Source organism: Streptomyces sp. V4I2 (genome assembly GCF_030817655.1).
In the GTDB taxonomy this organism is placed as follows: domain Bacteria; phylum Actinomycetota; class Actinomycetes; order Streptomycetales; family Streptomycetaceae; genus Streptomyces; species Streptomyces plumbiresistens.
This window is the reverse complement of sequence record NZ_JAUSZM010000003.1, coordinates 1-56,026: the sequence shown is the minus strand read 5'-3', so window position 1 is coordinate 56,026 and position 56,026 is coordinate 1. Positions and strand designations below refer to the sequence as shown.

Here is a 56,026-nt window from a genome sequence, read left to right as displayed (position 1 = left end):
GACGAACTCGCCCACCGCGCACGGCACATCGAGCTGGCCGGCGAGCCCCGCCGCAACACCTCCCACCATGTCTGGGGCTACGTCTCCCTGCCCGTCTCACTCTCCGCGCGCGGATCATGGGTGAGCTATCCTCCGCGCATGCGCGGACAGTTCACCGGCTGGCCGGAGCAGGCCATGGACGTGTTGTGGCAGCTCCAGGGCGAACCGACCCACGCGACCCGCGAGCGCTACCGCGCGGACCGCGAACGCATGGTCCGGCAACCGATGATCGCCCTGCTCAACGAGGTCGCGGACACCGACCCACGGTACGAGGACTTCTCCGTCTGGCACTACCGCACCGACTCCTGGTGGTGGCAGCACCAGGGCGCCGTGATCCGGCTCGGCCGCAAGATCGAGATCGGTCTCCGGTTCGACCTGGACGGCCTGCGGATCCAGGGCGCCTGGTGGTACCCCGATCCCGGCCAGGTGGACATGTTCCGCAAAGCCGTGGCCTCCGAGGGGAGCGGCCGCGAACTGTCCGCCATCGTCGAGGACGTGCGGAAGAAGGGCTACGACATCTCCGGGGACGTGATGAAACGCCCCCCGCGCGGCTATCCGACGGACCACCCCCGTACGGAACTGCTGTGCCACCGTTCGCTGATCGCCGCCCGTCCCCTCGGCTGCGAGGAGTGGCTGCACACCCCCGAAGCGGTCGACCGGGTCCTCTCGGCCGCCGCCGACCTGGACGCCCTGCTGATGTGGCTGGTCCGCCACGTAAAGCGCGCCGCCTGACATCACGAGGGCGCTGCGCGGCACGGAAGGAACCACACCACGTGCCGCCGGCCCCCAGAAGGTGATGCGCACCTTCAGCACCAACCGGTCGTCCATCGCCCGCGCTGGACACGGTCGGCCTATGCAGCTGCCCCCCTCGGCAGGCAAGTGGCCGACGCGGCCTGCAAGATCTTCAGGACCCACTTCTGAACCCGGTAGACGGTGTTGTCGGGGTGGGTGAGGATTCTCAAGGTCAGGTGATCACCAACGAGGGGTGGCGTTCGATGCGGATCAGGGCGGCCCGTCCGGAGGAAGCAACCGCTCTTAGTGAGCTGGCTCTTCGTTCGAAAGGCCACTGGGGATATGACGAGGACTTTCTCGCCAGATGCCGAGAAGAGCTGACTCTTCAGCCAGAAGAAGTCGAACAGCGGCGAACCGCGGTGGCGGAACATCAGGGGCAGGTCATCGGGTTCGTCACCGTCCAGGGCGACCCGCCAGACGGGGAGCTGGGCATGCTGTTCGTGGATCCGCCGGCTATCGGCGGCGGCGTCGGACGTCTCCTCTTTGAGCACGCACTCGCCGTCGCGCGAGCTCAGGGATTCACGCGGTTGGAGATCGGGGCTGATCCCTACGCTGAACCGTTCTACCGGGCCATGGGGGCCACGCGCCTCGGAACGGTGCCTTCCGGCTCCATCCCCGGTAGGAAGCTTCCACTGATGACTATCGATCCGGGGCACGGCGGGCCCAGCGGACCGTCAGAAGAAGTGAAACGACGGTGAGACAGAAACCCTCAGACAAGCGGTGAGACAGCCACAGAATCAGCAGGTCAAGAAGCCGCAGCCTGCCGCGAGCAGCGAGATCCTACAGTCCAGGCTATGAGCGGCAGCGCACTCCGGCATCCGGACCCAGGCCTCACGGCGTGCCGAGGGACTCACCTTCGGCCGTGTCGGGCCGGGGGAGAGCCTGCCGGAGATCGGCATACACGCGGAGCCGTACGCCGGGCCGGCCCGGGTCCCGAGTCGTGCGGTCGTCGGTCGATGTCGCCCACATCTGTGCGATGACGTCCCGGAAGGCGAACACGGTCTCATCGTCCCGGGCGGCCACATCGATGACGAGCAGGCCGGGTTCGGACACATGCGTTTCCTGGATCGGGTCCACGCCTGTCAGAACGGGTTCGTGCACGGCGGAGGTTCTCTTCGGGTGCCGGATTCACCCGACCGAGTTCGACCGCCGGCGGGCCGGCGCGGCTCCGGTGCCCCGGTCTGAACATCACCGCAGGGGCGTCAGGCCAGTTCCGCGCGTCCGAACAGCCGGGCTGGCCTGCGAAGTTGCGAGCGCGTCGCCGCGCTCGGTTTCGGGGTTCGACCCGCTCGCCCAAGGCTCGAACCGGGCCTGAACAGCGCTACGTACAGGCCTGCCGCGAACGACACACAGGGGTTGAGTGCGCCGCTAAGCGACCAGCGAGTTGTAGAGCTCGGTCAACTTGGTCTCGAAAGGAGGCGCACCGAGTTCCTGGGCGGCAGGGACCACTCGCTCTTGAAGGAAGCGGTCGTGCTGTTCTGCAGACTCCCAGACGTCGACAACCTGCCAGCCACCTCCCTCCAGGGGTGCTGCGTAGTGAGCGATCAGCCCACTCGGAAGGTCGTTGGGGTCCGGGATGACCCGGTCGATGGTCGCCTGGTAGAGCTCCTGGTTCCAGTCAGGGCTGTAGTGATATCCAAGGATGGGCATGGCGGCAGCGCTCCTTCCGCGATCATGAGGCTTTGATCACGACGCTAGGTCCCGGGCCGCGGGGCGGCGACCGGCGATACTCCATCCAGCGGGCCGCGTTGCCTGCCCGCGCGGCCGACACCGCTGCCGCATCATCTTGGTGCTGCCTGCGGCGGCTTGGCCCAGAGCCCGAGCCGTAGCGTTGAGGGTCCGGTGGATCTCGCCCGCAAGGCCGTGCATCACGCTCTCGGCATCGACGAACGATCCGGCACGCGCGGACTGGGTTGGCGACCGGCGACCGGCGAGGTCAGTCGAAGTCGAAGGTGGCGACGACAGGGGCGTGGTCGGACTCAGGGAACTTGTCGTCCGTGGCGAAGGCGAGGGAGTCGTCGTGGAGGACTTCGTTGTGGATCTCTGAGCCCCGGTAGTGGGCCAGGAGGTTGCGGGTCACGAGCATGTGGTCGAGCATCTGGCCGCGGCCGTGGTGGAAAAGGGTGTAGCGGGCCTCGCGGGGGATGGTGTGCTCGATGGGGACCAGGACCCGGGTGGCGAGGTCGCCGTTGTTGGTGTCCTCGACATTGCCGCAGATCGCCAGGACCGGGACTTCGGTGGGCTCGGCGTTGAAGTCGCCGGCGACGATGATGCGCGCGTCCGGATCGTCGTCGAGGATCTGGTCGATGAGGCGCCTGACTTCCAGGGCCTGGCTCATGCGCTTCATGGACGACAGGAAGCTGCCTTCGGCCCAGGCGTCGGCGGTGCGCCAGATGCCCCTCTTGGGGTCGATCACCTGGCCGGGGATCTCGCTGGGAATCTTGGACTTCAGGTGCACGGTGATGACGTGCAGCAGGCGCCCAGGTTCGGCGTGGTCGATGTCGATCTGTGCGTGCAGGATGGGCCGCTCGATGCCGATCGGGACGGGCTCCGGGTCGGGGGGTGCGGCGGTGAGCCGCTGGTAGCGGGGCTCGGCGACCAGCTTGTTCTTCAGCTGCTGGTGCTTGATGACCGGCAGGTGCGTGGCGATGACCAGGTTGCGCACGTCGAACACCGCGTCGTTCGCGGGCTTGGTGCTGATCAGGGCGGCCCCGTCGAGGTTGGTTCCCGCGAGCAGCTCCTGGAGCGCCAGCAGCGCACGAGGCTGGCCGGGGCGCTCCTGGCCGTGGACTTCCTGGAAGCAGGCGACGTCAGCGCGCAGTCGCCTGATCTGCGGTTTCATGAGCGTGATGCGGTCAGCCAGGGACGGACGCGCGGTTGGCGCGGTCTCGTCGAAGTTTTCCACGTTGAACGTGGCAATCCGGATCTGTGTCACAGGTGCCCCCAGGGCTCGCGATGGCCGGGACACGCAGCGTAATCAATCGATCACATGTCGGGAGGGAATCGGTTCGGTGATTCGCTGGATTGTCAAAACCGCTTCACCCGCAGACCAACCCGCGTGGTGCGGACCAGGCGTCATTGCGTGCCGGCGGCCAGCACCCGCTCCGGCGAAGAGGTCTGGGCGAGGACCTGCCGAAGATCGACGTACAAACGCAGCCGCACGCCGGGCTGGCCAACATCCCGGGTGGTGCGGTCGGCGATCGAGGTTCCCCAGGTTCGGGCGATCGTCTCTTGGAAGGCGAACACGGCGTCGTCGTCCAGGCCGGCGACATCGACAACGAGCAGACCGGGTTCGAACAGATGCGTTTCTTGGATCGGGTCCATGTCTGTCAGTACGTCTTCGAGCACGGCGAGGTTCTCCGCAGACGCCGGATTCACCCGACCGAGCTCGACCGACGCTGGGCCGGCGCGGCTCCGGTGCCACGGGCCCTGCGGGTGGTCGTCGCCGTCTCCCGATGCGTGTCCGGTGGCGCCTGCGGGCGCGTTCAGTAGTGCTCGCCGCGCGAGGGGTGGACCTGCACCCCGATACCCGGCACCCACAGGTCCCCGTGATCCCCCGCGCTGACGTCCCACGCGGTCAGCTCGTCCGGACACCGCCCCACGCGCCCGTACGTCCGCGATGACCACCCGCGCAATCGTGGCGGAGGCGTGCGGATCCGTCTCCGGCAGCCTGGTGCCCCACCGCTGGTGTTCGTCCAGGTCCTGCCAACCGCGCTCACGCCTCTGGGCCGTGCGCTGCGGCAGCGCCACACAACCGAGGCCGTGATCATTGGGGTGACCGATACGACGCCGGTGGCGCAGGCTCTGGTGCTGGGGCGGCCCACGGGCGGACGGATGCGGGCGGTTGGTGTGAGTCTGCCGCTCACCCAGCAGGTCCGCCTGGCCGTGGCGTCGCTCTTGCATGCGTCCGGTGAGGAGATGCGCGAGCTGCCGGGCACGGTGGGCGGGCTGCCCGGCGCGGCCCCGGTGCGCTTCTGGCCGGTCAAGCCGGAGGTGATGGTGGAGATCGAGGTAGACCAGCCGAGTTGGAGTTCGGCCACTATTGCCACCGTCCGCGTGTTCGGCGGGGGCGCGGCGACCTGACGCCCGAGAAGCTCGACAAGGGGCACTGACCGAATAGTGGCGCAGTCCCGTGACCGGTATTCGCGAAGGTACCCATGGGTGCATACTCGGGATATGGCTGACACCACCGTAAAGGTCGACTCCGAGACCAGGGACCGGTTCGCCGCAGTCGCCGCAGCCCGCGGACAGAGCGTGCGCGCCTACCTGGCCGAGCTGGCCATAGAGGAAGAGAACCAGATCAAGCTGAGCAAGGCGACGGCCGTGTTCCGCGAGATCATCGCCCGACCCGGCCTGGCCGAGGCATTCGACGAGGCCTTCCCTGACGACGCCCCAACCCGGCGAAACACCGCGGGGCGGGCGGCCTGACCCTTGGACCTGCATATCGACATCCGCTGGCTCCTTGACCGACAAGAGGAACTACTCGGCAAGGCACTCGGGGTCCGAGACTACTCCGGGCTGGTGGCCGCCGTCGCTCGGCACCGGGTGAACACACCACAACTGGACATGGGCGAGCCCGACGCCTACTGGCGGGCTGCCGCCCTACTTGAGCAGCTGGTCCTGCTGCGCCCGTTGCCGGCCCGCAACGCGTACTTCGCGTATGGCGTGGCGGTGGCGTACATCCGAGCCTCCGGGGAGGAGGTCGACGACTCAATCGAGCCGTGGCGGGACCTGATCACCGACATCCGCGCGCTGCGGCTCACCGTCTACGACATCGCCGACCGCCTGCGCTCCTGGCACAGCACCGGGTGACCCGCACAGGACGCGCGAGCGGGGACAGCCGGCGTCCGCCCCGAGACGCTCGGGTGCGATAGCGGCCACCGAACCCTCAGAACGAAGCGGAATCAGGTGCTGGTCTCCTCCTTCGCGCGCCCCTGCCCCCAATCCGGGGCCGATATCGGGACGCCCCGGAGGCGAAGGAGTTTGGAATCCGGCACGGCCGAACATTTGCCGCTTCAGCATTTTGATCCGGCTTACTGCCCCTTCGACGGGGCCGGAGTTCCAGTCGGTGGTCAGTCCTGCGGTCACCGCGTCGAAGTCGCCTTCCAGGCCGACGGCGAAGGTGCTGACGCCGGGGAGGGTGCCCACCTCGGCAGCACGAATCCGGGAGGCAACGGCGCTGCCCCGGCTCGAGGCCGCGTCAGCGGCAGGCCGGAGAGGGCACGGAGGGTGGCGGTGCAGGGACTCGGCCGTTCAGCGGCTCCGGTCGACGCGGTCGACGAAGTCGCCGACCGCGGTGGCGAAGGCGGCGGGCGCCTCCTGCGCGACGAAATGCCCGACGTCCGGGATCGTGACCGCGGTGACGTCGCCGGCGACCTGGCGCATCGTCCGCTCGGTGAAGGGGGCGTTGATGCCGTCGACGGCGAGCACGGGAACGGTCAGCGGCCGCGACTCGGCCAGTGCCCGCATCCGGTCGCCGCCGGTCAGGGAGGAACGGTAGAGCCCCTCGGTGCCGCGCCAGCCGCCCGGCCGCGCGTAGGTGCGGGCGAACTCGTCGAGGTCGGCCTCGGTGACCCCGCCCGGCACCATCGTCATCACCGAGACGGCCCAGTCGAGCATCACTCGCTCGCGGCCGGCCAGGAACAGCTCCGGAATTCCCGGGGCGGCCAGGAATCCCACGTGCCAGGAGCCGCCGTTCCTCACGTCGGCCAGCATCTCCCAGCCGTATCCCGGAAGGGTGGTCTCGACGCCGGTGAAGCTGAGGACGTCGCCGGGGTGCGTGGCCGCGAACGCGAAGAGCGGCCCGCCGCTGATGTCCTGGCAGGTCACGTGCACGGGCCCGACGCCGAGGTGGGCGACCAGCCGGTGCAGGTCCTCCGCCATGGTGGCCAAGTCGTGGTCGCCGTCGGCGATGCCGGAGTCGCCGAAGCCGCGCAGGTCGACGGCGAACACCCGGTGGGTGGCGGCGAGCAGCGGGATGACGTCGCGGAAGGCCCACCAGGACTCCGGCCACCCGTGCACCAGCAGGATCGGGGAGCCGGTGTCGCCCGCCGAGACGTAGTGCAACGTGGTGCCGTTGACCTCGGCGGTGTGGTGCGTGACGCCCGCCACGGCGGGCGAGGCGGTCACGAAAGAGCTGGTCATGCGGTGACTCCCAAGATAGACAACCAGGTTGACTTTAGCGTTGGTCAACCTGGTTGTCCAGGTCAAGGGAAGATCTAGACTGTGGTCATGTCCTCACGATCCGGCGCCGATCTCGCCCTGCTGCTCCTGGGCAGTTATCGCAATCTGGTGGACGAAGTGGTCCGGGAGCTGGCGACCCGGGGATACCCCGACGCCCGGCCGTCGCACGAGTACGCGATCCGGGCCATCCGAGTCGGCGCCGACAGCGCCTCGGACTTGGCCCGCAGACTCGCCATCACCAAGCAGGCCGCGGCGAAGACGATCGCCGCGCTCGTCGAACGCGGGTACGTCACCACCGAGACCGACCCCGCCGACATCCGCCGCAAGAACATCCGGATCACCGATCACGGGATCGGGCTGATCACCGAGAGCACGGCGATCTTCGACGAGGTGCGGGCCCGCTGGGAAGTGCGTCTGGGTGCCGCCGAACTCGCCGAGCTGGAAACGCAGCTCGCCCAATTCGTCGGCGACTCGCCCATCAACCTCGACGCTCCGGGCTGGGCGGCGGGACAGGAACTGCGCTAGCGGTCAGCCGAGGGTCGTGGTCGGCCGGTCGGCGCCGCTTTCGGGGCCGCCGGAGACATCGGCGGGGCCGAGGACCTGGAGAAGGTCCTGCGCACACCGGGGTCTGCAGCACCCAGCCCGTGGACCGACGCCGCCTCGATCACCCATAACACCCCCCCCTCGAACGGGTGACGGCAGATCGGTTCTGCGCGCACACGGCCACCTGTGACGGTTGCGCTTCACGGGATGTCCACGCAGCGATGATGGTGATGTGACCTATGCCACGATGCCGACGATTCTTGAAACATGAACTTCGAACGGTCTCCGGTTTCCCGCAGCTCACAAGCCGTCCTCGAACATGCGAGCCCGCGTCGTCCTCACATTCCGTTTATGGAGAAGATCGCAGAGTCACGATTTTCGAGGGTCGCATGAGTTTCAGGCCCGCGAAATCGACAGGGTGGTGCGTGAGGGCCCGACACAACTGGGCGCTCACGCGGGTGAGTTGGCCCGCGTCCGGACCCACCGGCCTCAACGGAGAGGACCGGTACACCCCCTGGAGGACTGCATGGGCAACGGCGACGTCGGCACTGACGTATCGCCTCAGGACGGCGGCCGCGGCCAGCGCGTCCAGGCCCCTCCCGATCTGCCGCTCGACTTCGAGGGCTTCTACCTGGGGCACCAGGAGTTCTTCCACGACTTCGCGGAGATCCACCTCGGCAGCCGGCGCACCGCCGAACAGGTCGTCCACCAGGTGTTTTTGGAGATCCTCGGGGGCTGGGACGGGCTGCTGCAGCAGGGCGACCTCGAACAGCAGACCCTCGCCGTCCTGCACCGGGGCGTCACCCGCCGCCTCGAGGAGGACGGCCGCCCGCCGGCGTTCCTCATCAACGGCCCGATAGCGCACAACCTCGCGGCGGTCCGCAGCCAGCTGGAGCTCAACAGCAGTGCCGGCGGCCTGTACGAGGCGATCCTGGAGCTGCCCACCCGCCAGTTCACCGTGATCGTCCTGCGCCACCTGCTCGGCTACCCCACCAAGCGCATCGCCCGCTACATGGGACTGGACACCCGCACCGTCGACTACCACGGCCGCAAGGGCAAGGAACGCCTGCGCATCCGGCTGGACCTGCCCGCGGTCGGCGGCAAGAACCACAAGAACACCAAGGGGGCAGCACTGTGACCGCCATTGACACCCTCCTGGCCGACGCCCGCATCCCCACCACGCCGCGAGAGGCCTTCGACGTGGGCGCCGCCCTGCGCCGCCTGGCCAACGACGCGGCCGTTGCGGCCAGGCCGCACCCGGACACCGTGCGCGCCGCCCAGGCCGGGCAGCGGCTGTCCGTCGTGTGCCGGTGGATCCTCAACAAACCCGACGCCGCCGACCACGTCGACCGCCTCGCCCAGGAACCCGACGCAGTGACCGCCGACCAGCTCGACGTCGACGGCGCCCTCGTCTTCGCCTGCCTGCTCCACCTGACCGACCACCCCGAAAGCGCCCAGTTCTGGTGGCAGCTCGCCGCCGGGGCCGGCCACCGGGCCGCCGCCTACTGCCTGCACCTGCACCACCTCGCCCTCGGAGAGACCCGCGAGGCACAGCACTGGCTGCACGAGGTCACCGACGACGTCCTCGACTCCGAAGCCCCCGACCACGCCTTCCTCGCCAGCCTGGAAGCCGTCGCGACGTACGTCCGCAGAACCGGCACCAGCCTCGCCGGCGCCCCCACCGGAGGCCTGGAGATGGAGGTCGACCGCCTGGCCACCACGAAGACCGGCTCCTGCATCATCGTGCAGCGCCCCGACCGGCGCCTCGCCGACCTGCTCCACGACTTCACCCGCCGGTGACACCGGGACCGCGGTCTGCGGGGCTTGGGACACCCCGCCGGGAACGAGGAACGATGATCGGCGATCACCCGACCGTGGTCAGGATCACACGGCAACAACGAAGTACCTGGTAAGGGCCTCCCAAACGTCTCGGGAGTAGCTGCGGCGTCACCATTCAGCGCCACTCATCACCAGCCGTCGTACCAACCCCGTTTGGTACTCCGGCGTTTGCGATGTGGCCGTCGCTAGACTTCCGAAAACGCGCAGAAGGAGCCCTGCAGTCCCAACAGGTTCCTAGGCCTCTGAGTTGGGAGGGCTCCTTGCGCGGTGTTCCAGCACGCCTATCAACGAGAGGAACTCCGTATGGAGGAGAGTAACGCGAAACGTCCGCCCAAGCACCCGTCCCGCTGGGTCAGGCGACGCGCTGAAACCATCCATCACCTGCGGAAATGGATCGGCCAACAGGGACGCAATGTTCCGGGCGAGTTCCTGCAGGGCGCCGCGTACAAGCTCGGCAGCGGCGCCGTGACTCTGATCATCCTGTGGTGGGAGACCCACCACTGATCCACCGGCGGGCCCATCCGGATGGGCCCGCTTGGTCGGCCATGCGTCGTTCGAGGACGGCAAGGTCTTCCTCAAGGAGAACAAGCTGCCGAACCTCCTGGTCGACGGCGCGCCCTGCCAGGAATACGACCGGTCGGCGATGTGGGTCCGCGTCGGCTACTCAGACCTGGTTCGTCGCTTCCCCCGTGGTGACGGACCACGCCTTTCTACGTGGCCGTCGGCTCCGGCTCCGGCGGGGAGGCCTCCTCGAGGCCCTGTCGCAGATCGGTGTACATCCGCAGCCGCACCCCGGGCTGGTCCGGGATCCCGGGTGGTGCGCTCGGCGGTCGCCGTCCCCCAGCGGGTGACTGGCCAGTTCCGGGCGGACGTCCGCAAGAAGTAGACGGTCCCCGTTCGCCACGGGGATGAGGCGACCGGGGACCGGCGTGCGCAGCACGGCCGTACGGTCTCGCAGGCACGGTGCGGCCAGCACCAGGGCGTCCCTGCTCAAGTCCGGTGCCCGCCCGGCCCGTTGAAGCACGTCCGGCGCTCAGTCTCCGGGCGGAAGGGTCACCCGAGATTGGGGTCAGTCCAGCTCGGTGCCGCCGGTCTCAAGCCGGGAGCCCATTGAGAGCCGTGCAGCGCTGTTCCATTATCGGTCCTGGGAGAGTTCGAGGAGCTGCGCGAAGGTCCCGCGCGCGTGGACAAGATCGTCGTAGCTGCCTCGCTCAGTGATACGGCCCTGTTCCATAACAACGACGTGGTCAGCGACCTTCGTGTTCTCCAGCCGGTGCGTGATGATCACCGTGATGCGATCGCGGGCGATGGCCTTGATTGCCTCCAGGATGCCGTGCTCCCCACGCGGATCCATCTGCGAGGTGGGCTCGTCGAGGATCAGCAGCTCAGGCCGGCGATACAAGGCCCTGGAGCAGGCCAGGCGCTGCCACTGCCCGCCGGACAGTTCGGATCCGCCGAACATCTCGCGGGCCAGTAGCGTGTCCAGGCCGTGCGGCAGGTCCTCAACGGCCTCGCGCATGCCGACAGCGTCGACTGCCTCCCACACGGGCCCGTCGTCGGCCGTGCGGGGCTGTCCCAGGGTGACGTTCTCGCGGACCCGCAGCGGCCACTGGGCGAAGATCTGCGGCACCAGGCCGGTGCAGTTCCACACCGTGGCCGGGGGGACGGAGGCGAGATCCAGCCCGTTCCAGGTCACGCTGCCCTTGTCCGGCAGGAAGATGCCCGTGATCAGCTTGGTCAGTGTCGTCTTGCCGGCGCCGTTGATACCGACGATTGCCAGGATCTCGCCGCGCCGCAGGGTCAACGACAGCCGGTCCACGGCCGGCTTCTCCTTCCCCGGGAACTGGTAAGTGACCTCATCGAGCCGGATTTCCTCCACCGGGGCTTGCAGGGCGAGCGTGCCCCGCTTGGGGGCGCGCTTCGCTGCGTCGTCGAAGAAGGCCTGCATGTCGCCGAGGTACAGGCTGGTGTTGAACAGGGCGGCTCCGTTGATGACGACCTGGGACAGGGCGGCAAGGGTGGTCTGGACGGCGACGACTGCGGTGGCGGCGATGGCCAGGGCGATCCGGCCGGTGGTGGCCAGCCACGCGAGCATGGTCCAGGTGACGAGGAGGAAGATGCCGCCGACGAGCGAGCTCACCAAGGAGATGCGCAGCGTTCGCGGGGCTGCGGCGAGAGTGCGCCGGTCGACGCGCTCTGACAAGGACCGGTACCAGAACAGCAGGTAGTCGATCATGCTGTTGGCGCGGACCTCATCACCGTGCTTGGGCGTAGTGGCCCACCAGCGCATCATGCCGCGGACGTTGCGGTCGGCGACGTTCGCGTAGTGGATGTCGTAGTCGACCCGCGCGGTGAGAATCGCGCCGGCGCCGGCTGGGAGAACGGCCAGCAGGAGCAGCGGCAGCATCACCGGGTTCAGCACGGACAAGACGCCACACGCGGTGACCATCTTGACGAGAGCTGACAGGAACCGCTGGGCGTCGCTGACCATGACGTGCGTGCGGATCACCCCCATCTCCGCCGCCTCCTGGCGGTCGGCGAATCCGTCCTCGGAGTAGGCCGCGGCCTCGACTCGGCACACGGCCTCAACCAGCGCGGTATCGGTGGCCGTGGTGAGCTGGGGCGTGATTCGCCGCTCTCCGTAGGTGGCCAGTGCCTGCGTGATGCGGGCCAGAGCGGCGGCCCCGGCCACGACGAGCAGGGATGGAAGGGCGTGGTGCAGCCGATCGTCCACGCTGCCGTCACCGAGGACGGATTCCATGGCGCGGGCGGTGGCGGTGAGCATCACGGCTGCGGCCACGCCAGTGCCGACGGGGCAGATCAGCAGCAGTACAACGGCCCGCGGGTCGATGCCCCAGGCCAGTTTGGCGATCCGCATGAGGACGGAGGGAATCTGCCTGCAGAGCTTGCCGAAAGAGGCTTCAGCGAGCGGGTTCACGGAGTAGTGGCCCTCGTAGGTGATCTCGGCGGGTGCCGGCGGGGGCGGTGCCGTGGAGTCGGTTGAGGTCAACTCCCCTCCTTCTCATGGCAGGTAGCGAACGATGTGGCGTCGTTGCGTCAACGACGAGCAGGGCCGGTTCGAACACACGTGTTTGAGTCGGAGTGGAATCCGCATCAGCGCGCCGCGCACCGTTGGTGCGCAATGCATCGACCCTTGGGGCGTCCGGGGCGGCGATCGGCCGGGCGGTGGCCGAATCGCCGAGGGCTGCTACTGAGGGCCGAGGCGCGTGAGGGCCCAAGCAAGGCGCGGGCGGGAAGACAATTGGGTGGCCGGGTGCACCAGGTGATGTGACGTGCGTCCCGTGCGCGCGCTCGTGGTCAGCGTCCTCGCACAGTCTGGGAACGATGCGGGGCCTGCTGTGGGTGAGCGCTGATGGCGAGGGCGGCGGGGTAGAGCACGTTGTGCCCGTACCGGGCGCGGGCGCGGTCGGTGACCGCTTCGATCGCCAGCGGCTTGTCGTCGCCCTGGTCGAGGGTGAGTTGCCGGGTGGCATCGTCGCCGGGACGGAGAGCGTCGGCACGTAGCGCGATGCTGCGGACCCGGGCGCGCTGGAGCCCGAGGGATTCGTAGACCGTGTACGCGGCCCGGGCCAGGAGCACCGTGTGCTGGGTGCCTTCGGGCAGGGTGCGGCTGCGGCGGGTGTCGCTCAGGTCGGCGTAGCGGACGGTGCAGGTCAGACCCGTCGCGATCTGGCCGGAGGCGCGGAGGCGGGCGCCGAGGTCGTCGGCGAGGGCGAGCAGGGCGCGCCGGTGCTGGGCGGGGTCGAGTTCGGCGCGGTCGAAGCGGTGCTCGGCGTGGATGCTCGCCGGCGTCGGGGTGGGGTCCACGATGGTGGTGTCGCGCCCGAGGGCGCGCTCGTGGAGGGCGCGGCCGGCTCGGGCGCCGAGGAGGCGCTGCAGGGTGAGCTGAGGGACGTCGGCGACGTCGCCGACGGTGCGCAAGCCGTACTCGGCGAGTGTCGCGGCCGCCTTTGCGCCCACGCCTGGCACCTCCCCGACCGGACGGGGCCGCAGGAACGCTGTGATCGCCTCGGGGGAGTCGTCGATAACAGTGCGCCGCCCGGGCGGGGTGAGCGCGCAGGCCATCGCCGCGAGCAGCCGGTTCGGCGCCGTACCTGCCGAACTGCGCAGGCCGAAGTAGGCGAGCACACGCAACTGAACGAGTTCGGTCAGCCCTCGGGCGTCGCGCTTGAAGTACGGAATCGCGCCGACGAGATCGAGCACAGCCATGTCCGGCTCGATCATCTGCACCCGCGGCGTGATGTTCTCCATCAGCCGACGCAGCCGCTCGGGGAGTTCCGCGTCGTGAACGGCCGGGATCTCGAAGCGGAGGTGGAGGACGTGTCGGGACCCCGGGCAACTGCATCCGATGCGCGATGCAGTTGCTCGTGAGCTGTCGGCCTGCGTCATCGTAGATCTCCGTGCTGGTGCCTGCCTGCCCTCAGTCCGCGAGTCACAGTTCAACCAGATAGCCGGGCTCGACCCCGTCAACGGTTTGGATTGCGGTGCCGGACGTGACCCACACAGACGTGGGCCGGTCGCCAACCGGGATCTGGAAGATCCCGTGTACCGGGCCTTTGCTTCCGGGGTTGATGCCGAACGTGGGCCCGATCTGCCCCTTGCTGTTCCAATACTGTGCGTAGTCCGAGGCGATGTCGGTGTCCTTCTGAGTCTGGCTGTAGGCGACGTCCCCGACGTTGAGGCTGACCGGGTTGTCGGCGTTCCAGACCAACTCTCGCTTCCCGACGTTCACCGCTTCCATGGCGACGACGCAGTACTGCTTCCCGCCTTCCGGCGTCGGGCTCGATGTGGGTGCACCAACGGAGTCGGCGGCATACGCGATGACCGCAGGATCCAAAGGCTTCCCGCACGTCACGCTACGGACGGTGATCTGGAATTCGTCCTGCTGGCTGGTGTCCTTGAAGGAAATCGTGATCTTGAACGGCTCCCCCTTCCGAGGCGTGCCGAGCACCTGCGCGCCGGGTGGGACGCCGACGGGGGCACTGCTGCTTGCGACCTTGGACGGCGCGCTGCTTGGGCTGTCCGGTGCAGTGTTCGTGTCGTTGTCGGAGCAGGCCGTCATCGCCCCGAGCGCCATGGCCACACCGACGGCCAGCAAGGATCGTTCACGAGAACTCATACGAATGTCCTTTGCCACGACGCTTGGGGACCCGTTTACATGCTGGTTTGCTACGCCCGTACCTGCGCGGTAGACGGGTGCGTCTGGAGCAACCCGGGCGGCGCCGGCCGCAGGGACAATTCGAATAGCCCGGCATGGTGATCACCCTGCGCTTCCCTGGCTTCGGTGACCGAGCCGTTTCAGGTCTGCCGAGCGGGTGCCGGCGGGCTGGAGGTCGGCGTACGGGTGGAGCCAGGCCCCGGCGGTGCCGTCGGCGAGGGTGCGCTGCGGTGCGGCCGGCTGGGCCGGGGTGGGGGAGGGAGCCGTACGGCCGAGCAGGTCGAGGGCGGCCTGGGGGCCGTGGTCGCGGCGCGCCTGGGCTACGGCGTCCAGGTCCCAGACCATTTCGCCGACCACCGTGCGGCGCGGGCCGCGCGCGGTGACGGTGCCGCGTACCAGGAGCAGGCCGCAGTGGAACACGGTGTGTGCGACCTGCTCGTGGGAGTCCTCGAAGAACGCGATGTCGACCAGACCGGAGCCGTCTTCCAAGGTCACGAAGATGACCCGTTTCCCGGACGGGATGGGCGGAGTCTGGGTGGAGGCGCGCACCCCGGCGACGAGGACCTTCTGCCCGGGGACCATGCCGCGCAGGTGCGCGGCGTCGGTGGCGCCGAGCTCGTTCAGCAGCCGGTGATGGTGCTCCATCAGGTGGTGGGTGACATCAATCGACAGCGTCTCCAGCTCAGCGCTGAGCTTGTCCCGGCTGGTCATCTCCGGCAGGCCGCTCGGCTCCGCGGTCACCAGCTCGCCGCCCAGCGGCAGTTGCCCGTCGCTGGCGGCGCGGGCCCGGGACTGCCGGTGCAGTTCGGCGGCCTGCAGCAGCAGGTCCCGCCGTGTGAGATCCCCGGAGAGCGGGCCGAGTGCCCCGATGCGGATCAGGCGTTGCGCAAGGGGAAAGGAGGGGCGGGCGCGCTGCCACAGATCCTGCAGGCCGGTGTAGGGCTGCCCGGCGACCAGACGGGCAACCTCAGCTTCACTGATGCCCTTCACCGTGGAGAAGGCCAGCCGCACGCCCAGGCCCTGCTCGGTCTGCTCGACACTGTGCACCGCCCGGGAGTGGTTGACGTCGACGTTCAACACCGGCACACCGTGGCGGCGGGCGTCAGCGACCAGGACCCGGCGCGGCCACATGCCCGGGTCGTGCTCCAGCAGCCCCGCGTACAGATACGCCGGGAAGTGCGCCTTCAAGTACGCGGACTGCAGGGCGGGGACAGCGAACGCCACGGCGTGAGCCCTGCAAAAGCCGTAGGCCCCGAAGGACGAGACGATCTCCCACACCTCGTCCAGCACAGCCGTGCTGTATCCGCGTTCGCCGGCGGTACGGCGGAACCAGTCCTCTACCTTCGGCAGCCGGTCGGGGGCGGCCAGCGCGCGGCGGGCGACGTCGCCGGCGGCCCGGTCGCAGCCGGTCATCGTCGTGAGGATCGCGATGATCTGCTCGTGCCAGATCACCACCCCGTAGGTGTCGTTGAGGACCGGCTCCAGGTCCGGATGCGGGTAACGGGGAGCTGCGCCGTGCCGGGCGGCGATGTACAACGCGGGCATGCCCCCGGACACGGGTCCGGGCCGGAACAGGGAGATGTCGGCCACGACGTCCTGCATGTGGCGGGGCTGGAGACGTCCCACCAGATCTTGCTGGCCGGGCGACTCGAGCTGGAACAGGCCCACGGTGTCGGAGGCCTGGATGAGTTCGAAGGCGAGGCGGTCGTTGAGGTCGACGTGGTCGGCGTTGTCGAGATCGAGCTGGCGGCCGGTGGTGCGGCGGATCTCGGCGACCGCGTGCGCCATCGCACTCTGCATGCGGACCCCGAGGACGTCCAGTTTCAGGAGACCGAGATCTTCGACGTCTTCCTTGTCTGCCTGCACCATCGCGTAGCCGGCCGGGGTCGGCTGCACCGGAAGCCGGTCCAGCAAAGAGGAGTTCGACAGGATGACCCCGCAGGGGTGCATGGCGTAGCCGCGGGGCAGCGCGTCCAGGCCTTCGGCGAGCTCCCACAGCGGCCCGAACTTCCCTGCTTGAGAGGCCAGTTGCCGCAGCTCGGGCAGCTCGGCCAGAGCGGCGCGGATGTCCCGGGCCCGGATGTGCGGGAAGCTCTTGGCGATCTCACCCACGACCTGAGGCGGGATCCCCAGGGCGAGCCCGGTGTCCCGCAGCGCGTGCCGGGCCCGGTACGTCTCGGGCATGCCAGTGACCGCGGTCCGCTCCCGCCCGAACCGCTTGATGATCGCGTCATACACCTCCAGGCGCCGCTCCGACTCCACATCGAGGTCGATGTCCGGCAGCGACGTACGGCGCTCGCTCAGGAACCTCTCGAACAACAGCCGGTGCTCAAGAGGATTGGCCGTGGCCACGAACAAGCTGTGGTTGACCATGGAACCGGCACCGGACCCCCGCGCGGCGACCCGGATCCCCAGCGCCCGAGTATCCGCGACCACCTGCGCCACGGCCAGGAAGTACCCCTCGAAGCCCAGCCGGCCGATGACCTCCAGCTCGTAGTCCATCTGCCGCACGGCGCGCACGTCCCGCTCCAGGCCGCGGGCCACCATCCCGGCCTCGCACCGCTGCCGCAGCAGCCGCATCGCCGACCCCCGCTCACCGGTGGCGCCCACGACGGACGGCTCGGGGAAGTGCGGCCGCCCCAGCCCGAGATCGGCCGGGGTCAGGATGCAGGACTGGCCGGTGGCCTCAGTCTCGGCCAGCAGGCGTACGGCCCGGGCACGGTCGTCGCCGACGGCCCGGGCGATCCGCTCGGCGGCCGCAACCATGGCTGCCGGGTCCTTCAGCCACCGCTCACCGCCGTCCAGGTGACGGCGGTCGACGGGCCGCAGCAGCCGCGCCGCATCAAGCACGTCGGCCAGCCGGTGCTGATCGGGGTCGGCGTAACGAACCGCATTCGACAGGACCGTACGCACACCGAGCTGGTCAGCCAGACCCACGGTGCGCGCGGCCAGTCGCAAGGACCCGGGGCCGGTGCCCTGCCGACCCAGATATACGGCCTCGAGGCGCAGCCGCTCTCCGGCCAGCTCCAGCCACGGCGCGAGCAGCCGCTCGGCGACGTCGGGGCGGCCGGCAGCCAGGGCTCGCACGGGCTCGGAGACGGGACCGAGCAGCACCACCAGGTCCTGGCCGGCGTACTCGCGCAGAACCGGCCAGGACACAACCGGCAGCGCACCGTCGGCCGCAGAGTGGGCGGCGGACACCAGACGGCACAACCGCGCCCACCCCGCTGCGTTCTGCGCGAGCAGAGTGATCCGCAGGGTCGGCTCCACCACGTGCGCACCGCCGCGTACAGGCGTACGCGGCCGTCCGGCGGCCGGGTCCGGTGAGGCGAGAGGGGCGACGGCGACGTCGACACCGAGGATCGGCCGGATACCGGCGGCCGCGGCGGCTGTGGCGAAGCGGACCGTTCCCGCGACGGTGTCCCGGTCGGTCAGTGCCAGCGTCGTCATCCCGCGCTCGCCAGCGCGCTGCACGAGAACGCCGGGGAGGGAGGCGCCATAGCGGGCGGAGTAGCCGGAGGAGACGTGCAGATGAGTAAATCCACGGCCCGCACCTCCCGTCTTTCGCTGTCCCTCCCTGACCTGCGTCCTCTCGAGGCATCCACCATAACGCGAAATCGTACAAGTGTGCGAACGAGTGATTTGATGTTGTCCCACGTTGCGCAGTGACCGCATGAGACTGAGCGCTTCATCTGGCCCGTGAGCGGTTGAGTTGGCCCGTGTGAGCGTCGGGGTCGGCCCGCAGAGCGGGGCTGTCACAGGGTGCCCATAGGCTCCCAGCAAGATCACCGGGAGACAGGACCATGGTGGCCAGATGAGCTGGTGGGGCAGAAAGTCGGAGGATCGTGAGCGGTGGGTGCTTGATCCTTTGGTGGGGCTGGGTCCGTTGCGGTTCGGGATGGATTCTGACGAGGTGCATGCGGCTCTGGGCGGGCCGAGGGCAGGCAACTCGCAGGTCGCGGCAGACGGCGGGTACTGGATGCGCTACCAGGACATCGGGGTGACCGGTATCTACGGCCCGGGGATGCTCCTGGTCGGCGTCGCGATCGATGCCATGGAAGGCCCGCTGGTCCGGCTCCAAGAGGTCGAGCTGATCGCCAGGGTGCCGTCCCAGGCTCGCGCGGAGATCGATGACCTCGCCCGCCGGGAGGGCGCCGCAGTACGGGTGAACTGGAGTGGTGATCCGGAGATCGCGGCATGGGGGGTGTCCATGGGCACCGCGCTGGAGTACGGGCTCTCCACCGAGGGCCACCCGGAGCGGAAGGACAGGATGATCACCTCTGCCCTATTCGTCAGTGCCGAGCTTGCCGAAGCGCCCTACGAGGCCGTGCCGGTCAGGCACTGGTGCGACGTCCGGGAACGGGAGAAGAACAGCGTCTCCTGGCCGGTGAAGACCGACGAGGAACGCTCGCACTGGGACTGGTCTCCGCAGCAGGCGATCGGCCCGCTGCAGTTCGGGATGACCCCGCAACAGGTAGCAGACGCACTGGGCGGCGAGGTCCCGGCCGGCAGGCAGGGACACTTTCCGTACTGGTGGCGGCGCAGCGGAGCGGCCGGGCAGTGGACGCTGACCGACGACCGGTTCGAACAGACCGGGGTGAGCGCACACTACTCGTATCCGAAGGGGCTCCCGGTGCTGGGAGCAGTGACGGTTCACGGCCGGACCGGACCGCAGATCACCTACGCCGGAATCCATCTGATCGGGGCAACGCCCTCCCGCCTCGACGCGGCCATGCTTCAGCACATCGAGGATCACGATCTGGGGCTGCTCTTCACTCCCAGCGGCAGTCTCGTTCCCTCCGGGCTCCAGATGGACATCAACGTCACCCGGGCCGGGGACACCGCGATCAGCGAGGTCACCTTCGCCTCGGCGGACTGGGAACTCTGACCGACACGCCAGCCCAAACGCCAACGCTACGTCCTGCACTGAGCGGCGTAGTTGGCCAGACAGGCCAACTACGCCGCTCAGTCACACCGCAAGAAGCGGGACGGACTTGAACCAGCGATCGGGGCGCTTATGTCGTCGAACAAGGGCCCTGTCCCGGATCCGCCGACCGGGCGACACTGTCCCGTGACCGCGGCGCCCGGTGGAAGACGTCGACCATGTCTTCGACCTGGTCCCTGCCGGATCCGATGCTCGCCACGCCTACGTCCGATGCGGACCTCGCGCCGGGTGACGCGGCGGAGCCCAAGTTATGGATGGGGTTTCGGTCTGTCCGTTGTCCACTGCGGGCATGGCTCAGGGCTCTCGGGTGTGAAGGGCCCTGGACCAGTGGTGGTGTCGGTTGGGGGACCGTTAACGAGCGGCGAATCAGGTGCTAGGCGACTCGTGAACCGCTTCCGAGTGGGTCTGCCGCATGGACAGGCGTGGCCGTGGGCCTCAGGCCGCTTCGAGGAAGGGGTAGTCGGTGTAGCCCTCGGCGCCCGGGCCGTAGAACAGTTCCGGCCGCGGCTCGTTCTCCGGGTGGCCGCCTTGCCAGCGCTCGACCAGGTCGGGGTTGGCGATGTGGGCCCGGCCCACGGCCACGGCGTCGGCGTGGTCGGCCTCGATCTGCTGGAGCGCCTGCTCGCGGGTGGTCTGCCCCCCGAAGGGGCCGTTGTTGACGATCAGCTTGCCGTCGAAGCGCCGCCGCAGCTCCTGTACCAGGTCGCCGCCCCGCTCGGTGCAGTACGGAGAGGTAGGCCAGGCCCAGCAGGCGCAGCTGGTCGCGCAGGGTGCCGTAGGTGGCCAGGATGTCGTCCCGGTCGGTCTCGAAGACGTCCCCCCCCCAGACAGTCCGTTCTCGGCCCAGAGTGACAATAGGTGTCAGGTTCCACCAACAATAGCCACGCTGGGCAAGAGATTGAGTGCCTCATCTGCTGTGCTTGACTTCATGACGCCAAGTTCCACTCCCGCGCCGGACGCGCCCCGATCGCCCGCGCACCGCAGCCCACTGCGCAGGCTCACTGCCCGTGACCGCGGTGAGGTACACCGATCCGCCACTCAGCTGGAGCTCTTCTTCGACCTGTGCTTCGTCGTGGCCATCGCCCAGGCGGGCATCCAGTTGGTGCACGCGATCGCCGAGGGCCATGCGGGCGAGGGGATCCTCTACTACGCGCTGGTGTTCTTCTCCATCTGGTGGGCGTGGATGAACTTCACGTGGTTCGCCTCGGCCTACGACAACGACGACGTGCTCTTCCGGGTCGTCACGCTGATCCAGATCGCCGGTGTGCTGGTGCTCGCGGCCGGGGTCTCCCGGGCGTTCGAGGACCACGAGTACCGGGCGGGGGTGGCGGGCTATGTGATCATGCGGCTCGCCTCGGTGTCCCAATGGCTGCGCGTGGCCAGGTCGAGTCAGGGCAGGGAGCGCAGGGTGGCCCTGCGGTACGCCGGCGGGGTGGTGCTGTGCCAGATCGGCTGGCTCAGCCTCGTGTTCCTGCCCGAGGACACCCTGGTCGCGGTGTTCGTGGTGATGGCGGTCCTCGAGATGTGCGTCCCGGCGTACGCGGAGAAGGTCCAGCCCACGTCCTGGCACCCGCGCCACATCGCCGAGCGGTACGGGCTGTTCACGATCATCGTGCTCGGCGAGACCATCGCGGCGGCCACGGTCGCCGTGAAGACGGGCATCGACGAGCAGGACGCGCTGGGCGAACTGCTGCCGATCGCCGCAGGCGGGCTGCTGATCATCTTCGCCGCCTGGTGGATCTACTTCGCGGTGCCGATCCACGGCCATCTGAGATCCAACAGGCAGGCGTTCCTATGGGGTTACGGCCACTACATCGTCTTCGCCTCGGCGGCCGCGATCGGCGCGGGTCTGGAAGTGGCGGTCGAGCAGGCGGTGGGCAAGGCGCATATCTCGACGCTGTCCGCGTCGGCGGCCGTGACCCTGCCGACGGCGCTGTATCTGCTCACCGTCTGGGCACTGCACGCGCGTCACTTCAAGGTCGGCATCGCCCAGCAACTGGTACTGCCGACCGCGGCCCTGCTGGTGACCTGCTGCATGTTCCTGGGCGAGTGGGCGGTGCTCTCAGCTGGTCTCGTCTGCGCGCTGGCGGTGGCGACCGGCGAGACACTGACCGCGCGCACGACGGCCCGGGAGCGCGAGACCGCGGTGCGAGCGCCGGTCGCCTGACCGCCCCGGTCCGGACGAGACCGGCCCTATGACAGTCGACGCTCGGACAGATGTCGTCAGGCCACCGGGGGGCACGCGACGCGTACCGGCAACGGTTGGCTCACCGGCACCACGGCGGTGCCGGCGCCCGAGGACAGTGCCGTCGCCGCGGTGGACGTGCGCGGCGGCGGGCCCGGCACCACGGAGACCGACGCGCTCGATCCGCCCAACCTGGTGCAGACGGTCGAGGCGATCGTGCTGACCGGCGGCAGCGCGTACGGGCTCGACGCGGCGTACGGAGTGACGGCCTGGCCGGAGGAACAGCGACGCGGGGTGGGGGTGGATCCGGCGCATGTCGTGCCGGTAGTGCCCGCCGCCTGTGTCTTCGACCTCGGCCGCGGCGGTGACTTCCGGGCCAGGCCGGACGCGGCCACCGGACGGGACGCGGTCGAGGCGGCGGCGAGCGAGGCGGGCGCCGCGGTGCCGGAGGGCTGTGCGGGCGCCAGTACGGGCGCAGTACGGGAGCCACCGCGGGGCCGGTCAAGGGCGGGATCGGCACCGCGAGCACGGTGCTCGACTCGGGGGTCACGGTGGCCGCGCTGGTGGCGGCCAACGCGGCGGGGTCGGCCGTGGAACCCGGGACCGGGGCGCTGCACGGGGAGTTGTCGCGGAGGCGGGTGAGCTGTCCGGCGCAGGACGTCCACCGGGCCGCGCGTCTGGCCGAGATCGCGGCAGTGTCAGTATTCGCCGAATGGATGGTGCCATGGAGGAGGTCCGGGGCCGATCGTCAGCCTCGGTCAATCTGATGCGCTCGGGGATCCAGCCGGCCAGGGAAGACCAATCCACGGCATGGTGACCGCGGTGAGGGCGGCGAACCCGGGCCAGTCGTTGTCGCGGCGGAACGCGCACACCACGGCAATGAGCCCGGCCGCGATCCACGTCGAGGACCACAACGCCATCGGGCGCAAGGGCCAGCAGCAGGCGTACGCCGCGGGTGTCTGGCAGCCGTTCGGCGAGCTGCCCGGCCCCGTACAAGCCGACGAGGGAGCCGAACAGCAGCAGCGACGCGCCACGGCGCCCGATACGGCAGATCAGCCGTCGGCTCACGGACTCCGGCGCGCGCAGTCATGCGAGGACCGGTCTTCACTCGCCGGCGCCCCCGCCGCTGACCGACCTCCAGAAGGCGGAGGACCCCGGCGAACACACCTCGCCGGGATCCTCCAACTTCAAGATGTCGGCGACCCCCTCGCCGGGCTCGTCGATCAGTTGCGCGGTCAGGCGGTTCTGCGGCGGATGGGCGAGGACGATCTCGGCGATCGCGGCCTCGTCCTCCTTGCCGGGCAGGTGTAGGTCAGGTGCGGCATGGCCGGTCAGTTCTCCTTCGTGAGGTGATCGCGGAACCAGGCCACGGCCGCCCTGGACGCCGTATCGAACTGTGCGATGTAGGGATCGAAATGGCCGCCGGGGATCAGTTCGAGCCGCTTGGGCTCGAGTGCCTTCTCGTACGCCGCCAGAGCCAGGTCGGTGACGGTGACGGTGTCGCCGGTGGCGACCACCATCAGCAGGGGGGTGGGAGAGACGCGCGCGATCCAGGTGCCGGGCTCGTACATGCGGGCAGCGCGGGCGGAGCGGACCGTCACCTCGTTCTTCCACAGTCCTTCAGGGACGGGCTGCAGATAGAAGTCGATCGCTTCCTGCGTGCGGTAGGACGCCGGCACCGACGGGTCGGCACTCACCAGGGCCTGGCGGCGCGGAGGTTCGCCCCGCAGACGGCCTCGTTCGTCCTCGTTGAACGCCTCCTCCAAGGCGGCGGTCGCCTCCGGTGGGATGCGGCGCAGCCCCTGCTCGTAGCCGCTGATGGTCGGCACCTGCGAGACAACCGCCTTCAGGCGCCGGTCGGTGGCGCCCAGGACGATCGCATGCCCGCCCGCGTAGCTCGTGCCCCACAGGCCGATCCGGTCGGAGTCCACTTCGTCACGGCTCTCCAAGTAGGTGATCGCTCGCCGCCAGTCGGCGATCTGCTGCCAGGGGTCGATGTCCTGGCGGGGCTCACCGTCGCTGGAACCGAACCCGCGGTGGTCGTGGACCAGGACCACGAACCCTTCCTCGGCGAAGACCTCCGCGAAGGGCTCGATGCCGTGCTTGGTCGTACCGCCGTAGCCGTGGGCCATCGTGATCGCCGGGTGAGGCCCCGGGGTCTCGGGCAGGTACAGCGTGCCGCGCAGCGTCACCGCACCCTCGGCCGGGAAGGAGACTCGTTCTCGCAGGGTCATGAAGGGACACTCCTAGGCAGCGATTGCGTACGATAAATGAAAGAGAGTTTCCACGCGTCTCTGAAACGCGAGACCCTCCAGGGCGCCCGCCACTACGGCGACGCCGGCACCTGTCGCAGAACCGTTTTCGCCTGGCTGGCACGCTACGACACCCGCCGCCGGCACTCGGCCAACGGCCACCTCAGCCCCAACGAATACGAACGCCGACACCGCTCGGCTGAGCTCGCGCTCGCCGCGTGATCAACGAAGCGTGTCCACCATCACGGGGGAAGGCCCGTCGGCGAGTGAGACGACGTAGCGCTCCAGGCGGGTCATCGGCGAGGTGAGCACCGCGTGCGGGCCATCCCGCAGTTCCTCGCGGGCCTGGGCGACGAGGCCCTGGCAATAGTCGGAGAAGACGCGCACATAAAGGTCGTGCTTGTTGCCGAACGCCTTGTAGATGCTGCGGTGTACGTGGATGAATCCGTCGGTGCCCGTCCTGCTGAACGCGGACCAGGGATGCTCGCAATACCGGTCTGAGCACCGTGAGTTATGTGAGCAGCCTGCAATTGGCCTGTGGCCGTCCACCAGAGGTTGGGAGCGCACCTGCTCAGTGCCCCGGTACCTGACCGGCGTCGGCCAGGGCGCCGAGGTGGCTGACGAGGAAGCGGGCGGCGCGGTCGAGTGCGGCGTCCGCCTCGTCGAGACGCCCGTGCTCCGTCTGGTAGACGTGCGGGAGGCCCGGCCCGATCTCCAGCGTGGCCTCGACCTGGGCCGCGCCCGCGCGGGCGGCCAGACGTACCGCATCGTCGAGGAGCACCTCGTTCGCGCCGACCTGTACGAGTATGGGGGGCAGGCCGGCGAGGTCGGCGAACACCGGGCTCGCCAGGGGGTGGTTGCGGTTGCCTGAGCCGATGTAGAGATCCGCGAACGCGCGCATGCCGGCCGCGGTGACGATCGGGTCGGCGTCTTCCTTGGTGCGCATGCTCTCTCCGGAGAGGGTGAGGTCGACCCACGGGGAGAAGACCACCACGGCGGCCGGCTGCGGCAGCCCGGCCTCGCGGGCGGCGAGCAGGGTGGCGATGCTCAGGCCGCCGCCGGCCGAGTCACCTGCCACGGCGATCTCTCGTGGATCGGCTCCGGTCGCCAGCAGGTCGCGGTAGGCGGCGAGTCCGTCGTCGACCGCCGCGGGGAAGGGGTGCTCGGGAGCCAGCCGGTAGTCCACCGATGTCGCTCGCAGTCCGGCGCGGGCGGCGAGTTCACCGGCGAGGCCGGTGTGGGTGTCCGGTGAGCCGGCGACGTAGCCGCCGCCGTGGAGGTAGAGGAGCCGTCCGCGGTCTGCCGCTCCGGCCGGCTCCAGGCTCAGGGCGGGCCGCCCGCCCAGGACGGTCCTGCGGGTGGTGACGCCTTCCGGTGCCGGCCGGGTCACGGCCGCGGCGAACGAGGTGCGCAGCTCGGCGGGGGCGGGCTGCGTGTCGGGGCGCGGGCCGGAGCGGTGCAGGGCGTCGAGGGCTTGGCGCTGCTGTCGGGACATGGTGGGGCTCCATTTCACGTCATTTTCGCTGCCCCGATCCAAAGATCAGGGCAGCTTCGTCCTTCTTACCTGTTTACCCAAGGCATAGAGAGGTCGATGTCAGAGACCAGCTTTCCGCCGCCGAAGCTCATGTTCTCCAAGGGAATGGCATACATCATCAGGGTGACATCGTCCTGGCTGACGCCAACCTTTCCTACGGCGTATCGGGTGACCAGCTCCGCGAGCTTGCGTTTCTGCTCCACCGTCCTGCTCGTGCCGGTCGTCACCGTTACGAGCATGCGCTTGTCGGATCTCTTCACGTCAGGAAAAGTCGGATGGATGAAGAATTCATCGCCCTTGTGCTCACTGATGATGACGAAACGGTCATCCATAGGTGTATCCATGGCTTCATGAAGAGCGAGATTCAAGGCATCCGCCAGAGCCCGCTTCTCTTCGCTAGAGAACTTTTGAGCCGGAAGGTGGGCGTGAAACATTGGCATGAGTGTTTCCTCGGTTGTGTTGTTCAGGTCAGATGAGGCGATGAAGTTGGCTGTTTTCTCGGCTTAGCTAAGAGCGGATCATCGGCGAGGTGGCCGCCGGCGCAGGCCGCGACCCGAGGACGCTCCGGCGCGTCGGCAACGTGATCGGCGTGATCGGCGACCGCGGGGACGGACCGGGGCTCGTCGGCAATGTGCGGCGGTGGGCAGACACCCTCGCCGAGTGGGCCGTGGAACTCGGCTTCGACACCAGACCCGAGCCCAGGTCAGCCACTACCGACGCCGCGGCGACCCGCTTCCGCTCCGCCTACGGCTCGTACCGGCTGGCGTCGGGCAGGTCCGCGATGAACTGGCCCAGCCCGGCCCTGGCCGGCGGGATGAACGGGTTGTGCTGGAGGTAGTCGGGGTGCAGGTACCGGTCCAGCGCGGTGAAGTCCTTCGAGCTGAACGCGGTCGTCAGGAACTCGAGGACGACGGCCTTGTTCCGCTCCGTCGCCGTCCTCGTTCGGCTCTGAGTCATCAGTCCTCCTCAGGTTTGCCGACCGACACGACTTTGTTGACTGACTGGACCACAATAGAAGCATGAAGTGGTCCAGTCAGTCAACAAGGCGAAGAGCGTCAGGCGATCCGTCCGCGCCGGCATGGAGGGTCGGGTTGCCGACCCTCATTGTGGTCCACTTGGACCACAATGAGGTATGGTGAGGTCATGGGGCGAAAACGAGGCTTCGACGAGACCACCGTGCTTGATGTCGTGCGCGACCGGTTCTGGACCACCGGATTCGACGGCACGTCCACCTATGACCTCATGGATGCGACCGGCCTGGGCAAGGGCAGCATCTACAAGGCGTTCGGCAACAAGCACGACCTTTATGTGCGCGTCTTCTCCGACTACTGCCAGGGCCTCGTCGCCCAGGCCCGCGAGGAGCTGCGGGAGGGCCCGCACGCGGTGCTCACCTCGCCGATGGCCCGCCTGGAGCGCTACGTCGTCTCACTCGCCGACGCCTTCGCGACCGAGTCGCCGCGCCGGGGATGCTTCCTCAGCAAGGTCACCGCGGACCGCGCCGGAGAGGACGACATGGTGGCGGGCACGGCCCGTCGCGCGTTCGAGGATCTCGCCGGCGCCCTCGCGTCCGCGCTACGCGACGCCCAGGACGCGGGAGAAGTGGCCGAGCACGCCGACGCCCAGGCCCTGGGATATCTGCTGCTGAGCGTGATCAGGGGCATCGACAACATGGCCAAGGCGGGCGTCGACGCCACGACGCTCCGGCAGACGGCCCAATCGGCGCTGGAGCTGATCCCCAGGGCGGATGCACCGAACGTGCGGCGCTGACATTCCCCCCTCTCGTCCGACGACGGACATGCCGCGGCGGACATAAGCAAAATGTGCAGTTTGACGGTGGCGAAGAGTTCGCCGCCTCTCACCGGGAGTCCCTATGCGTGCCATCCAGATCACCCAGTTCGGAAAGCCGGAGGACGTCGTACGCGTCGTCGATCTCCAGGAGCCGAACGCTCCCGGCGCCGGCGAGGTCAAGGTCGCGGTCGAGCTCTCACCGCTGAACCTGCACGACCTCAAGGTCGTCAGGGGCGAGCTCGGGCGGCCACCGCTCCCGCTGGTCCTCGGCAGCGAGGGTGTCGGCCGGGTAATCGAGGCGGGCCCCGGCGTCGACACGCTCGCGGCGGGCGACCTGGTGGTTCTGCCGCTGCTCGCCGGTGCCTGGCGCGAGCGGCTGCTGCTGCCCGCCGACGGGCTGTTCCGACTGCCGGAAGGCAGCGTCGAGCAGTTCTCGATGCTGGGCATCAATCCGCCCACGGCCGGTCTGATCCTGAGCGAGTACGCCGACCTGAGGCCCGGGGACTGGATCGTGCAGAACGCCGCGAACTCCGGCGTCGGACGTTCCCTGATCGCCCTGGCGAAGGCCCGCGGATTCCGGACGATCAACTTCGTCCGGGACGAGTCCGTGTCCGCCGAACTGACCGCGGCCGGCGCGGACATCGTCCGCCTCGACGGCGCGACGGCGGTCGAAGAGGTTCGCAAGGCGATCGGCGATGCCCGGGTCGGGCTCGCCGTCGACTCGGTGGGCGGCGACGCTCCCGCCCGCCTGCTCGACCTGCTGTCCGAGGGCGGTGCGCTCGTCAGCTACGCCTCGGCGACCGGGCAGCCGATGTCCGTCGACGCACTGACCCTGATCGGCAAGCGCGCGACGGTACACGGATTCTTCGCCGGCCATTTCGACTACGCGACAAAGGTCCTCCCCGTCATCCGCGAGGCCACGCCCCTGGTCGCGAGCGGAGCCCTGTTCGTTCCGCTAGGCGCCGTGTTCGACCTCGATGACATCCATACGGCGATCGAGCAGGTCGTCCGCGGCGGAAAGACCCTGCTCAAGGTGGCCCGGTCATGACGATCGAGATGCCCGAACTGTCCTACGAAGTCCTCGTCTCTGACGGCGTTCCCCGGAAGATCGATCTTCAGCTGCCGAACGGCGACGGGATCGTGTCCTCGCCGATCTCATCCACCCTGATCACCGGAGAACGCGACGCGGTCCTGGTGGACCCGCCGCTGACTCACACCCAGATCGCGCAGGTCGCCGAGGGCTTGGCGCGCTCAGGCAAGCGTCTGGCGTACGTCTACGTCACCCACGGCCACCCCGACCACTGGTTCGGCACCGCGACGCTGCTGGAACGGTTCGGCGACGCCGACAGCGTGGTGTACGCCACCGAGGGCACCATCCGGCAGATGCGCAGCCAACTGGAGAGCAAGGACAAGGGGTTCGCGAAGACCTTCCCCGGGGTCCCGGAGAACACCCCGGTCCTCGCCGTGCCCGTGCCGACCGAGGGATTCCGGCTGGAGGGAAGAGTCCTGCGGGCCGTCGAGACCGGTCACACCGACACCGACGACTCCAGCGTCCTGCACGTGCCGTCGATCGGTCTCGTCGTCGCCGGGGACGTGGTCTACAACGGCGTGCACCTGATGATGCTCGAAGGCGGTGACGGCGGCCTTCAGGCGTGGCTGGACGGCATCGACCGGCTCGCCGCACTCGATCCGCGCCACGTGGTCGCCGGCCACAAGAAGGCAGACCTGCCCGACGACCCGAAGATCCTGGACGAGACCCGGCAGTACCTGCGCGACGCGATCCGGCTCCTGGCCGGCAAGCCGGAGCCGCTGGAGTTCTTCGAGGAGATGTCGAAGCTCCACGGCGACCGGCTCAACCCGGGACCCCTTTGGTACAGCGCCCTGGGCCTGCTCGCCTGAGCCACGCCGCGTCGCCACCCCGCGAAGACAGGCGCATCACCTCGACGAAATACGGAGGTTGCCGACATGGCCACCCGCATGAAGATCGCGATCCTCGACGACTATCAGAACGTCGCGACGAGCCTGGCCGACTGGGGGTCGCTCGTTGCCGAGGTCGTCGTTTTCACCGAGCCGTTCGCCGATGCCGACGAGGTGGTCCGTAGCCTCGCCGGGTTCGACGTGCTCGTGGCCATGCGGGAGCGCACGCGATTCCCGGCCGAGGTCCTGGAGCGGCTGCCCGACCTTCGGCTCCTGGTCAGCACCGGCCCGGCCAATGCCGCCATCGACCTTACGGCCGCCCACAGACTCGGCATCACGGTGTGCGGGACCCGCTATGAGTCCCACCCCACCATCGAGCACACCTGGGCGCTGATCCTCGGTGCCACGAGAAACCTGGTCGTCGAGGCGGAGTCGATGCGCGCCGGCGGCTGGCAGGTATCGGTCGGCGAGGGGCTGCACGGCAGGACTCTCGGCATTCTGGGCCTCGGTCGCGTCGGCTCCGGAGTGGCACGGATCGGACAGGCCTTCGGAATGGACACCATCGCATGGAGTCGGAGCCTGACCCCCGAAACCGCCGCCGAGCACGGCGTGCGGGCGGTGACGAAGGAGCGACTCTTCACCGAAAGCGATGTGCTCTCGATCCACGTACCGCTCAGCAAGCAAACACGCGGGCTGGTCGGCGCGGCGGAACTCCGGTCGATGAAGCCCTCGGCCCTCCTGGTCAACACCTCACGCGGACCGGTCGTCGACGAGGTCGCCCTGATCGACGTCCTGCGTCAGGGCGCGATCCGAGCAGCCGCCCTCGACGTGTACGACACCGAGCCGCTACCCGCGGACCACCCGTTGCGGGCGCTGCCGAACGCGCTGCTCACGGGGCACGTCGGATTCGTGAACCGCGACTTGTACGAGATTTTCTATCAGGACTCCGTCGAGGACATCGCCGCGTTCCAGGCGGGTTCTCCCGTGCGGCTGATGAAGTAGGAGCCGAAGACGACGACCCGACCGACTCACACACCGCCTCTCTCCCATGCGACGGCTCCGACGCGGTCCGTCACGGCGAACGGAATTCGGTACGCCTGCCGGCGCTTCGGCGCCGAGACCGGCACACCGCTGGTGTTCCTGCGGCATTTCCGTGGCGGCATGGATCACTGGGATCCTGCGGTGACGGACGGACTGGCCGCGAACCGTCCGGCCATTCCGTTCGACAACACAGGCGTCGCAAGCTCCAGTGGCCAGACCCCGGACACCGTGGAAGCGCAGGCCGATGACGCGGCGGCGTTCATCCAGGCGCTGGGCCTGACCCGCGTTGGACTCATTCATGCCACGCAGCATGCGCCATCGGACACGGTGGTGCCCCCTACTGCCGTGCCGACCGACGCCTCGCCCGTGACTACGAACGCCACCCGCACCGCTCCGAAGCCATGATCCACCTCGCGATGATCGACCTCATGGCCCGCAGACTCACCGGTGAAGCCACGCTGAACTGGCGCGGAACCTAACCCCGGACCAAACGCTCAGTCAGGACGGCGCGGGCGTGCGGCGGGTAGGCAGCGGAAGAACGGCGGCGCCGCTGCGCAGAGCGTCATTTTCGAGGGTCAGCTGGCGGATGGCCTCCTCGTACAGGGCGAGAGTGCGGCGCAGGTCGGTGTTCTCCTTCCGTAGCCGGCTCAGGTTGGCTTCCGTACGTACGTCGGATCCGGAGGGTACCCGCGGAACCGCAGGCCGGGCTGGGGCCGGGGTGTGGGGCCGGAAGTGCGCGTCGATCAGGTCGGCGTAGTGCCGGTGGAAGGTGGCGTGCGGGATGTCCAGGAACCGCTCGACCGCGGTCACGGTGGGCCGCCGTCCGCGGGCGGCGGCCTCGGCAAGGACGGTGTCGATGGCGGCTTTGACGGTGTCGGTGTTGGGCAGAGCGCGTTTCACTCGGCGATCTCCGGGGTGTGGCGGGTGAGGAACGCGGCGGTGGCACGGTGCTGTTCCTCAAGGCGGTGGCGGACGTAGGGGACGAGGTGGTCGCGGTTGGCCAGGGCCTCCTTCAGCTTGGTCAGGTGGCCGTTCAACGCCTGGCGGTTGGCAGGCGTGAGGGCGGTGTTTCGGCAGGCCAGGGGCTGGCAGTCGGCCAGGACGGGCTGGCCGTCGCCGGGAGCGTTGGACGTGCGGCACAGGGCGCGGTCGGGGTTGTAGACGCAGGTGACGAAGGTCCCCAGGTACAGGTGCGGGTCGTGGCGGGCCACGATGCGGCGCAGGCGGGCTTCGTCAGTGACGACCTGGCCGTCGAAGACGGTGTGCCGGGCGAACTCGGCGAGCCGGGCTTCGGCCTCGGCGCCGGCCGGTCCTGAAAGCGTCGGTCGGTCTTCGTCAGCGCCCATCTCGGCGAGGAGCTGGCCCCGGGCGAGGGCTTGCTCGGCTTCGACCTCGTCGCGGAAGCCGGAGTCGCTGGTGCCGGCGTAGCCCTCGAACATTTGAATGCACTGGTGGCGGTATTGCAGGGCTCCCGCGATGGCGCCGCCGGGGCGGCGGGCGATGAACCAGGCCAGGGTCCGCCGGAACTGGCGCGTGGTCAGCCGAGGCAGCCGGCCCCGTTCCAGGGGTATCCCGTCGGGGCGGCTGCGGTCGTCGCAGTAGGCGGTGATCCAGGAGATCAGGAAGGTGATGTCCTTGTTGGTGGTGTTGCTGTTGGGCACCGGGAATGCGCTGCGGCGGCGGGGGCTGGGTGCGGGGGCGAGCAAGTAGGGCTGGTCCTGGGGCTGGAAGCGTTCGAGGACGGCGATGGCCCGGGCGACGGGGGCGGTGACGATCCAGGTGGCCTCCGCGCCGTGGACGTCTTCGCCCTTGAAGGCGAGGCTGGCCACCCGGTGCCGGTAGACATGCCCGTCCGGTGCCTGCTGGACGCTCAGGCATCCGCGCTTAAGGTGCTTGATCTCGGAGTCGCGCATGCCGGAGAGATAGGCGATCACGATCCAGCAGGACACCAGAAGCAGCCGCTCCATGCGTGCGACGTCGTAGTACGAGATGCGCTCCAGCCACGGTCGGCCCTCCAGCCGCCCCTGGGGAGCGTGCGCGAGCGGGCAGTCCGTGTCGACTCCGACGTCGCCGACGGCCTCCGCGATCATCTGTCGTGGCCGGGCCTCGTCCAGGCGGTGAACGGGATAGCCCAGCAGTCGAGCCAGGTAGCTGGTGCTGGGGAAGGGCTCACCTCGGCGGGCGGAGGCCAGGCGCGCGGGTGCCGCTGGCAGGGGGTGGCGACGGCGACGGAAGTCGTCCAGCAGTTCCGCCAGCGCGGTGGGCAGGTCAGGGCCGGCGGGCGACCGGGCATCGATAGCGTCGCGCTCTGCGCGGGCAGCCAGGACATCGTCGGCGAAGTCGTCGACCCAGCGCATCGCCCAGCTCAGCAGCGGTGCTACGACCTGCTCGGGGATGCGGTCGGTAAGATTCTCTCCGCCCGCGCGGCGGTGATGGCGTGCCCATGCTTGCCACAGGGGCCGTCGCAGCGGATCCTGGCCGAGGTGGTCGGGCAGGACATTCCGGTAGGCCCAGAACATCCGCACCGCTCGCCGGTTGCATCGGGTGGCACCGCCGGACAGCCGAAGTGCCGTGATCTCGCGGTGGTAGTCGTCCAGGTCCTCACCGTCGAGCTCCCGCAGGGTGCGGTCGCGGCCGTGGACCCACCACAGGAAACGCCGCACACAGCCGAAGTAGGTACGGATGCTGTCGATCGCCAAGGGCAGCTCCCCTGGCGGGGTGTCGTGGGCGAGTAGAGCGAGGAACAGCGGTTTGGCGACATCGACCAGCGCAGGCGGCAGCAGCGTGAAGTCCAGCCGGAGGGTCTTCTGGTCAACCCGCAGCCAGGCTGGCGTCAGCACCCATACATCCTCGGCGTAGCGGGACGTCTGCTCCAGGACGGCGTGATCGCGCAGCGGACGCCCGGCCAGCACCAGGGTGTCGCCGGGCACCGCGGTTGGCCGTGCGGCGGTTTCGAAGGCACTGGTCACGGGGCTTCCTTCGGGCCGTCCAGCAGGTCGAGCGGCAGTAGAGGTTTCCCCTGGGCGGCAGCGGCGTGCTGGGCGGGGCTGAAGCGGGGCAGGATGTCGCGGGTCAGGATCTGCCAGGTCGTACCGTGCCGGGCAGTCCACTGCTCGGCGTCGCGCTGCTGGAGATCCTCACGCAGGGCGTCGACCAGGGCGAGGAGAGCGGGCAAGTGCCGCTCCAGCACCAGTGCGTTGGAGCAGCTGAAGCAGCTAAGAAACGAGCTTCGGCATCGGCCGCCGGCCGGATGGTGCTCCATGTCGAGACACGAGGCGGCGAGCGTGTCGAGCTCTCCCACCTCCGCTTTGTTCCGTGCGGTCTGGGGCACGGCCTTGGGGTCCGCCCCACCTAGCCGGAGCATGACGTCGCGGGCGTGGTGTTCGGCGTCGGTGATTGCCTCGGTCAGCACGTCGGCGGCCCATTCGCTGATGAACGATCCGCTCGCAGGTAATGGGCGAAGGACGTCTGCGCCGTGTTGGTCAGCCGGGCGGACGGCAGGTGCCCGCCGACCCGCTTGGCCGTACGGGCCTCGACGGTCTTCTTCATCCGGGTCACCAACATCTCAAGCGGCGCCCCGTCGTCGCCGACCAGTCCGTGGCCGTCGGCCCACGCCCTCAGCTTCAACTTGCGGGCCAGCTCAGCATCGAACGGGCCGCAATGCCCCGCGGTCGCGGCATGCCGGGCGCCGCCACGACCGCTGCCCGCCCAGATCGACCACACCGAGGCGGTATGGGAGAACGCGCGGCTGCGCGCCATCATCCGGTGCAGCAGCAGGTAGAAGCTGCCCATCGTCCTCAGGTCCCGGTCCGGATCGACACTCCAGTGCACGCTCGCCCGGGAGTTGGCCTTGCCCCGGCGGCGCTTGGTCAGCGTCACCGCGACCGCCCGTTCCTCCAGCAGCCGGTGCTCAGCGGGCAGTTCCTTGAGCGTCTCCGGGTTCCTGCCGCTCAGCCCTGCCGCGTAGATCAACAGCGGGGCGAGGTCCGGGTCGATGACGAACAGCTGCCGCGCCTGTGCGTAGCAGGCCGCCGGATACTCGCCCGCCGAAAGCCCTCGGTAGTCCACCTGGACCCGCCCCGTACGCGCCATCGCCTCCAGCCGTACGCCCTGCTCCCGTTCGGCGAGAGTCAGGGAATCGGGGGCCTCGAGGAAGCGCCGCAGCAGGCTCTCGCCCGCCGCGAGCCGGTCACGGATAGCCGCCACGTCCGAACGGGCGGCAGCCATGACGGCCTGGAACTCCCGGTCCGAGTACCCCGGACGCATCTCCTGCTGGGCATCCACCCCGTGGCCGCGCTGCCCGGCGAAGTCCGCTGCCGTCCGATCCAGCCGGTCCTGGCCAGGCAAGGCGCGCACGATCCGCAGCAGCCCCTGGAGGTCTCTGCGAGCAGACTTCTCCGAGCACGTCTCCCGCCGTGACATCAGATACCGCTCCAGATGACGCGCCCGCAGGTCCTCCACCCGCTGCGGCGGAACAGGAAGGCGGTCCAGGAGCAGGAGGAACCGTTTGATCGACTGCCACTGGCCGCTCGCCGCCCGCTGGGTCCGGCACCCGCCGCCAGGCCCGATCCGCACCCCCAGCGCGTACGCGAAGTCCAGATGCATCCCCGGCAGCGGCAACTCCTCGAACCGGAACACGCACTCGCGCCCGTCCTCCCCGGTGAACCGCGCTACCGGCGATCCCCCCTCCTTGGGAACCTCCACGACCGGTGGCGGCTGATAGAGCCCCTCGGGCACAGCCGCCGCACACCCGCGGCCCGCGCGCGGTGAGTCCTGGCTCACGCGGCCACCGCCGACCGCTCCAGCCAGCCCTCCTCGCTGAAGCCCGCCGGCTCCCACGCCCCTTCCGGCACCAGCTCCAGGCGCGTACGCATCTCCAGCTCCTGCAGAGTGTGCAGGTAGATCGCCGTGGTAGTCGCCGACCGGTGACCCAGCCTGATCCGCACCCAGTTCAACGGGTCCCCGAACACCCGCTGATACGTCAGCCGCTGCTGCTCGTTCATCTCGCCCAGTGCCTGCAGATGTCCCCGCCACAACAGCTCCAGCGTGGTCACCGCGTAGGAATGGCGCAGCATGTGCGGGGTCGCCGCAACGCCGACGCCTCGGGCACGGCACCGGTCGTTGGCATCGGCGAAGACCTGCTTCCACCCGGAGACCGTCATCGGCAGACCCCACTGGTTCAGCCACACCATCGCCGGCTCCCACCCGCCGTCCGCTGTGGCCACCAGCAGCCGGCGCCGCTCAGCCGCGTCCAAGCGAGCCACCGGCACCCAACGGCCCCCGATCCTTACCCTGGGCGCGGCCGGGTCCTCTACCAGCAGCGACCGGCGAGATGGGGTGTAGAAGCCGCGCGAACGGCCGTAGTCGAGCATCTCCGCCCGGTCCCACTCCATATAGTCCCGCACGTCCCGCAGCACGGACACCGGCCAGTACACCGCCCGCCCCGAGTGCCCCTTGGAGATCGCGTGCGGCAGCATCGCCCGCGCGTTGACAATCCCGGACCCAGCCGGCGGGAGCTCCGGCACCTCGAACACCGTCAGCGCCGAGTGCTCGCACAGCCGCAACCCCGTACGGATCATCGAGTCGGCATACGCTGCGTTCCGCGCCGCCCACCTGCCCCGGAACGCCCGCCTCGGCATCTCGTTCGCGTCAAATCCGCTCAGCCCCACGTTGCGCCACAGCCGATACGACCTCGGCGGCAACCACTTCACCTCGCGCCGTGGCCCCGTGTGCGACGCCTCGGCCGGCACCTGCCGCACCGAGCTCCCGTCAGCCCCGCGGCGCCACGGCGACCAGGCCACAGATGCGCGCTGGCGAACGGGGTTGGCTCGTACGAGGTCCTGCTCGATCGCCCACAGGTAGAACTGGTTGACCGTAGAGACTTCCCGGTCCCAACTGGTGTCTTCCACTCGGGGCCCGGAGTCGTCGCGACGACGCCACCACTCGTACGCCGCCCGATCGTCCATCGTCGCGTCGCGCCAGTCGCACCGGCCTCGCCCGAACCACAGGAAGTCGAAGTATGTACGCAGGTCCCGGGCATGCGCGGCCTGAGTGTTCCACGGTGAAGATGCCAGCCACACCGAGAAGTAGCGGTTCAAGGCCACGTCGTACTCGGCCGCCGGGCTCATCAGGAACGGCTGCCCCTCGGGCACGCCCAGGTCATCCAGCCGCTGATCCAGACCGCCGAACAGGCCACTGAACTCCCGTATGAATGGAGTCACTTCCCTCGGCCACGCCGGGTCCCGCCGGGTGAAGTGCACCCGCCACCCTGTGATCGACATGACGCTGGACGATAGCCGCGGACAGCTCAACAGCGCATAACCGAAGTGGGACGGCTACCGGGCACTGGTGGGCCGGTGGTCCGGTGGTCCGGCGGTCGCGTGCTGATCCGCTCCCGCGCCGGAGGCGACTTGACCGGGGCGTTTCCCGAGATTGTTGCCGCAGCCGCCGACTTGCCCGACGACACCGCACTTGATGGGGAGCTGGTGGTGTGGGAGAACGACCAGCTCGCCTTCGAACGGCTACAGCAGCGGCGGCACCGCCGAGCAGGAGCAGCCGCCCAGACGGCCGCGCAATGGCCGGCCCACTTCGTCGCCTTCGACCTGCTGCGCCTGGGCACTGATTGGACCGGGCAGCCTTACCGAGAGCGCCGCAGGGTGCTGGAAGAGTTGTTCACCGGGCAGCGGCTTCAACCCCCGTGGACGCTGTGCCCGGCCACCACCGATCCGCAGCAGGCCGCCGAATGGCTTCAGTGGTCGTCGGTGGGCATGGAAGGCCTCGTGTTCAAACGCCTTGATCAAAATTACGTGCCCGGCTGGAGAGGGTGGAGGAAGTACCGATCCCGGCACAGCACCGAGGCCGCGATCGGCGCGGTCACGGGCACGCTGGCCACCCCGACCACGGCCCTCCTCGGACGCTTCGACGCAACCGGCCAGCTTCAGTACGTCGGCCGTACCACCGTGCTGAACGCGGCCGCCCGCCAGAGCCTGGCCCGCGAGCTCCAGCCCGGTCGCCCCGGTCATCCGTGGACCGGGTGGACCTTCTCGGCCGGGTGGGGCGCCCAGCAGGTGCTCCAAGTTCGGCTGGTGGAACCGGTCATCGTCGCGGAAGTCGCCGTCGACGTGTCCTTGGATGCGTCGGGGCGGTGGAGGCACCCGGTCCGGTTCATGCGCGTGCGCACCGATCTCGTGCCCTCCGAGATCCCCCTGTTCGGGGAGGAACGCTGATAGGAGTCCCCGTGTGAATGCCCTGGCACAGGCGCCGGCGTTGATGCCAGAGCGCATGAATGTCCGGCTGGCCGAAGGGTGAAGGATGCGGACCTGCAAGTCCGCTACGGCCTCTGTGCCAGGGCAGCTGCGTTGCCCAGCGCTCCCCAAGGTAGGGCGGCCCCGGACGATCGGCACGCTGGTCGTACCACGCCGGCGGCACCGGGCAGCCCGTGCTCCCGGCGGTGTGGTCCGCCTGCCATACCCGGCGCGCGCAGGGAGACGGGCAGTGTCAGCGTGGAATTCACACGCACCTTCACCGGGTGCGCCCGCTGGGCAGATGGGACGGAGTGGGCGTCATGGCACGCGCGATCTGGACAGGTGTGATCACGTTCGGGCTGGTCACCATCCTCATCTAGATCCCGCGCCTGTCTGCCCAGGTCAGATGAACGTGACTGGTTAAGGGACGTAAGGTCAGTCTCGTCAACGCAGGGGGGTCAACCGCGAGCGGTCTGACTTCAGTGGAGTCGGGGCTGGCGCGGTGGCTGACGCTCCGATACCAAATCCGACCTTGCGCTACAGGCTGCCCGTCACCCTGCGGTGACGGGCAGCCTGTAGCTCGCTCAGAAGCGAGAGCGGAGCCACAGGATGAGCAGGCTGGCACCGGTGGTGCTCGCGCCGTACGTGGCTCCGTAGAGGGCGCGGAGTAGGAGAGCGCCCTGGTACCGGCTCAGCCACTCGATAGCGCGGCGGGCGATAGTCCGTCTGGGAAAGTTGGGGTCCGGCTGGTTACGGTGCATGAGTTCCTTCCGTTTCTGAGCTGGTAGGGACACGTGCAGTGGCCCGTCCGCCCTCGGGTTTTCCAGGCCAATGGCCAGTGGCGTCGATGACGCGTCAGCCGTTGTGGGCCGCCTGCACTGCGGTTACGCGGGGGTTGGGTCGTCCCACAAAGAGCCGATGTGCCTTCCCAGAAGCGGAGGGCCTTCAGGATTGGCTTCGGCTTTCAGGCGAAGACGGTGGATGGCCATCGGGATCTGCGCGGGCGTCGGCATTGATGCGAACACGGCGGTCAACTTTCTGGCGTTCGTCGGGGAAGGGGTACACCTCTCCCCCGCGAGCGCGATCTGCCACGCGACAAGCCGCAGGTCAGGGCAGGGCGGCGTTTGGTACGCATGCGGGTCCTGCGAAGTGCTGTAGTGATGCGGAGGGCACGACATCGCAGGTCGCGAGGCTCAAGGGGGAGCGCTCCGGCGGAGCTCCCCTCTTGGTGCAGCAAGCAGCTGTAGACGATCCACAGGTACTCGCGGCCGTGCCACCTGGCAGAACGCCTACGCTTGATCGCGGAGGGCATAGGGGTTGATTGCCGTATGGCACAGTGCACCTGCGCGACATCGCAGGTTGCGAGGCCAAAAGACAAGCGCTCCGGTGGAGCGTCGCTGCGAGCGGCGTGGACGATGCCGAGGTACTCCGTTACCTCGCTAAGCACGACAGTGTCGCCCCCACAGAGTTTCGAGCCCGGCGCACCGCCCGCGTCATCGACGTAGAGCTCGCCGGGGGATCCGCTGCCACTTCGGAAGCTCGCCCCCCAGTGAGCAACTGACGGTTAACCAGGGACGAATGGGTGCGGTGGCTGGACGCGCTCAGGTTGGCTTGTACTAATTGCCGTCCTCGAGCCCGTCTACTTCGACCGCACGTACTACGTCGCGTCCAGCTGCCGCGGTGTGAGATGCCACGGCACCGTGTCGTAGAAGTCGCACAGCCAAGACATCCTCGGAAACCTTGAGGAAGAAGTGATGCACGACGATCCCCGCGGCCTTCAGCGCACCGAAGATCTCCTCGGCATACTCGGGGTTGACCAACGTCATGGGAACGAGAACGGGCCGCTGATACTCCTCGACGAGCCCCACCGCTCCCGTCACGCCTCCGTCCGCTCCCTGGAGCGCTACGCCCGCCCCGGCGTCGGCGCAGCGCCAGAGACGTCGCCGAACGCGACCCCGCCGCCCGCCGCTATTGCCCTCCGAACCTACCGACGTGGGTTACTTGCTGCCTGGTGTCCGAGCTAGGACTACCGGGCCCCCTACGGGGTGCCGACGATGCCCGCGTCGTGGGCGAGGAGGCCGGCTTGGGTACGGTTGACGCAGCTCAATTTGTCCAGCATGCGTGAGACGTAGCCCTTGATCGTGGCCTCGGAGAGGAAGAGCCGGGCCGCGATCTGCGCGTTGGACAGGCCCTCGCCGAGGCCGGCCAGGACCTGGACCTCCCGCTCGGTCAGCGCGGCGACCAGGTCGCGTGCGCGGTCGCGGGCGGAGAGGCTGTCCGTCGACGCGGCGATGAGCCGGCGGGCGGCGGACGGCGAGAGGACGGTGTGCCCCTGCGCGGCCGTCCTCACGAGTCCGATCAGTTCCTCCGGCGGGGTCGACTTGACCAGGAAGCCGGTCGCGCCGGCCCGCAGGGCACGCAGTACGTACTGGTCGGCGTCGAAGGTCGTCAGCACCACGATGTTCGGCGGCTCCGCGAGCTCGTTGATGCGTTCGATCGCGGTCAGCCCGTCCATGCCCGGCATGCGCAGGTCCATCAGGACGACGTCCGGGCGGCTGCGCCGGACGGCCTCGATGCCGGCCGCGCCGTCGTGGGCCTGGTCGACGACCTCCAAGTCCTGGGCCGAGTCGAGAATGGTGCGCAGGAACACGCACACCATGGGCTCGTCGTCGACCACCACTACTCGGGCCACGCTCACACCGCCGATTCCGCGGTCGGGACGTACGCGGGCAGCGTCGCCTCGACGCTGAACCCGCCGTCGGAACAGGGTCCGGCACGCAGGGTGCCGTGCACGAGCTCGATGCGCCGGCGCAGATGCGCGATACCCATGCCGGAGCCAGTGCCCGCGAGGGCGCTGCTCGCTCTGCCGGTCGGGGCACTGTTGCGGACCGTGATCCGCACCTGAGCCTCGTCGTACTCCACCCGCACGGTCACCTGGGCGCCGGGCGCGTGCTTGCGGACGTTGGTCAGCGCCTCGCGCAGGACGCGGTAGGCGGTGCGCCCGACCACCGGTGAGGCGAGGGCCGGGTCGCCGTCCTCGATCAGCTCGATCGGTGTGCCCACCGCCATCGACTCGGCGACCAGGTCGGCGAAGCCCCCCACCGAGGGCGTCTGGTCACCCTCGGGCGTGGTGCGCAGGATGCCGACCAGGTCCCGGAGTTCCTCCAGGGCCTGGCAGCCCGCGGCGCGCAGCTCCTCCGCCGCCTGCCGGGTCCCCTCGTCCTGCGCCGTCACCCGCAGGGCTCCGGCCTGCAGCACCATCAGGCTCACCCGGTGCGTGACGACGTCGTGCATCTCCCCGGCGAGCCGCGCGCGTTCTTCGGCACGGGCCTGTTCGGCGAGCAGGTGGCGCTCCCGCTCGACTCGCTCGACCCGTTCGACGAGGGCGAAGACCATGCGACGGCGGGCGTCGAAGTACAGCGCCAGCAGCGGGCCGACCGCGGTGCGCAGCAGCCCGATCGTCATGACGGTGACCGACGGCTCCCAGGGCCGCATGATGACGAGGGTGAAGGCGGCGAGCACGAGGAACGCCGTGCGGCGGTTCTGTTGGTAGAAGAACGGGCCGTAGGCGGCCACCAGGGTCGCGTAGGGGGCCCATACGTTGGTGTCGTTTGCGGGCGTCAACACGCCGGCCGGTGAGATCAGCAGCGTCACGGCGACCGTGAACGCGCCGAGCACGCCGACGACGGCGAGCGGGGCGACGCGGCGGAAGGCCAGCGAGGCGCAGGCGAGCGCCTGCACGCCCAGCATGACCCAGGCGAGGGTGTCCGGGCGGTGCGGCCACCAGCTGGCGCCGATCAGCGTGGTGCCGGTGTCGAGCAGCGCGAAGCCAGCCGCGATCGCCACGTCCACGGCCACCCAGTGCCGGCGGTGCCACGGTCCGTCAGCCATGACGCTTACCGTAGGCCATTTGGGCCACCACCCCGCCCGCGCCGTGACAACCCCGTACCTCCGCCTCGTGCGGACCCTACGAAAGTCGCATGCGGCCCGCGACGACCAGCCGTTCGTCGCTCCGGGAACCGACCGCTCGCCCTGCCGCGCGGCGGGCCGGCTGCCGTGGAATGAGGGCATGGATGCAACAGGCAACCCCACCACGACAACTCCCCGGCTCGGTCGCTACACGATCGACACGAAGAGCTCGTCCATCTCGTTCAAGAGCAGACACCTCTTCGGCCTCATGCCCGTGCACGGCACGTTCGCGATCCGGGGCGGCACGGTCGACGTGGCCGAGCCGCTGTCGGAGTCGCGTCTGCGCGTGGAGAGCGACGCAGCGAGTTTCAGCACCGGCAACGACCAGCGGGACGGCGACGTACGGTCGGCGAAGTTCCTGGACACCGACCGGAACCCGCTGATCACGTTCGTCTCCGAGCGGGTGGACGCCACGTCCGTCTCCGGCACGCTCACCGCGTGCGGGGTCTCCCGGCCCGCGAGCCTGTCCATCGTGCACGCGCAGGTGACCGCCAACGCGTTCACCGTCCGTGCCACCACCCGCGTCGACCGTACCGAGTTCGGTGTGACCGCGGCCCGCGGGATGGCCGGGCGCCATCTCGACCTGACGTTGGAGGCCACGTGCGTCCACGCCTGACGCCGCCGCACGCGCACCGGACGGCGGGTGACCGCCATGTCTAGCGCGGTCGTCGTCGAGGACCTGCACAAGACCTACGGCACGGTGCGGGCCGTAGGCGGGGTGAGCTTCACCGTCGAGCACGGGGAGATCTTCGCGCTGCTGGGCCGCAACGGCGCAGGCAAGACCACCACCGTGGAGATCCTCGAAGGGTTCCGCACCCGCGACGGCGGGCACGTTGACGTCCTCGGCCTCGACCCGGGCGACCGGTCCACGGCGCGCATCCTGCGCGGGCGGATCGGGCTGGTGCTTCAGGACATCGCGGTTGAGCCCTACCTCACCGTCCGCGAGACCATCGCCCGCAACGCGGGCTACTATCCGGCGCCGCGCGACGTCGACGAGGTGATCGGCCTGGTCGACCTCGCCGGGCAGGAGAAGAAGAAGGTCCGCACGCTCTCCGGCGGCCAGAAGCGGCGCCTGGACCTGGCGCTCGGGATGATCGGGAATCCGAGTCTGCTCTTCCTCGACGAGCCGACGACCGGATTCGATCCGAACGCGCGGCGCGGCGCCTGGCAGCTCGTGCGCAACCTGCGGGACGCGGGCACGACCATCCTGCTCACCACGCACTACATGGAGGAGGCGCAGGAGCTGGCCGACCGGGTGGCCGTGATCTCCGACGGGCAGATCGTCGCCGAGGGCACCCCCACGACCCTCGGGGGGCGGGACACCGCGCGGGCCCGGATCCGCTTCGCGCTGCCGCCCGGCAGTACGGTCGCCGACCTGCCGGTGGTCGCCGAGCCGGACGAGGACGGCCTTGTCACCGTGGATTCCGCGGAGCCGACCGGCACCCTGCACCAGCTCACCGACTGGGCGTTGCGGCGCGGCACCGTGCTCGCGGGGCTGACGGTCGACCGGCCGAGCCTGGAGGACGTCTACCTGAGGCTGACCGCCCAGGACCGGAGCGCGCCCGAACGTACGCTGGAAAGGAGCGCACCGTGAGCGTCGCCGTTCCCCGCGCCACGGGCCGGCCGGCCCGACTTCGCGGCCCCGCCCTGCTGTGGCATCAGATCCGCTACGAACAACTGACGTTCTGGCGCAATCCGCAGAGCGCGTTCTTCACCTTCGTCTTCCCAGTCGTCGTCGTCGCCATCTTCGGCGGACTGTTCGGCGGCATCGGCGAGAGCGAGTTCTACTACGGTCGGTCCGCCCTCCAGTACTACGTGTCGACGATCGCTGCGGTGTCCGTCCTGGGCTCCTGCTACAGCCAGTTGGCGATCGTGCTCGCGGCACGGCGCCAGAACGGGATGCTGAAACGGGTGCGGGCGACACCGCTGCCCGCGTCCGCGTACTTCGTGGGACTCCTGGCGCACTGCGTCGTCGTGAGCGTCGTCGACGTCCTGCTGATCACCATGGTCGGCCGGCTCTACGGCGTCTCGCTGCCCGCCTCCTCGCAGCTGCCCACGCTGGCCATCACGCTGGTGCTCGGCGCCGCCGCCTTCTGCGCCCTCGGGGTCGCGGTGGCATCGCTGATCCGCAACGCGGAGGCCGCGCCGTCGGTCGTGCAGTTCGTCCTGTTCCCGCTGGTGTTCATCTCGGGCACCTACATGCCGATCCACTCCGGTCTGCTGAAGGGCATCGCCGACGCGCTGCCGGTGAAACCGTTCAACGACGCCCTGCTCCGCGCGTTCACCACCGACCACACCGGCCTTCCCTGGCGGGACCTCGGGGTCCTGCTGCTGTGGGGCGCGGTCGGCGCGGTGGTGGCGGTGCGGCGGTTCCGCTGGGATCCGCGCGCGGAGTGAACCGGTCTCCTTTGAGACACCCGCCGGTTGATCCGGCCTCAGGACCAGCCGTCCCCCGCAGCCAGAGAGCCGTGCCCCTGCTACATCCCCGGCAGGGTCACGGCCTCTTCGCCTGTCCTGACGTGCCTCGGTCGCTCAGACCCGCCGCTCGCGCAGCCAGGCGTCGACCCGTCGGCAACTCGCCCCTTTGACCCATTCTCGGCGATACCCCACTGACAGCTGGGACCACCTCACGCTGTCGAGGCCAATTGGAGGCCCGGAACCCGCGGGCTACTCTGCCTCCAGGAGCCCAGCCACCCTCCGGTTCCCTGGATTTCCCCTCCAGGAATCCGCGAACCCGTCGGCTTGGCACCCGGCCGACTGGAAGTACGTCGAGGCCGCCGGGTGGATCACGCCCGCGGCCACCTACGAGCGCGAGGTCGGCCGGCACCGCACCGTCACCGTGGCGCTGTACCGGCTCGCCGACGTGCGCGCCGTGCGGGACATGCCGGGCGTGGACTGGGAAGCAGTGAAGGGCCTGCCCAAGGGCACAGTCTCGCCGCTGCGCGAGTACGCGGCCCTCGCCCCCACCCGGGCCGCCGTGGTGAAGACATTCGCGCAAGGACTGGCGGACCGGTACGGTACGACGGTGTGGGCCTGGAACTCCCCGTACTCCGGGGGCTGGGAGCTGGACTGGGAGCGCGTCAACGGCGCCCCGACCAAGGACGCGGTCCGCCGCGAACTGCTGGCCGATCCAGCAGCCGCCGCCTACGCGAGTGAGATCACCCTGTGCCCGGCGTGGGGAGAGGTGACCCGCATCGCGCGCGAGCTCCTTCAGCCGGACGCCGCGGTCATCCTCGACACCGAGACGACCGACCTGCCCGGACAGACCGTCGAGCTCGCCGTGATTGACGCGGCCACCGGGAAGAAGTTGATGGACACTCTGGTCAAGCCGACCGAGCCGATCAGCGACGGTGCCCGCTGGGTCCATGGCATCACCGACGAGATGGTGGCCCGGGCCAGGCAATTCGAGAAGATCCTCCCGCGGCTGCGCCAGGTCACCAAGGGGAAGGTCATCTGTGCCTACAACGCCGACTTCGACAGGGGAGTTGTCCTCGGCGATGTTCCGGCGGGCGGGGAAGAGGCCGATGCACCTGGAACCCTGGGACTCCTGGTACTGCCTCATGGAGGCGTACAAGGACTGGGTCGGCTCCTCCCGGTGGCTGCGGCTCGGCGGCCGCCACCGCGCCCTGGGCGACTGCGAATCTGCGAGGAAGGTGTTGATCCGGATGTCCAAAGGCCGTGGGTTCGCCTTTTCCGAAGGGGCTTCGAAGCCGAACCGACAGGTGGCCCAGCCGTAACCGTATGTGGGCGGGCCCGGGTTCACCCGGGCCCGCCGAACTGGAGGGGTCAACTGACTTCGTCGCTGTGAGAGGGCTGACGACTCAACCGGTCGTGCCAGCGGTGTTGGGCACCATGTCGACGCCCTCCAATCCGGTCACGATGTTGACGCCGATGTGCCCGTCACCAGCCAAGACCTGGAACGCGGAGGGACGTGCACTGTCTGCCATACCGACGTTCTGATCGACTGACCGGCTCTTCGGCTGATGTCCTGGGACGGCGGATAGCTGGCCGTCGAGACCGGCTGTCCGCTCCCGCGAAGAGCGGTTCGGAGGGGGTGTGATCGTCTGCTCGGAGGCCGGGACCGGTGGTCCCGGCCTTCCTGCTGTCTGCTGCTGCTCGGCCGAGGCACCCCGCACCGTCAACCCGTACACCATAGAGTCACCAATAATGAGTGACTTCTTTAAGGGATATGGTGATTTTACGAGTTTACTAGGTGAACAGTGCTAGGATGATGGGGAGTTGACTTCACAAGGAGGGTGAGTGAGCCAGTCACCGCAAGGAGAGGGCGCGGTCAACGCGACCACGGCGCGGAACCAGTTGTACGCGCTGGTGAAGCTCGCCGAGGATGACGGGCGCACCACGGTGATCACCAAGCACAAGGTGCGCGCCCTGCTTGCGCCCCTTGACCGGTTCCCGGCAGCCCGGAAACCCGATGCGTTCCCGGCTCACGTGCTGAGTACGGCGCAGAGGGATTTCGGTGACCTTGTCGCGCTGGCAGCTCAGGGTCAGCCGCAGGTGCTCCTGCGGAACACCACGCCGGTCGCGGTCCTGCTCCCCGCCGACCGCTCCTCTGATGCCCCCTCATCCGATACGGCCGCGGACCCTCGCGCGGCGACCGCAGGAGGTGCGGTGAACGCCCAAGGCCATCACGACCGCGGCAGCGCGCCGCGCAGGCTCGCCACGCTCGGCGACGCCATCGGTTCCGTCCTCACCAACAGCCCGGACGACGGCCCCACCTTCGGGCTGCCGGGCCTGGACGCCGCCACGGGCGGTCTGCGGCGGGGCAAGCTGACACTCGTGGCAGCCCGGCCGAGTGTCGGCGGGAGCCTGCTGGGTCTGGCCGCCGCGCGCAAGACGGCGCTCGTCGACCAGGCCATGGTCCTGTACGCGGCGTCGGGGCCAAGCAGGGACGACATCTTCCGCCGGATCCTCGCCGCCGAGACCGAAGGTGACTACCCGCGTCTGAAGCAGGGCCGTCTCACCGAGCATGAGCAGCAGGTCGCCCAACAACTGGTCCAGGCCGGTGACCTGTTGATGATCGATGACGGCAGTGACCTGGCGGCCGAGGACATCGCGGAGACCGCCCCGCACATGCAGGGCCTGGCCCTCGTGGTGGTCGACCGGCTGCAGGCCGCCCACAGCGCCCGGCTGCCGCTGTCCGGGAACCGTCTCCCGGCCGCCTCCCAGGTCCTGGCCACGCTCGCGCGCACCCTGCACGTGCCGGTCCTCGCGATCGTGGACAGCGACGATCCCGCGCTCCTGGGCCTCCTGGACGCCGACATCACGCTGACGCTCACGCCGACCGAGGACCCTGCCCGGGTCCAGGTGACGGTCGCGGAGCGCGACTTCGGCACGATCGGCTCCGCCTACCTGCAGCCCGACCTGATCCACGCCCGCTTCCTCGACGCCGGCACCCCGCCCGCTGAGCGCGCCGACCGCCCGGCGGGCCCGCGGGCGCCCGCGGCCGGTGGGACAGCGGCGCTGGAGCTGGCCGAAGCCGCCCTTCCCTACACGTCCGGCGGACACCAGGGGATCCCAGCCGCCCTCACCCGCGAGCTCGCCGCGTGGCGGACCGCGGTCGCGGCCGGCGACCAGGACGCCTTGAAGGAGATCCTGCCGTCGCTCCTCCAGGCCGCCGCGACAGTCTCAGAGTGGCCGGACACCCACGAGGGACACCGCCTCGCCGTTGCCCTGCGCCTCTACGGCACACCCGAATCCGCCGGCGCCGTCGCCAGCACCGGGCAGTTCGCTGCTGCCGGTGCCGCTGCCCAGGCCTCGACGGACAGTGGACAGGCCCCGGCCGACGTGGCGGAGGAAGAGGAAGACGACGAGGACGGTCTGGCGCCGGAGGATGAGGAGGACGAGCCCGAGGGCCATGTCTTCCCTGCCCTGAAGATCCTCAAGGACTCGGTCGGCCGCTCGAAGATGCACCCGATCCGCGTCATCCGCAAAGAGGAGCGCGACAGCGGCCCGTGGCCGCTGATCAGCGAGCACATGGACGGCGAGCCCCGCTGGGTCCACCCCGACGTCACCGCTACCCGCGTTCCCCACATCCGGGCGAACGGCAGGCGCGTGCGCCGCGATCAGCTCGACGTGCCCGACTCGTTCGGCGACGGCGTGCTGTGCCTGATCGACCGCAACGGTTCTTTCCCCTCCGCCTGTTCGGCCGTGCCGCTCGCCCCGAACAAGCTCCTGCACACCGGCCCGCTCGACGCCTTCGACAAGGCCGCAGCCGGTATCTACCTGATCGACATCCCCGCCTGGACCCGCACCGACATGCCCCACCCGCTGGGGCGGATCGCCGACCGGCCCGACGAGGACGGCCGAGCGTGGGTCACCACCCCCCACATCAAGCAGCTGGTGAAGCTTGCCCGGGACAACCACCTCGACGCGATGCCGACCATCCACGACTCCTGGACCGGGAAAGCCAACGAGTCGCTGTTCAAGCCGTTCTACGAAGCCACCCGCAAGGCACGCACCGAACTCGTCCAGGTCGGCGGCGACCCCTACAAGGCCTACAAGACGCGCCTGTCGATCGCGCTGCGCCTGCTGTGGCCCAAGCGCCCCTCCCAGCGGTCCCCGTTCTGGCGGCCGGACTGGCGCATGAGCATGGTCGCCGAGGCCTCCGTCCGGCACTGGACCGTCGCGTTCAAGGCTGTCCAGGAAGGCCACACCCTCGTCGCGCTGCGCAACGTCGACCAGGCCATCTTCTGGACCCCACCCGGCACGCCGCCGTCCACGTACCGGATCGGGACCGGCTTCGGCGAAGTGAAGAGCAAGTTCGTGAAGGCCGGCGAGACCATCCTCGAAGGTGACGACTGATGGCCGGCCCCACCGGACGCGGCTCCTCCCTGGGCGCCGCCCTGAACGACCTGTTGCGCTCCCAGGTCACCGCACGCCACCGGCTGTCGTCCTACAGCGCCAAGCACTGGCACGCCCAGCTCTCCCAGCTCACCGCGACCCACCGCGGGCAGCAGGCCCTGGCCGACGCCGGTCTGAACGTGACGACCAAGACGCTCATCAACTGGCTGTCCGACGCCGAGTACAACATCCGCCGCAACTACCGCGATCTCATCCACACCGCGTACGAAAACGTCGCCATCGTCCCCGCCGACCCCATCCCCCGTCACATCAAGCGGGGCCAGTACGAGATCAGCGGCGTCGTCACGACCGGCGACGACGAACGCGAACGCGGCACCGCAGACGCCGCGCCCCTGCGCATCGACGGCAGCCGCGGCCACTGGGACGAGATCGAGGAACTCTGGCTCGCCGGTGAACTCACCGACGACGAGTTCGAGGACCACTTCATCGACGACGTCATCGTCGAGGACATCGGCGAAGGCACCGACGGCTGGCAGTTCCCCGGCGGCTCCTACTCCGTCGAACTCCGTTAACAGCCCGCACCAGCGGCCGAACTACACGCTGCAGCAGGGGGATCCACATCATGAGCCACCATCCACCACGGCGGCCATTACCGCTGATCGCCGTACACGCCGAGACGGCCGCGAACGCCGAACAGCGGATGACCGAACTGCTCGACGCCGCGGGCGCAAGCCCTGGTGAGGTACACACCCTCATCGCGGCCATCCGCGCCGGCGCCGTGGAAGGCGCTCAGGGCGAAGTCATCGAGCAGGACACGCAGGCCCCCGCCGACACCAGCAACCAGGTCCAGGAAGGCTGGCTTCGCGCCGTCGAATCGATCGCCAGCCGACTCGCCCACATCGCCGACCGCACCGTCCGTCAGGCACGCACGGTGGCCGCCGCCCCGGAGACCCGGTCGGTGGCACCGAAGCCGGAACCAAGCTCCCTGGCTACCCCCGTCGACCAGGTGGGGGAGGAGCAAGTGCAGCAAGTCCTCGAGGCAGCCGAGCGGATCTTCGTGTCCCTGACCGGCTACACGGGCTTCGACCGCGACCTGTCCCAGGAGATCCTCGCAGTCGTCCTCCCGTGCGTCAGCGCCGAGCAGCAGGATGACTACGTACGGCAGCTGGAGGCCTTCGCCGAAGCCAGCCGCGAACGCCTCGTCCAGCTGTACAGGAAGTACGGGCCGGGCGGAAAGTTCGCGGACGAGCGCCACTGCTACCTCACCCATCAGCCCGAAAGCGTCGTGGTCTGCGAGCGCCTGGACAGCGTCCCGACGTGGCTCAACGCGGTGTGGAACGATGAACTCGACGCCGAATTGACGCTGGAGCGCTTCACGAAGCACTGGCGTTTCGGCCTGGGTCCCTCATGAGCGGAACCGGTGATCGAACTGTTGACCCACGTCGACTCGGCGGCGACATCGGGGAGAGGACGGGCCCATGGCGCAGCTGAAGATCCGGGACCTGCACAAACTCCTGCGCCAGGCCCCCCGGCGACGAGACCTTGAGCAGGACGGTATCCGCCTCGTCTACGACGGCACCGCCCTGCACATGTCCACGGCCGACGCCCCGGACACCGTGATCGCCCGCGGCGACACCTGCGGGTTCACCACCGAACCCTGGGACGTGACCGCGTACCGCGCCAGCATCACCAGCACAGAGGTGTGGCTGCGCCTCCTCAACAGCGAGCACGGCGACCACCTCATCGACGTCTCCCCCTTCTGGTCCCAGCGCCCCGCCGCGATCACGTTCACCGCGGGCGGGCACACGGCGGCGTTCCCGGCGATCGCCTGCCCGACTGCACCAGCCGACCGGCGCCCATAACGCGGCCGCCATCGAGGGAATCAAGTACTGGACAACTGCCTTGTCCTGCGGGTTTGTTGAGGTCCCCTCAACTCGCGACGCGAGGTCCATCACACAACGGCGTGGCGTATGGGGTACTAGGGGGTGGGGGGCTAGGTTCGCCCTCATCCAATGGATGAGGGCGAACCTAGCCCCCCACCCCCTTAGGGGTCCTTGCGGGATGATCCTTTTGTGGCACGGTGGATGTGTATGTGATCCCGTGTTTTGTGGGGTGTGTCCATGGCGCGGCGGAAGCCGTGGGAGGTCAGTGACGAGTTGTGGGCGGTGATCGAGCCGCTGTTGCCGAAGCATGAACGGCGTTACAGGTATCCGGGGCGCAAGCGGATCGATGATCGCAAGACGCTGCAGGGTGTGCTGTTCGTCCTCTACACCGGCATCCAATGGGAGTTCCTGCCGCAGGAGTTGGGGTTCGGTTCGGGGCCCACATGCTGGCGGCGGCTGGCCGAATGGCAGGCGGCCGGGGTCTGGGAGGAACTCCAGCGGGTCCTGCTGGATGGGTTGCGGGCGGCGGACCGCCTCGACTTCTCCCGCGCCACGATCGATGCGTCCCACGTGCAGGCTTAAGTTCTAGTGGTCGTCGCAACACCCCAGCTCAGGGGATGCGATGGACTTCGAGATTCGTGGGGAACGCCTGGGGCAAGGGCCGAAGAAGCTGTACCGGGAACGGGAGGCATACTTCGAGCTCGTGAACCGGGGCGTGAGCAACACGGAGGCGTGCCGGATCGTCGGAGTGAACCGACGGACCGGGAAACGATGGCGGCATGGCTCCCAGCCGACCGGCCGCAGGAAGTGGGTACCGCCAATCACGGTGGTGCCCACTTCCGGGCCGTCTCGGTACTTGCGAGAGGCAGACCGGATCTACATCGCTGATCGACTGCGGGAGGACGCTTCGATCCGTTCGATCGCCGCCGAGCTCGGCCGCAGCCCCTCCACCGTGAGCCGCGAGATCAGTCGCAACCGGCACCCAGGCAACGGCCAGTACCGCCCGTTCGCAGCCGATGCGCGTGCCCTGGCCCGCCGGCCTCGCCCGAAGCCGGGGAAGATCGGCCAGAAGGTGGAGCTGCGGGACTACATCCAGGAGCGCCTGGGAAGGCGCTGGAGCCCCGAGCAGATAGTCCACCACCTGCGCAAGGACTTCCCCGACCGGCCGGAGATGCACGTGGTCCACGAGACGATCTACCAGGCCCTCTACGTGCAAGGCCGCGGAGAACTTCGCCGTGACCTGGTGAAAGCGCTCCGCACCGGCCGCGCCCGCCGTAAGCCCCGCCGCCAGGCCCAGCAGCGCCAGCCGCGCTACTCGACGCCGATGGTCATGATCAGCGACCGTCCAGCCGAAGCCGTCGACCGTGCGATCCCGGGCCACTGGGAGGGAGACCTGATCATCGGCAAGGACAACGGCTCCGCGATCGGCACCCTGGTCGAACGCAGTACCCGCTACCTGATGCTCGTCCACCTGCCTGAAGGTCGCAGCACGGAACGTGTTCGCGACGCCCTCCTGGACACCGTCAGACACCTGCCACCCCACCTGAAGCGATCCCTGACCTGGGACCAGGGCAGCGAGATGGGCCGTCATCACGAGTTCGCTATGGCGGCCCGGATGCCGGTCTACTTCTGCGACCCCGGCAAGCCCTGGCAGCGCGGCTCTAACGAGAACACCAACGGCTTGCTGCGGCAGTACTTCCCCAAGGCCACCGACCTTGCTGTCCACGGCCGTGAGCGCCTGGACGCCGTGGCTGCCGAGCTGAACAGCCGCCCACGCAAAACGCTCGGCTGGGAGACCCCAGCCGAGCGCCTGCATAAACTGCTCGCCACCACACGTCAGTGATCATGTGTTGCGACGATCCCTAGAATTCGCCAGGCCAAGCGGGGGCGCAGCAGCCCAAAAGTCGGCCCGAGCCCGGTTGACCGCGCACGGCCGGGCTCCAAGCACCATGTCCTGACCGATGCCCGGGGCACCCCGCTTCGGGTGTCGCTGACCGGCGGCCACCGCAACGACATCACCCAGCTCCTGCCCTTGATCGACGGGCTGCCGCCGGTGCGGGGCAAGCGGGGCCGACCCCGCCATAAACCCCGCACGTTATACGCCGACCGCGGCTACGACCACGACATCTACCGCCGCCGCCTGCGCGAGCGCGGCATCGTCCCGAAGATCGCCCGACGCGGCCAGCCGCACGGCTCGGGACTGGGCAAGGTGAGGTGGGTCGCAGAGTCCGCTATCGCCTGGCTCCACGGCCCCCGCCGCCTACGGACCCGCTGGGAAGCCCGAGACGACATGCACGACGCCTTCCTCCAACTCGCCCACTGCATGACCCTCGCCCGCAAGAACCCGGCATTGTGAAAGGACCCCTTAGAGCTCAGCGTGTCCGGCGAGTGCACTGTCCCCTGCACACCACGGTGAACCCCCAGCTCACCCCTACACACGACTACGAAATTCACAATCGCGATCTTCGTGTCTCACGAACGATCGTTACCCGACACCCCGGGTGCCCTCTCCGCCTCCTTCCACCAGTGGGCCAGGTTGTGTCGGATGATCGGCACGTGGGGATGGTCGGCACCCAGCACCCGCACCATGTGCTCAAGGAGTTGCTCGGTGACGGCGACAGCCTCGGCCGCATCCCCTGCCTGGCCTCGCCAATGGGCGAGGCTGCCCCAAGCGGCGAACGTAGTGGGATGGTCCTCGCCCAGGACCCGGATCCGGTCGGCCAGCAGGTCGGCGAAGGCGTCCGCGGCCCCCGCCGCATCCCCCGCCCGCCCCCGCCAGCCGGCGAGGCTGCCCCGGATGATCGGCACGTGGGGATGGTCTTCGCCCAGTACCCGCACTGTGTGCTCCAGCAGGTCGGCGCAGGCGTTCGCGGCCCCTGCCGCATCCCCCGCCTGCCCCCGCCAGGAAGCGAGGTTGGCCCGGGTGGCGAGGGACCCGGGATGGTCCTCGCCCAGGACCCGGATCCGGTCGGCCAGCAGGTCGGCGAGGGTGTTCGCGGCCCCTGCCGCATCCCCCGTCCGCCCCCGCCAGGTGGCGAGGTTGTTTCGGGTGGTGAGGGTGTCGGGATGGTCCTCGCCCAGGACCCGGATCCGGTCGGCCAGCAGGTCGGCGAAGGCGTCCGCGGCCCCTGCCGCATCCCCCGCCTCCCCCCGCCAGGTGGCGAGGTTGGCCCGGGCGGCGAGGGTGTCGGGATCGTCTTCGCCCAGCACCCGCACCATGTGCTCCAGCAGGTCGGCGAAGGCGTCCGCGGCCCCTGCCGCGGCCCCCGTCCGCCCCCGCCAGGAGGCGAGGTTGCCCCGGGCGGCGAGGGTGTCGGGATGGTCCTCGCCCAGCACCCGCACCATGTGCTCCAGCAGGTCGGCGAAGGCGTCCGCGGCCCCTGCCGCATCCCCCGCCTCCCCACGCCAGGTGGCGAGGTTGTTCCGGGTGGTGAGGGTGTGGGGATGGTCCTCGCCCAGCACCCGCACCATGTGCTCCAGCAGGTCGGCGAGGGCGTCCGCGGCCCCTGCCGCATCCCCCGCCTCCCCCCGCCAGGTGGCGAGGTTGGCCCGGGCGGCGAGGGTGTCGGGATCGTCTTCGCCCAGCATCCGCACCATGTGCTCCAGCAGGTCGGCGAAGGCGTCCGCGGCCCCTGCCGCATCCCCCGCCTCCCCCCGCCAGGCGGCGAGGGTGCCCCGGGCGGTGAGGGTGTCGGGATGGTCTTCGCCGAGCTGGTGGCGGGTGGTTTCGGTGAGGTGTTGGAAGTGGTCGCGGGCGGCTGTGACCTGGCCGGTCTCACCGAGGCTGCGGCCGGTGCGGTACAGCACCGCATGCGCGTCCGGCCGGTACAGGGCCCGCCTGGCGTGGCTGGCCAGGGCGGTGGTGTTGTCGCGGAAGGTCTGGGCGAGGGCGGTGTCGCGTTCACTGGCGGGCCAAGCGTCCACGAGGGCGTCGGCGGCGGTGCGGGCGGTGGTGTCGTGCTGGTGGGGGGTGAGGGTGTCGCGTGTGGTGCGCTGGATGAGCTGGTGGACGCGGACAGCCCGATAAGGAGCATTCCGATCGTGGTCGATGAGGCTGAGTCGGTGCAGGGCGCTCAGGGCGCGTACTGCGTCCCGGGCGGAGACCAGGTCCGGTTCCCCGGCGTGCTCCGGGCCAGTGCGGTGCGTGGTGAGGTAGGCGAGGGCGGGGGCGCTGGTCAGAACGTCCTGGGGGATGCCGTTGGCATCGAGGAGGGCGGCCAGCTGGAGCATGGGGCGGGCCAGGCCGGCGGGGCGCAGGGTGTCGGCACGGTCGATGGACAGCGACCAGACGCCGGCCAGGGGGAGAGCCTGGTCGTCGGGCAGGGCATCGGGAGTGGCGTCGGCGAGGATGGCGGTGCGGTCGGCTAGCAGTTCCCGGTAGGCGGCCACGGTCTCGCCGGTGTCGATCAGGTAGGCGGCGGCCTGGGCGAGGGCCAGGGGCAGGTATCCGAGATCGTCGGCCAGTGCCGTCAGCTCGTCGGCGGATTCGTCGTGGCCGTGTCCGGTCAAGGAGGTGGTGAGGTAGGTGAGGGCCTCGGCCTCGGTGAACAGGCCGACCTTGATGGTGCGGCGGCCGTGGGCGGCGAGGGCGGCGTCCCGGCGGCGGGTGGTGACCAGGGTGCGGCCGTGGGGGCTGTCGGGTGGCCACAGACCTTTCAGGTCGTCGGGGTCGGTGACGTCGTCCAGCACGATCAGCCACCGGCACGGCTTCGCCGTCGCCTTGGGGGTGAGCCAGGCCAGGAACGAGCGCGCGGCCTGCTCCGGGTCGTTCGGGTCGGCCCGACACAGCTCGACGCCGGCCTGGGCGTATCCGGTCACGACGGGGGAACGGGTGCTCGCGGTGACCCACACCAGGACGTCCAGGCCGCCGGCCGCGCTGTCGTCGTTCCAGGCGGTGCGGGCGTAGTCGGCCGCGAGCTGGGTCTTGCCGACCCCGCCCATGCCGGTCAGCAGCTGGGTCAGCACGGTGGTGGTGCCGCCGTCGGCCGTCGTGTTCAGCCGGTCCGTCTCGGCGCGGTGCTGGTAGGACCGCGCTGCGGGCGGGATGACCCCGACCTGGTGCGGCCAGGGGGCAGGTTCCCGGGGCGCGCGCTGCTGAACAGTCAGCGTGCTGACGTTCAGGTAGCCGGTGTTGGCGACTCCGCCCCAGGCGGCGGTCGCGTCCCCGGTGTGGGACAGGTGTAAGGGGGCGGGGTGAGCGTGGCCAGTTTCCGGTGCCGGGCCGCGATAGCCGGTCACGGCCGTGGCGTCGCCAGCAGCTTCGGCGTTGCCGGTGTCCGTCACGGTCATGGATGACTCAGGTGCCTCGTCCCGCCCCTTGCGTGATGATGCCTTGGCCATGGGTGCCCGGGTCCTAGTTCGAGTAGTCGATGCCGGAGACGGAGCCCTTGCCGCTGGCGTCGCCCGTCCGTGTGGCGGAGGCCGAGCCACGACCCCGTCCACCGGGCCGCTTGATGCCAGTAAGGCCGCCGCGGCTGGCCTTCCCGGTACGGGTTGCCTTGTCTGTGGGTCCCGCGGGGGCCGGATGCTGGAACAGGGCCCAGACCAGGGCCACGACGCCGACGGCGGCCTGGACGGAGGCCCCGGCCAGCTGTCCCGCACCGGGGCTGTTCAGCAGCCAGAGCAGCGGCGTGGAGACAATCCCCGCCGCGGCCAGCACGATGATCGCGATCTTCCACCCCTGCGTCATGCCGGCCATCCCTCATTGTCGCTGGCGGGCCCGGCAGATCCCTGATGGACCGCCAATTCGTATGGTCTCGCCATAATTTCGTCTGAAGTAAGAGACGCGTCCCGCATCACGATGGTTGCGGGGCTCCTCCGAGATGGGCGAGTTCGCGGTCGTAGGCGATAGGCGAGCATGGGCCACTCTGA

General features: G+C 69.3%; 53 protein-coding genes and 5 pseudogenes (1 of these 58 cut by a window edge). 32 read left to right on the top strand and 26 right to left on the bottom strand.

From position 1 onward, the window contains the following. A protein-coding gene (locus QFZ76_RS00990; protein ID WP_307671889.1) for a DUF2461 family protein crosses the window boundary here: on the top strand, positions 1–771 show its 3' portion. The gene continues 69 nt to the left of window position 1, outside the view; 771 of the gene's 840 nt are visible here — the last part of the coding sequence; its start codon lies beyond the left edge, outside the window; it ends in the stop codon at positions 769–771. Between the two features lie 263 nt (positions 772–1,034). Then, the gene (locus tag QFZ76_RS00985; protein ID WP_307679887.1) at positions 1,035–1,529 is read left to right on the top strand and encodes a GNAT family N-acetyltransferase; all 495 of its coding nucleotides are present in this window, start codon (positions 1,035–1,037) and stop codon (positions 1,527–1,529) included. Positions 1,530–1,662: 133 nt separating this feature from the next. On the opposite strand, the gene QFZ76_RS00980 is transcribed toward QFZ76_RS00985, so the two are convergent. The 4 genes from QFZ76_RS00980 to QFZ76_RS00965 all read right to left on the bottom strand — a co-directional run bounded on the left by QFZ76_RS00980 (position 1,663) and on the right by QFZ76_RS00965 (position 4,179). Further along, positions 1,663–1,908, bottom strand: coding sequence for a DUF6207 family protein (locus QFZ76_RS00980; RefSeq protein WP_307679886.1), 246 nt, complete (start codon positions 1,906–1,908; stop codon positions 1,663–1,665). Positions 1,909–2,199: 291 nt separating this feature from the next. Then, positions 2,200–2,481 carry a hypothetical protein gene (locus tag QFZ76_RS00975; RefSeq protein WP_307671888.1) on the bottom strand — a complete coding sequence of 94 codons (282 nt, stop codon included), beginning with the start codon at positions 2,479–2,481 and terminating at the stop codon, positions 2,200–2,202. A 286-nt stretch (positions 2,482–2,767) separates the two neighbouring features. Continuing rightward, complete coding sequence (locus tag QFZ76_RS00970) at positions 2,768–3,736, bottom strand: endonuclease/exonuclease/phosphatase family protein (protein ID WP_307671887.1); 969 nt, start codon at positions 3,734–3,736, stop codon at positions 2,768–2,770. Between the two features lie 170 nt (positions 3,737–3,906). Continuing rightward, on the bottom strand, positions 3,907–4,179 hold the full coding sequence (locus QFZ76_RS00965) for a DUF6207 family protein (RefSeq protein WP_307671886.1): 273 nt from the start codon (positions 4,177–4,179) through the stop codon (positions 3,907–3,909). A 339-nt stretch (positions 4,180–4,518) separates the two neighbouring features. Between QFZ76_RS00965 and QFZ76_RS00960 the strand changes: the two genes are divergently transcribed. The 3 genes from QFZ76_RS00960 (at position 4,519) to QFZ76_RS00950 (ending at position 5,643) form a co-directional block, all read left to right on the top strand. After that, positions 4,519–4,914 (top strand): hypothetical protein, encoded by a 396-nt coding sequence (locus QFZ76_RS00960; protein ID WP_307671885.1) that lies wholly within the window; start codon positions 4,519–4,521, stop codon positions 4,912–4,914. A 93-nt stretch (positions 4,915–5,007) separates the two neighbouring features. After that, complete coding sequence (locus QFZ76_RS00955) at positions 5,008–5,259, top strand: antitoxin MazE7 (RefSeq protein ID WP_307671884.1); 252 nt, start codon at positions 5,008–5,010, stop codon at positions 5,257–5,259. A 3-nt stretch (positions 5,260–5,262) separates the two neighbouring features. Then, the gene (locus tag QFZ76_RS00950; RefSeq protein WP_307671883.1) at positions 5,263–5,643 is read left to right on the top strand and encodes a toxin Doc; all 381 of its coding nucleotides are present in this window, start codon (positions 5,263–5,265) and stop codon (positions 5,641–5,643) included. Positions 5,644–6,084: 441 nt separating this feature from the next. Here QFZ76_RS00950 and QFZ76_RS00945 read toward each other — a convergent pair whose 3' ends face one another. Continuing rightward, positions 6,085–6,975: an alpha/beta fold hydrolase gene (locus QFZ76_RS00945; RefSeq protein ID WP_307671882.1), complete on the bottom strand. Its 891-nt coding sequence runs from the start codon at positions 6,973–6,975 to the stop codon at positions 6,085–6,087. 87 nt (positions 6,976–7,062) lie between these two features. Between QFZ76_RS00945 and QFZ76_RS00940 the strand changes: the two genes are divergently transcribed. The 4 genes from QFZ76_RS00940 to QFZ76_RS00925 all read left to right on the top strand — a co-directional run bounded on the left by QFZ76_RS00940 (position 7,063) and on the right by QFZ76_RS00925 (position 9,900). Next, positions 7,063–7,539: a MarR family winged helix-turn-helix transcriptional regulator gene (locus QFZ76_RS00940; protein ID WP_307671881.1), complete on the top strand. Its 477-nt coding sequence runs from the start codon at positions 7,063–7,065 to the stop codon at positions 7,537–7,539. A 544-nt stretch (positions 7,540–8,083) separates the two neighbouring features. Further along, complete coding sequence (locus QFZ76_RS00935; protein ID WP_307671880.1) at positions 8,084–8,695, top strand: sigma-70 family RNA polymerase sigma factor; 612 nt, start codon at positions 8,084–8,086, stop codon at positions 8,693–8,695. After that, the gene (locus tag QFZ76_RS00930) at positions 8,692–9,357 is read left to right on the top strand and encodes a hypothetical protein (RefSeq protein ID WP_307671879.1); all 666 of its coding nucleotides are present in this window, start codon (positions 8,692–8,694) and stop codon (positions 9,355–9,357) included. Before QFZ76_RS00935 ends, QFZ76_RS00930 begins: the two co-directional genes overlap by 4 nt. 342 nt (positions 9,358–9,699) lie before the next feature. Further along, on the top strand, positions 9,700–9,900 hold the full coding sequence (locus tag QFZ76_RS00925; RefSeq protein WP_307671878.1) for a hypothetical protein: 201 nt from the start codon (positions 9,700–9,702) through the stop codon (positions 9,898–9,900). A gap of 631 nt (positions 9,901–10,531) precedes the next feature. Here QFZ76_RS00925 and QFZ76_RS00920 read toward each other — a convergent pair. The 4 genes from QFZ76_RS00920 to QFZ76_RS00905 all read right to left on the bottom strand — a co-directional run bounded on the left by QFZ76_RS00920 (position 10,532) and on the right by QFZ76_RS00905 (position 18,106). Next, entirely contained in the window at positions 10,532–12,406 is a 1,875-nt protein-coding gene (locus tag QFZ76_RS00920) for an ABC transporter ATP-binding protein (protein WP_307671877.1), read from the bottom strand. 308 nt (positions 12,407–12,714) lie between these two features. Further along, the gene (locus tag QFZ76_RS00915) at positions 12,715–13,806 is read right to left on the bottom strand and encodes a hypothetical protein (RefSeq protein WP_307671876.1); all 1,092 of its coding nucleotides are present in this window, start codon (positions 13,804–13,806) and stop codon (positions 12,715–12,717) included. 43 nt (positions 13,807–13,849) lie between these two features. Next, a complete protein-coding gene (locus tag QFZ76_RS00910; protein WP_307671875.1) occupies positions 13,850–14,536 on the bottom strand; it encodes a hypothetical protein in 687 nt (228 codons plus the stop codon). A gap of 141 nt (positions 14,537–14,677) precedes the next feature. Beyond that, the gene (locus tag QFZ76_RS00905) at positions 14,678–18,106 is read right to left on the bottom strand and encodes a DNA polymerase III subunit alpha (RefSeq protein ID WP_307679885.1); all 3,429 of its coding nucleotides are present in this window, start codon (positions 18,104–18,106) and stop codon (positions 14,678–14,680) included. A gap of 367 nt (positions 18,107–18,473) precedes the next feature. Between QFZ76_RS00905 and QFZ76_RS00900 the strand changes: the two genes are divergently transcribed. After that, on the top strand, positions 18,474–19,463 hold the full coding sequence (locus tag QFZ76_RS00900; RefSeq protein ID WP_307671874.1) for a hypothetical protein: 990 nt from the start codon (positions 18,474–18,476) through the stop codon (positions 19,461–19,463). Between the two features lie 492 nt (positions 19,464–19,955). On the opposite strand, the gene QFZ76_RS00895 is transcribed toward QFZ76_RS00900, so the two are convergent. Beyond that, a complete protein-coding gene (locus QFZ76_RS00895) occupies positions 19,956–20,375 on the bottom strand; it encodes a hypothetical protein (protein WP_307671873.1) in 420 nt (139 codons plus the stop codon). A 73-nt stretch (positions 20,376–20,448) separates the two neighbouring features. Here QFZ76_RS00895 and QFZ76_RS00890 point away from each other — a divergent pair, with 73 nt between their 5' ends. From QFZ76_RS00890 to QFZ76_RS00880, 3 genes and pseudogenes are all read left to right on the top strand, one after another. Further along, the gene (locus tag QFZ76_RS00890; RefSeq protein ID WP_306986983.1) at positions 20,449–21,687 is read left to right on the top strand and encodes a low temperature requirement protein A; all 1,239 of its coding nucleotides are present in this window, start codon (positions 20,449–20,451) and stop codon (positions 21,685–21,687) included. A 28-nt stretch (positions 21,688–21,715) separates the two neighbouring features. After that, positions 21,716–22,400 (top strand): annotated as a pseudogene (locus tag QFZ76_RS00885) (P1 family peptidase); the annotation flags it as partial. Positions 22,401–22,515: 115 nt separating this feature from the next. Then, positions 22,516–23,016: a hypothetical protein gene (locus QFZ76_RS00880; RefSeq protein ID WP_307671872.1), complete on the top strand. Its 501-nt coding sequence runs from the start codon at positions 22,516–22,518 to the stop codon at positions 23,014–23,016. A gap of 20 nt (positions 23,017–23,036) precedes the next feature. Here the strand turns inward: QFZ76_RS00880 and QFZ76_RS00875 are convergent, their stop codons facing one another. Then, entirely contained in the window at positions 23,037–23,939 is a 903-nt protein-coding gene (locus QFZ76_RS00875) for an alpha/beta hydrolase (RefSeq protein ID WP_307671871.1), read from the bottom strand. Between the two features lie 36 nt (positions 23,940–23,975). On the opposite strand from QFZ76_RS00875, the gene QFZ76_RS00870 reads away from it, so the two are divergent. Then, positions 23,976–24,179, top strand: coding sequence for an integrase core domain-containing protein (locus tag QFZ76_RS00870; RefSeq protein ID WP_306986985.1), 204 nt, complete (start codon positions 23,976–23,978; stop codon positions 24,177–24,179). On the opposite strand, the gene QFZ76_RS00865 is transcribed toward QFZ76_RS00870, so the two are convergent. The 4 genes from QFZ76_RS00865 to QFZ76_RS00850 form a co-directional block, all read right to left on the bottom strand. Beyond that, on the bottom strand, positions 24,180–24,344 hold the full coding sequence (locus tag QFZ76_RS00865) for a hypothetical protein (protein ID WP_307671870.1): 165 nt from the start codon (positions 24,342–24,344) through the stop codon (positions 24,180–24,182). Between the two features lie 184 nt (positions 24,345–24,528). Next, the gene (locus tag QFZ76_RS00860; protein ID WP_306986987.1) at positions 24,529–25,452 is read right to left on the bottom strand and encodes an alpha/beta hydrolase; all 924 of its coding nucleotides are present in this window, start codon (positions 25,450–25,452) and stop codon (positions 24,529–24,531) included. A gap of 65 nt (positions 25,453–25,517) precedes the next feature. Beyond that, positions 25,518–25,931 carry a tautomerase family protein gene (locus QFZ76_RS00855; protein ID WP_307671869.1) on the bottom strand — a complete coding sequence of 138 codons (414 nt, stop codon included), beginning with the start codon at positions 25,929–25,931 and terminating at the stop codon, positions 25,518–25,520. Between the two features lie 304 nt (positions 25,932–26,235). Then, positions 26,236–26,448, bottom strand: coding sequence for a hypothetical protein (locus QFZ76_RS00850; RefSeq protein WP_306986990.1), 213 nt, complete (start codon positions 26,446–26,448; stop codon positions 26,236–26,238). 186 nt (positions 26,449–26,634) lie between these two features. Here QFZ76_RS00850 and QFZ76_RS00845 point away from each other — a divergent pair, with 186 nt between their 5' ends. The 6 genes and pseudogenes from QFZ76_RS00845 to QFZ76_RS00820 all read left to right on the top strand — a co-directional run. Next, positions 26,635–27,258 carry a TetR/AcrR family transcriptional regulator gene (locus tag QFZ76_RS00845; protein WP_307671868.1) on the top strand — a complete coding sequence of 208 codons (624 nt, stop codon included), beginning with the start codon at positions 26,635–26,637 and terminating at the stop codon, positions 27,256–27,258. Positions 27,259–27,361: 103 nt separating this feature from the next. Further along, positions 27,362–28,327 (top strand): zinc-dependent alcohol dehydrogenase family protein, encoded by a 966-nt coding sequence (locus tag QFZ76_RS00840; RefSeq protein ID WP_307671867.1) that lies wholly within the window; start codon positions 27,362–27,364, stop codon positions 28,325–28,327. Continuing rightward, positions 28,324–29,178 carry an MBL fold metallo-hydrolase gene (locus QFZ76_RS00835; protein WP_256259181.1) on the top strand — a complete coding sequence of 285 codons (855 nt, stop codon included), beginning with the start codon at positions 28,324–28,326 and terminating at the stop codon, positions 29,176–29,178. The genes QFZ76_RS00840 and QFZ76_RS00835 overlap by 4 nt, the downstream gene beginning before the upstream one ends. Before the next feature lie 66 nt (positions 29,179–29,244). Next, a complete protein-coding gene (locus QFZ76_RS00830; protein ID WP_307671866.1) occupies positions 29,245–30,198 on the top strand; it encodes a D-2-hydroxyacid dehydrogenase family protein in 954 nt (317 codons plus the stop codon). A gap of 159 nt (positions 30,199–30,357) precedes the next feature. Further along, positions 30,358–30,642 (top strand): alpha/beta fold hydrolase, encoded by a 285-nt coding sequence (locus QFZ76_RS00825; protein ID WP_307671865.1) that lies wholly within the window; start codon positions 30,358–30,360, stop codon positions 30,640–30,642. Continuing rightward, a pseudogene (locus QFZ76_RS00820) lies at positions 30,591–30,716 on the top strand (IS5/IS1182 family transposase); the annotation flags it as partial. The gene QFZ76_RS00825 and the pseudogene QFZ76_RS00820, both read left to right, overlap by 52 nt. A gap of 19 nt (positions 30,717–30,735) precedes the next feature. On the opposite strand, the gene QFZ76_RS00815 reads toward QFZ76_RS00820, so the two are convergent. From QFZ76_RS00815 to QFZ76_RS00795, 5 genes are read right to left on the bottom strand one after another with little or no spacing between them, the layout of a single operon-like run. Further along, positions 30,736–31,137: a hypothetical protein gene (locus tag QFZ76_RS00815; RefSeq protein WP_307671864.1), complete on the bottom strand. Its 402-nt coding sequence runs from the start codon at positions 31,135–31,137 to the stop codon at positions 30,736–30,738. Next, positions 31,134–33,206: a hypothetical protein gene (locus QFZ76_RS00810; RefSeq protein WP_307671863.1), complete on the bottom strand. Its 2,073-nt coding sequence runs from the start codon at positions 33,204–33,206 to the stop codon at positions 31,134–31,136. Before QFZ76_RS00810 ends, QFZ76_RS00815 begins: the two co-directional genes overlap by 4 nt. Then, a complete protein-coding gene (locus QFZ76_RS00805; protein WP_307671862.1) occupies positions 33,203–33,649 on the bottom strand; it encodes a hypothetical protein in 447 nt (148 codons plus the stop codon). The genes QFZ76_RS00810 and QFZ76_RS00805 overlap by 4 nt, the downstream gene beginning before the upstream one ends. After that, positions 33,643–35,019 carry a hypothetical protein gene (locus QFZ76_RS00800; protein ID WP_307671861.1) on the bottom strand — a complete coding sequence of 459 codons (1,377 nt, stop codon included), beginning with the start codon at positions 35,017–35,019 and terminating at the stop codon, positions 33,643–33,645. The genes QFZ76_RS00805 and QFZ76_RS00800 overlap by 7 nt, the downstream gene beginning before the upstream one ends. After that, a complete protein-coding gene (locus tag QFZ76_RS00795; RefSeq protein WP_307671860.1) occupies positions 35,016–36,518 on the bottom strand; it encodes a site-specific integrase in 1,503 nt (500 codons plus the stop codon). Before QFZ76_RS00795 ends, QFZ76_RS00800 begins: the two co-directional genes overlap by 4 nt. Before the next feature lie 99 nt (positions 36,519–36,617). Between QFZ76_RS00795 and QFZ76_RS00790 the strand changes: the two genes are divergently transcribed. Next, positions 36,618–37,463, top strand: coding sequence for an ATP-dependent DNA ligase (locus QFZ76_RS00790; RefSeq protein ID WP_307671859.1), 846 nt, complete (start codon positions 36,618–36,620; stop codon positions 37,461–37,463). Between the two features lie 1,727 nt (positions 37,464–39,190). On the opposite strand, the pseudogene QFZ76_RS00785 reads toward QFZ76_RS00790, so the two are convergent. From QFZ76_RS00785 to QFZ76_RS00775, 3 genes and pseudogenes are all read right to left on the bottom strand, one after another. Further along, positions 39,191–39,352 (bottom strand): annotated as a pseudogene (locus QFZ76_RS00785) (TmrB-like protein); the annotation flags it as partial. Between the two features lie 167 nt (positions 39,353–39,519). Further along, entirely contained in the window at positions 39,520–40,173 is a 654-nt protein-coding gene (locus QFZ76_RS00780; RefSeq protein ID WP_307671858.1) for a response regulator transcription factor, read from the bottom strand. 2 nt (positions 40,174–40,175) lie between these two features. Further along, positions 40,176–41,372 (bottom strand): sensor histidine kinase, encoded by a 1,197-nt coding sequence (locus QFZ76_RS00775; protein WP_307671857.1) that lies wholly within the window; start codon positions 41,370–41,372, stop codon positions 40,176–40,178. Between the two features lie 178 nt (positions 41,373–41,550). Here QFZ76_RS00775 and QFZ76_RS00770 point away from each other — a divergent pair, with 178 nt between their 5' ends. The 4 genes from QFZ76_RS00770 (at position 41,551) to QFZ76_RS00755 (ending at position 45,258) form a co-directional block, all read left to right on the top strand. Continuing rightward, positions 41,551–42,066 (top strand): YceI family protein, encoded by a 516-nt coding sequence (locus QFZ76_RS00770; RefSeq protein WP_307671856.1) that lies wholly within the window; start codon positions 41,551–41,553, stop codon positions 42,064–42,066. A gap of 36 nt (positions 42,067–42,102) precedes the next feature. Next, entirely contained in the window at positions 42,103–43,044 is a 942-nt protein-coding gene (locus tag QFZ76_RS00765; protein WP_307671855.1) for an ABC transporter ATP-binding protein, read from the top strand. Continuing rightward, on the top strand, positions 43,041–43,847 hold the full coding sequence (locus QFZ76_RS00760; RefSeq protein WP_307671854.1) for an ABC transporter permease: 807 nt from the start codon (positions 43,041–43,043) through the stop codon (positions 43,845–43,847). The genes QFZ76_RS00765 and QFZ76_RS00760 overlap by 4 nt, the downstream gene beginning before the upstream one ends. A gap of 442 nt (positions 43,848–44,289) precedes the next feature. Further along, a complete protein-coding gene (locus tag QFZ76_RS00755) occupies positions 44,290–45,258 on the top strand; it encodes a 3'-5' exonuclease (protein WP_307671853.1) in 969 nt (322 codons plus the stop codon). Positions 45,259–45,271: 13 nt separating this feature from the next. On the opposite strand, the gene QFZ76_RS00750 is transcribed toward QFZ76_RS00755, so the two are convergent. After that, positions 45,272–45,397 carry a hypothetical protein gene (locus QFZ76_RS00750; RefSeq protein ID WP_307671852.1) on the bottom strand — a complete coding sequence of 42 codons (126 nt, stop codon included), beginning with the start codon at positions 45,395–45,397 and terminating at the stop codon, positions 45,272–45,274. 313 nt (positions 45,398–45,710) lie between these two features. On the opposite strand from QFZ76_RS00750, the gene QFZ76_RS00745 reads away from it, so the two are divergent. From QFZ76_RS00745 to QFZ76_RS00715, 7 genes and pseudogenes are all read left to right on the top strand, one after another. Then, positions 45,711–48,272 carry a type II toxin-antitoxin system prevent-host-death family antitoxin gene (locus QFZ76_RS00745; RefSeq protein WP_307671851.1) on the top strand — a complete coding sequence of 854 codons (2,562 nt, stop codon included), beginning with the start codon at positions 45,711–45,713 and terminating at the stop codon, positions 48,270–48,272. Further along, positions 48,272–48,844, top strand: coding sequence for a hypothetical protein (locus QFZ76_RS00740; protein WP_307671850.1), 573 nt, complete (start codon positions 48,272–48,274; stop codon positions 48,842–48,844). Before QFZ76_RS00745 ends, QFZ76_RS00740 begins: the two co-directional genes overlap by 1 nt. 50 nt (positions 48,845–48,894) lie before the next feature. Further along, positions 48,895–49,683, top strand: a complete 789-nt coding sequence (locus QFZ76_RS00735; RefSeq protein WP_307671849.1) for a hypothetical protein — start codon at positions 48,895–48,897, stop codon at positions 49,681–49,683. 67 nt (positions 49,684–49,750) lie between these two features. Next, positions 49,751–50,134: a hypothetical protein gene (locus QFZ76_RS00730; RefSeq protein WP_307671848.1), complete on the top strand. Its 384-nt coding sequence runs from the start codon at positions 49,751–49,753 to the stop codon at positions 50,132–50,134. Positions 50,135–50,392: 258 nt separating this feature from the next. Next, positions 50,393–50,734, top strand: a pseudogene (locus tag QFZ76_RS00725) (transposase); the annotation flags it as partial. 136 nt (positions 50,735–50,870) lie between these two features. Beyond that, positions 50,871–51,998 carry an IS30 family transposase gene (locus QFZ76_RS00720; RefSeq protein ID WP_373464487.1) on the top strand — a complete coding sequence of 376 codons (1,128 nt, stop codon included), beginning with the start codon at positions 50,871–50,873 and terminating at the stop codon, positions 51,996–51,998. A gap of 57 nt (positions 51,999–52,055) precedes the next feature. Continuing rightward, positions 52,056–52,511 (top strand): annotated as a pseudogene (locus QFZ76_RS00715) (IS5 family transposase); the annotation flags it as partial. 116 nt (positions 52,512–52,627) lie between these two features. Here QFZ76_RS00715 and QFZ76_RS00710 read toward each other — a convergent pair. Together QFZ76_RS00710 and QFZ76_RS00705 are read right to left on the bottom strand one after the other, a co-directional pair. Then, a complete protein-coding gene (locus QFZ76_RS00710) occupies positions 52,628–55,444 on the bottom strand; it encodes a tetratricopeptide repeat protein (RefSeq protein WP_307671846.1) in 2,817 nt (938 codons plus the stop codon). Between the two features lie 64 nt (positions 55,445–55,508). Continuing rightward, positions 55,509–55,844, bottom strand: a complete 336-nt coding sequence (locus QFZ76_RS00705) for a hypothetical protein (RefSeq protein WP_307671845.1) — start codon at positions 55,842–55,844, stop codon at positions 55,509–55,511. Positions 55,845–56,026 lie beyond the last annotated feature (182 nt).

Coding starts and splice junctions, on each gene's coding strand:
- QFZ76_RS00985 (WP_307679887.1), top strand. CDS start 1,035: ATGCGGATCAGGGCGGCCCGTCCGGAGGAAGCAACCGCTCTTAGTGAG.
- QFZ76_RS00975 (WP_307671888.1), bottom strand. CDS start 2,481: ATGCCCATCCTTGGATATCACTACAGCCCTGACTGGAACCAGGAGCTC.
- QFZ76_RS00955 (WP_307671884.1), top strand. CDS start 5,008: ATGGCTGACACCACCGTAAAGGTCGACTCCGAGACCAGGGACCGGTTC.
- QFZ76_RS00945 (WP_307671882.1), bottom strand. CDS start 6,975: ATGACCAGCTCTTTCGTGACCGCCTCGCCCGCCGTGGCGGGCGTCACG.
- QFZ76_RS00940 (WP_307671881.1), top strand. CDS start 7,063: ATGTCCTCACGATCCGGCGCCGATCTCGCCCTGCTGCTCCTGGGCAGT.
- QFZ76_RS00935 (WP_307671880.1), top strand. CDS start 8,084: ATGGGCAACGGCGACGTCGGCACTGACGTATCGCCTCAGGACGGCGGC.
- QFZ76_RS00925 (WP_307671878.1), top strand. CDS start 9,700: ATGGAGGAGAGTAACGCGAAACGTCCGCCCAAGCACCCGTCCCGCTGG.
- QFZ76_RS00915 (WP_307671876.1), bottom strand. CDS start 13,806: ATGACGCAGGCCGACAGCTCACGAGCAACTGCATCGCGCATCGGATGC.
- QFZ76_RS00910 (WP_307671875.1), bottom strand. CDS start 14,536: ATGAGTTCTCGTGAACGATCCTTGCTGGCCGTCGGTGTGGCCATGGCG.
- QFZ76_RS00900 (WP_307671874.1), top strand. CDS start 18,474: ATGGATTCTGACGAGGTGCATGCGGCTCTGGGCGGGCCGAGGGCAGGC.
- QFZ76_RS00890 (WP_306986983.1), top strand. CDS start 20,449: ATGACGCCAAGTTCCACTCCCGCGCCGGACGCGCCCCGATCGCCCGCG.
- QFZ76_RS00880 (WP_307671872.1), top strand. CDS start 22,516: ATGGTGACCGCGGTGAGGGCGGCGAACCCGGGCCAGTCGTTGTCGCGG.
- QFZ76_RS00875 (WP_307671871.1), bottom strand. CDS start 23,939: ATGACCCTGCGAGAACGAGTCTCCTTCCCGGCCGAGGGTGCGGTGACG.
- QFZ76_RS00870 (WP_306986985.1), top strand. CDS start 23,976: ATGAAAGAGAGTTTCCACGCGTCTCTGAAACGCGAGACCCTCCAGGGC.
- QFZ76_RS00860 (WP_306986987.1), bottom strand. CDS start 25,452: ATGTCCCGACAGCAGCGCCAAGCCCTCGACGCCCTGCACCGCTCCGGC.
- QFZ76_RS00855 (WP_307671869.1), bottom strand. CDS start 25,931: ATGCCAATGTTTCACGCCCACCTTCCGGCTCAAAAGTTCTCTAGCGAA.
- QFZ76_RS00850 (WP_306986990.1), bottom strand. CDS start 26,448: ATGACTCAGAGCCGAACGAGGACGGCGACGGAGCGGAACAAGGCCGTC.
- QFZ76_RS00845 (WP_307671868.1), top strand. CDS start 26,635: ATGGGGCGAAAACGAGGCTTCGACGAGACCACCGTGCTTGATGTCGTG.
- QFZ76_RS00840 (WP_307671867.1), top strand. CDS start 27,362: ATGCGTGCCATCCAGATCACCCAGTTCGGAAAGCCGGAGGACGTCGTA.
- QFZ76_RS00835 (WP_256259181.1), top strand. CDS start 28,324: ATGACGATCGAGATGCCCGAACTGTCCTACGAAGTCCTCGTCTCTGAC.
- QFZ76_RS00830 (WP_307671866.1), top strand. CDS start 29,245: ATGGCCACCCGCATGAAGATCGCGATCCTCGACGACTATCAGAACGTC.
- QFZ76_RS00825 (WP_307671865.1), top strand. CDS start 30,358: ATGGATCACTGGGATCCTGCGGTGACGGACGGACTGGCCGCGAACCGT.
- QFZ76_RS00795 (WP_307671860.1), bottom strand. CDS start 36,518: ATGTCGATCACAGGGTGGCGGGTGCACTTCACCCGGCGGGACCCGGCG.
- QFZ76_RS00775 (WP_307671857.1), bottom strand. CDS start 41,372: ATGGCTGACGGACCGTGGCACCGCCGGCACTGGGTGGCCGTGGACGTG.
- QFZ76_RS00770 (WP_307671856.1), top strand. CDS start 41,551: ATGGATGCAACAGGCAACCCCACCACGACAACTCCCCGGCTCGGTCGC.
- QFZ76_RS00765 (WP_307671855.1), top strand. CDS start 42,103: ATGTCTAGCGCGGTCGTCGTCGAGGACCTGCACAAGACCTACGGCACG.
- QFZ76_RS00750 (WP_307671852.1), bottom strand. CDS start 45,397: ATGGCAGACAGTGCACGTCCCTCCGCGTTCCAGGTCTTGGCTGGTGAC.
- QFZ76_RS00740 (WP_307671850.1), top strand. CDS start 48,272: ATGGCCGGCCCCACCGGACGCGGCTCCTCCCTGGGCGCCGCCCTGAAC.
- QFZ76_RS00735 (WP_307671849.1), top strand. CDS start 48,895: ATGAGCCACCATCCACCACGGCGGCCATTACCGCTGATCGCCGTACAC.
- QFZ76_RS00730 (WP_307671848.1), top strand. CDS start 49,751: ATGGCGCAGCTGAAGATCCGGGACCTGCACAAACTCCTGCGCCAGGCC.
- QFZ76_RS00710 (WP_307671846.1), bottom strand. CDS start 55,444: ATGACCGTGACGGACACCGGCAACGCCGAAGCTGCTGGCGACGCCACG.
- QFZ76_RS00705 (WP_307671845.1), bottom strand. CDS start 55,844: ATGACGCAGGGGTGGAAGATCGCGATCATCGTGCTGGCCGCGGCGGGG.